Origin of the sequence: Nioella sp. MMSF_3534, assembly GCF_030732985.1 — a bacterium.
GTDB lineage: Bacteria > Pseudomonadota > Alphaproteobacteria > Rhodobacterales > Rhodobacteraceae > Nioella.
This window is the reverse complement of sequence record NZ_JASHJX010000001.1, coordinates 1-57,671: the sequence shown is the minus strand read 5'-3', so window position 1 is coordinate 57,671 and position 57,671 is coordinate 1. Positions and strand designations below refer to the sequence as shown.

The following is a 57,671-nucleotide window of genomic DNA, read 5'->3' as shown; positions in this document are numbered from 1 at the left end:
TCATTTCCTCAGTGAAACCGCCTTCAAGCACATGGTGCGGGACGGCGCGATGCTGGAACATGCCCATGTCTTCGGCAATTTCTACGGCTCGCCCATGGCGCCCGTGAAAGAGGCCATCGAGTCGGGCTGCGATGTGCTCTTTGACATCGACTGGCAGGGCGCACAGCAGATCAAGACCAGTGCCTTGCGCGACCATGTGCTGTCGATCTTCGTTCTGCCGCCATCCATCGCGGAACTGCGCCGTCGACTGGTCAGCCGCGGACAGGACGCGCCCGAGGTGATCCAGAAGCGGATGCAGAAAAGCTGGGACGAGATCAGCCATTGGGATGGGTATGATTACGTGCTGGTCAATGACGATCTGGACGTAACCTTCGAGCGGCTGAAAACCATCGTCAGCGCCGAACGTCTGCGCCAACCGCAACAGCCGGGGTTGGTGGGCTTCGTGCGCGGGCTGCAATCCGAATTTCAGGAGGATGAACAGTGATTTACGCCCTCGACGGCATCGAACCAGAGATCGCAGAGGATACCTGGATTGCGCCGGATGCGAATGTGATCGGCCGGGTGGTGCTGGAGGCGGGCGCGTCGGTCTGGTTCGGCAGCACCTTGCGCGGTGACAACGAAGAAATCCGCGTCGGGGCCGGGTCGAACGTGCAGGAAAACTGCGTCTTCCACACCGATCCCGGCTGCCCGCTGACCATCGGGGCGAACTGCACCATCGGTCACAAGGTCATGCTGCATGGATGCACCATCGGGGATGGCAGCCTGATCGGCATGGGGGCGACGGTGCTGAACGGGGCGAAGATCGGCAAAGGCTGCCTGATCGGGGCCGGGGCGCTGATCACGGAAAACAAGGAAATTCCCGATTTCTCGCTGGTCATGGGGGCACCCGGCAAGGTTGTGCGGACCCTCGATGAGGCGGCACAGGCCGGGCTGCTGGCCTCGGCCGAGCATTACCGGCAGAACATGCGCCGTTTCCGCACTGGGCTGGTCGCCTTGGGCTAGGCCCGGGTCAGGCTCAGCGTGAAGTGCAGCCTATCCGCGGACAGCGATAGCCGGACGCGTCTTCCGCTGATTGTGGCCTCCTTGGCCAGCAAGGCGAATTGGACGCGAGAGGGCGGCGGCAACAGGTCAGACGATATCGGCTGATCCAGAACCTGCCAGCTCTCCGCGTCGATGGACAGCTTGCGACCCTCGCCCGAGAACTCCCAGTCCTCGCCGGAATGTCGAACCGTCAACACGCCCCCAAGCGGAAGAGCCGTCTCGGCACAGTTGAGCAGCAGGAAAGCGAGCTTCGCGTCCTGCCGGGGCAGGTCGCCCGTCACCTGCCACTCCACCGACAGCCGACCGCCGCCATAGATCGCGGTCACGATCTCACGCAATTCGCGTTCCGACAGGGTTTCGCCCGCCCGCGCCGCACCGAAGGCCACCCGGAAGAAGCGGATGCGCGCCATGGCGTCCCCTATGGCCGATCCGATCAGCTCCAGCTCCGGTGTCCGGGGCGCGCCGGACAGGCCAATCAGCTCCATCCCGTTGGAAATCGCTGACAGCGGGTTTACAAGGTCATGACACAGCCGCGATCCAACCAGTTCGGCAAGATCCGGTACGGGGAAATCATGGCGATCATCCATCACGAAAGGCCCCCTGAAATGGTCAATGATCTCAACGCAATGCTGGAACCTGGCATGCTGGTGCGCCACCCCGGCCAGCCTGATTGGGGGCTGGGGCAAGTGCAATCGAATATCGCGGGCCGGATCACGGTGAATTTCGAGAATGCCGGAAAAGTGGTGATCAATGGCGAACGGGTGGGCCTTGTCATCGAGTTCTGATCTCCTCGGATCTTCTGCCCGGTAACGCTAGCCCGCTTGCGGTTAACAGTTTCCTAACGAGTGGGGGCTTGAGGTTGCATTGGCCCGGTCAATCGCTTACCTCGCGCGCAGGTTTCTTGGCGGGCGGCCCATGGTGATTGACGACACCCAGCTTGAACTGCGTCTGGCCCGAGGCGAGGCCGATCTGAGGCTTGCACAGGCCCTGCGCTACGAGGTGTTCATCCGGGAACTGGGCGGCGATGGCGACCTCGTGGATCACGCAAACGGGCTGGAGGCGGACAGGTTCGATCCGTTCTTCGACCATCTGATGCTGCTGGATCGGTCGCGGCAGGGCAATCAATGCGTCGGCGTCTACCGTGTGATGCGAGAAGATCAGGCCGCCGCCGCAGGGCAGTTCTATTGCGACGATGAATATGACCTGACGGTTCTGAAACAGGGTCCGCTCAGGCTGCTGGAACTGGGTCGGTCCTGCGTTCATGCCGATTATCGCGGCGGCACGGCGATGCTGCATCTGTGGAACGGGCTCGCGGCCTATGTGGAGGATCACGGGATCGACCTGATGTTTGGCGTCGCGTCCTTCCATGGTACCGATGCCGCTGCCTTTGCTGCGCCTTTGTCATTGCTTCATCACCGCTACCTTGCCCCTGCTGACATCCGCGTTCGCGCGCGCGAGGACAGTTTTCAGCGCATGGACCTGATCGCCGAGCCCGATCTGGACCGGGTCGCCGCCGCCCGCGCGATACCTGCGCTGATCAAGGGCTATCTCAAGATGGGCGGGTTCGTGGGCGAGGGGGCCTATATAGACCGGCCCTTCAACACCACCGATATCTGCCTGCTGATGGATGTGAAACGCGTCTCGCAGAAGCAGTTCGGCCTCTATGCCAAGGGGGCGCGGCGGTGACGATCTGGGATGATGGCGAGATGCCGCTGGACAGCCCCATTGCCCTTGCCGGGTGGCTGAGGGCCGGTCGCAGGGGTATTCCTGTCATCACGCTCCTGCTTGTCTGCTTTCCGCTGCTTCTGATCCTGCGGGTGCCGGAGAAATGGATCTGGGGCTATCGTCGCCCCATAACCCCATGGATCACGCAATTCGTTTGTATTTCAACCTGTTGGATGATGGGGCTGAAGCGGAATGTGAGCGGTGCACCAAGCCCGGAACGCGGGGCCTATGTCGCCAATCATTCCAGCTGGCTCGATATTTTTGTGCTGAACGCGTCCAAACGGATCTACTTCGTTGCCAAGGCCGAGGTGCATGGCTGGCCCGGCATCGGCTGGCTGGCGCGCGGCACGGGCACGGTGTTCATCCGCCGCGACCGGCGCGAGGCGAAGCGACAGCAGGAGGTGTTCGAGGACCGGCTGCGGGCAGGCCACCACCTGTTGTTTTTCCCCGAAGGCACCAGCACCGACGGGCAACGGGTTCTGCCCTTCAAGACGACCCTTTTCGCGGCCTTCACCACCGAGGCTTTGCGCGACTTCCTGACCGTTCAGCCCATCACCCTGCGCTATCATGCGCCCGAAGGCGAAGACCCGAGGTTCTACGGCTGGTGGGGCGAGATGGGTTTCGGCTACGGGCTGCTCAAGGTGTTGGCCGTCCGGCGACAGGGCCGCGTCGACGTGATCTACCACCCGCCGCTCAGGGTCTCGGACTTCCCCGATCGTAAATCCCTGGCGGCAGCCTGCGAAGCGGCCGTCCGGCAGGGCTTCACCGAAGCGGGGCGGTAAGGGCGGTCAGCGCGGCCAGCGGATCCTCTGCTTTCCAGATCTCCTGCCCGATGGCGAAGAAATCCGTGACCGGGGCCAGCTGCGCCACCAGATCGACGGTCAAGGCACCCTCTGCCACAACGGGCAGCTCGATCATCTGCGACCACCAGGCGAAAAGGTCATGTTCGGCGCGGGTGCCGTCCCCAAGCGGGCTGTCGCCGACGGGACCGAAGGCGATGTAGTCTGCGCCCACTTCACCCGCCGTCATCCCCTCATGGGTGGAGGCGCCACAGAACGCGCCCACAATCGGATCGGCCCCCAATTCCTTGCGGGCCTTGCGGACGGACCGCGCGGCATCGGTCAGGTGCACGCCGTCGAGGCCAAGCCGTTCGACCATACCCAGATGCTTCTCGATCACAATCGGCACGTCCCGCTCATGGGCAATGACGCGCAACGCATCGGCGGCGCGGGCGACGTCATCGGCATCGGCAGAGGCATGGGCGAGGCGCAGGCAGGCGATCTCGACCCCGTCCAGAACGGCGGCAAGCTTCGGCGCGAAGGCGTCGATCTCGAAGGCGGGCGGCGTGATCAGGTAGATCTGCGGCTGCTCGGGGGCGTCCTGCGGCATGGGAATATCCTTCGTCTTTTCTGGCGCGGTGATAGCCGGTCGCCGCGCCGGGAACAATGGGGCGCTTGCATCGCGGCCCACCCGGATTTATGCGGCAGCCCATGGAAGCCAAGCATCCCCAACCCGCCTTCATCCTCGTCCGCCCGCAGATGGGCGAAAACATCGGTGCCGCCGCGCGGGCGATGTGGAATTTTGGGCTGGATCATATGCGGGTGATCGCCCCCCGCGATGGCTGGCCCAATGAACGCGCCGTAGCGCTGGCCAGCGGGGCGGGGCGGCTGCTGGACAATGCGGGGCTGTTCCAGACCACGGCAGAAGCCTTGCGCGATTGCACCTATGTCTTTGCGACCACGGCCCGGCAACGGGGCCTGACGAAACCGATTGTCACTCCCGAACGCGCGATGGAACAGGCCCGTGCGATCCATGCGGAGGGCGGCAAGGTGGGGGTGCTGTTCGGTCCCGAACGGGCGGGGCTGGAAAATGAAGATATCGTGCAGGCGAATGCGATCATCTCGGTCCCCGTGAACCCCGATTTTGCCTCGCTCAATCTTGGTCAATGCGTTTTGCTGACCGCCTATGAATGGCGCCGCGCGACGGAAGAGATCGTGGCCGAAGTGATGGAACTGGCCGGGACCGAGTTCGCCACCGGGCTGGAGGTGGAGAAACTGGGCGACCATTTCGAGGAGCGCTTGGGTGAGGCCGGGTTCTTCTTTCCCGAAGCCAAGGCCGACAGCATGCGCCTGAACCTGCGCAACATGTGGTCGCGCCTGCCGCTCACGCGCGCCGATGTGCAGACCCTGCATGGTGTGCTGCGCCAGATGGTGCGCTGGAAAGAACGCGGCTGACCCGCGACGCATTGCCGTGGCGCTTGATCCTCCCGTGGGGCGGGGCTAGGTCTGGCGGGACGGAAATGGGAGCCCGAGGCATGAGCGGACGCAGTATCTTCGAAGAGGTCACCGAAACCCAGAAACCCGCCGCGACGCCGGGCGCTTTGACGGCGGGTCGGGGCAGGGGGCGCGGCTTTGCGCGGATCTGGCTGATGGTGCTTTTCGCGATGGTCGTGGTGATGATCGCCGTGGGCGGGTTGACCCGTCTGACCGACTCAGGCCTCTCCATCACCGAATGGGCCCCGATCTCGGGCGCGGTGCCGCCCCTGAACGAGGCTGACTGGCAAGCGGAATTCGAAGCCTATCAGCAGACCGACGAATACCGGCTGCAAAACGCGGGCATGAGCCTGGCCGAGTTCCAGTACATCTACTGGTGGGAATGGGGCCACCGGCAACTTGGCCGGACCATTGGCCTTGTCTGGGCGCTTGGCTTTGCCTTCATGCTGGCGACGAAACGGATGCCAACAGGATGGACCGGACGCTTCCTGCTGCTTGGCGCGCTTGGCGGCGCTCAGGGGGCCATAGGCTGGTGGATGGTACATTCCGGGTTGCAGGAAGGGATGCTCGACGTCGCCTCCTACCGGCTGGCGACGCATCTGGGGCTGGCCTTCCTGATCCTCGCGCTCATTGCCTGGTATGTGCTGCGCCTGATGCGTGACGAGGCGGAGCTGATGCAGGCCCGCCGCAATATGGACCGCAAGATCAAGGGAATGGTGACGGGGCTGTTGCATCTGTCCTTTGTCCAGATCCTTCTTGGGGCGCTGGTCGCGGGCATTGACGCGGGCCGCATGTTCCCTGATTGGCCGCTCATGTCAGGCGGTTTCTTTCCGCCCGATATGTGGCAGATCGAGCCTGTCTGGCGGAACCTTTTCGAGAACGCAGGCACCGTTCAGTTCATCCACCGGATCGTGGGTTATGTGCTGGTGCTGATGGCGATCGGTATCCTGATGGCGGCGCGCAAATCCGCCAATCGCAGCGTCAGGGGCGCGGCGCAGGTGGCAGCGGCGATGATCTTCGTTCAGGCGGTGCTGGGGATTGTCACGGTCATGCATTCCTCGCCGCTTGCGCTGGCGCTGCTGCACCAGTTGGGCGCGGTCGTGACCATCGTGCTGATCCTGCGCGCGCGCTTTACCGCGATGCATCCCCATGCCCAATCCGTGAGAGGGGCCTGACATGTCCGCCTATGACGATCTGATCGCCTACCAGAAAGACACGCAGGCCCTGTCCGAAGTGATGGGCCGCCTGGGTTGGGATCAGGAAACGATGATGCCCCGCGGGGCCGCCGATCAGCGGTCCGAGGAAATGGCGGCGATGGAAAGCGTGCTCCATGCCCGCCGCACCGATCCGCGCGTGGGCGACTGGCTGGACCGGGCAGAGGCCTCCGATGACGTGGGTCGCGCCAATTTGCGTCTGATCCGCCGCGAATACGACCGCGCCACCAAGGTGCCCGCCGATCTGGCAAAGGCACTTGCCAAGGCCACCTCGCGCGCGCAGGGCATCTGGGCCGAGGCGCGGGCGAATGAAGATGTGGCGGCCTTCCTGCCGACGCTGGCCGAAATCCTGCGTCTGCGGCGCGAGGAGGCCGCCGCCATCGCAGGGGACGCCGATCCCTATGATGCGCTCTTGCAGGATTATGAGCCGGGGATTACCGGTGCCGAGCTGGAGGCGCTCTTTTCCCGAATGCGCCCCCGTCTGGTCGATCTGCGCGGGCGTGTCCTGTCCTCGGGCTTCGACCCGGAGCCGTTGAAAGGTCATTTCCCGGAAGCCGCGCAACTGGCGCTGTCCGCAGAACTGGCGCAGGCCTTCGGCTATGACTTCACCCATGGCCGCATCGACAAGGCGGTGCATCCGTTCAGCTCCGGCTCTGGCCGGGATGTGCGGATCACCACGCGGGTGGATGAAACGGAGCCCTTCGGCTGTCTCTATTCCACCATCCACGAGGTCGGCCATGCCTGTTATGAGCTCAGCATTGACGATGCCTACCTGCTGACCATCCTCGGCGGCGGCGTGTCCATGGGCGTGCATGAAAGCCAGAGCCGCTCCTATGAGAACCAGATGGGCCGCAGCCGTGCCTTCACCGGCTGGCTTTTCGGCAAGATGACCGAGACCTTTGGCGATCTGAACGTCACCGATGCCGATGCCTTCCATGCAGCTGTGAATCGGGTGCAGTCGGGCTATATCCGCACCGAGGCCGACGAGGTCCACTACAACCTGCATATCCTGCTGCGCTTCGATCTGGAGCGGGCGTTGATCACAGGCGATCTGCAAGTGGCCGATCTGGAAACCGCCTGGAATGACCGCTTTGCCGCCGATTTCGGTGTGGCAGTCGACAAACCCTCGAACGGGATGTTGCAGGATGTGCATTGGTCGGTGGGGCTCTTCGGCTATTTCCCGACCTACACGCTTGGCAATGTCTATGCGGGCTGCCTGTTCCAGACGCTGCGCAACGATCTTCCGAACGTGGATGCGCAGATGGCAAAGGGCGACCTGAGCGGCGCAACCGGCTGGATGGCGCAGAACCTGCAAACCCATGGCGGGCTTTACGAGCCGCGCGAAGTGGTGGAACGCGCCGCGCGCGCACCGGTCAGCGAAGCGCCGCTTCTCGATCATCTCGACGCCAAGTTCGGCGCGATTTACGGGGTTTAGCATGGGGGTGCGGCCAGATCAGGCCGCACGCGGCCCGGCGGTCTGGATGCTGGCGGTCGGTCAGACGCTCAGCTACGCCTGCCTCTACTACATCTTTGCCGCCCTCATCCTGAGCTGGGAGGCCGATCTTGGCTGGGACCGGGCCTTGCTGGCCACCGGGCCGTTCCTGTCCATCGTGATCGCCGCAGTGCTGGCCCCGTTCGCCGGACGGCTGGTGGACCTTGGCAAAGGGCCCGAGGCGATGGTGGCTGGCGCGCTGATCGGGGCCGGGGCGTTGGTTGTGCTGGCGCTCAGTCAGACGCCGACGGTGTATCTGGCCGCATGGGCCCTGATCGGGCTTGCCCAGTCCGTCACGCTCTATGAAACCTGTTTTGCCTTCCTGATCCGCCGCTTGGGCCCACATGCGCGGGCGGCGATTGTGCGGGTCACGCTGGTCGCGGGCTTTGCATCGACTCTGGCCTTTCCGGCGGGCGCGACGCTCAGCGCCTCAGTCGGCTGGCGTGGGGCGGTCTGGGTGGCGGCGGGGGTGATGGTATTCGGCCTGGTGCCACTCTTCGCCATCGCGGGACGGATGCTGCGCCGGGTCGAAGGCGCGCCCGATACGAAAGATTCTGACAGGGGGGCGTTGGGACGGGCTTTGCGCACAGTCAGCTTCTGGATTCTGGCGGTCGTCCTGTCGCTTGTCTCGCTCAATCACTGGATGCTGATCCAATATGCCGTGCCGATCTTCGTTGAACAGGGTGCCAACCAGCCGCTGGCGGTGTTCGCGGCCTCTACCGTCGGACCCGCTCAGGTGGCCGGACGACTGGTCCTGATGCGATACGAGGCGCGGATCGGCACCGCGGCAGCCACCCGCATCACCTTTCTGGCCATGGTCGCGGGCACGCTGGCGCTGTTTCTGGCGGGGGTGCAGCCCTGGCTGATTTTTGCGTTCACCACCATTCAGGGCGGCGCAATCGGGGTCATGACCATCCTGCGCCCGGTGCTGATCTCCGAGGTCATGGGACCGGCGGGCTATGGCGCCATTGCGGGCACGATCCAGATCCCTGCCATTATGGCAGGGGCAGTTGCCCCGGTTCTGGGGGCCTTCATGCTGGAAGGGTTCGGTGTGCCCGGCCTGCTTGGCCTCTCGCTTCTGGTTCTGATGGCCAGCCTTGGGATGCTGGCCATCCTGCTAAGGCGATTGGGGTGATCTCAGCCCGGCTGTGTCCAGTCCGGTGCCCGCTTTTCGATGAACGCGTTGATCCCCTCGGCGGTGTCGTCATCCAGCATGTTTTCCACCATCACCGCGCCGGTGTAGTCATAGGCTTGGGCGAGGCTCATCTGGATCTGATCGTAGAAGGCGCGCTTGCCGATCCTGACCGCGCTGCCAAGCTTTTCGGCCACGGTCTGCGCCATGTCCATCACCTCATCCTCCAGCCGGTCCGCATGGACCGATCGGTTGATCAGCCCAAGCGCCTCGGCCCGGTTGGCGCTGATGAACCGGCCCGTGGTCAGCATCTCCATCGCCTGTTTGCGCGGGATGTTGCGGGACAGAGCCACCATGGGCGTTGAACAAAAGAGCCCGATATTGACGCCGTTCACCCCGAAGCGGGTGTCATCTGCGGCAACGGCCATATCGCAGGACGCCACCAGCTGGCAGCCCGCCGCCGTGGCAATACCGTGGACCTGTGCAATCACCGGTTGCGGAAGGCGGGGGATCATCTGCATGATCTCTCCACAACGATTGAAGAGGTCGCGCAGGGCCGCCGCGCCCTTGTCGGGGGCCTGCCGCTTGGCGCGCATTTCCTTCAGATCATGGCCCGCGCAGAACGCCTTTCCTGTGCCGCGCAGCACCACAACGCGCTGCGTCTCCGACCCCATCAGATCGGTGAATTCCGCTTTCAGCCGCGCCAGCATCGCGTCCGACAGCGCATTCAGCGCGCCGGGCATGTTCAGCGTCAGCCGGGTGATGGGGCCAAGGTCCTCGCGGATAAGAATATCCTGTGACGTAGCGTCCGACATCTGGCCCTCCCTTGCCAATTGCATACAAGACGCCGAATGCTAGGCCGAAAGAGGGAGGAGGGGCAATGGGACTGGCCATGGACAAATCCGCGCTATCCGCGTTCCTGCAAACGGAATTCGCGCAAGTTGCAGACGACTTCACCATCGAAGAGGTGCAGGAGATGGGCATCCTCGTGCGGCTCAAGGTCGATGAGCGGCACCTGCGTCCCGGCGGCACCGTATCCGGGCCGTCGATGTTCGCGCTGGCCGATGTGTCGATCTATCTGGCGGTGCTAGCGATGGTCGGTCCCAAGGCACTTGCGGTCACCACCAATATTTCGATGGATTTCATGCGCAAACCTGCCGCCGCTGCCGACCTTCTATGCGATTGCCGGTTGCTGAAACTGGGCAAGACACTGGCCGTGGGCGATTGCCTGATCCGGTCCGAAGGCATGGAGGCCCCGGTCGCCCGCGCCTCGATGACCTACGCGATCCCGCCCGACCGCTGAGCCAGCCAGACGGAATGGCCGTGGAATTCCGCGTCCTCCGGGCGGAACCACAGCACCTCGAACCCATGCGCGGCCAAAAGCGCACGGTAGGCGTCTGGCGACAGGCTGGCATGGATCACCGGTTCCGGTCCGACCTTGCCCATGGCTTCGCTATCCTCGGGGCCGGTTGTCAGCAAAAGCCGCGCGCCGGGGGCGGCATGGGCTGCGAAGACCGGGAACATGGTGCGTTGATCGGGCTTCGACAGGTGAAAGAAACTGTCCCACGCGACGATCACGTCAAATTGCTGGCCCAGTGACAGTCCGCGCATATCGGCGAGAACCGCTCTTGCGTCGGGAAGATTGCCCCGGAAATGGTCCAGCATATGCTTTGACCCATCCACACCCGTCACGGCACAGCCCTGATCCGTGAACCATGCCGCAATCGGCATCCCCGACCCGCAGCCCAGATCAAGCACCGTCGCGTCCCTCTGACCGTCCAGGGCCGCCGTCAAAGCGCCGACCTCGAACAGGGACGTGTTGCGCGTTTCGGCCCAGTGGTCGGCCACGCGGTCATAGGCGGGAAGGATGGCGTTGAAGTCCATGCCTTATCCTGCTGCACAACACATTTTCGGAAAACCCTTGAGGCGCGAATTCCCGCCGCTTTCGTGGCGTTGCTTTTGACCCCCCCTGCCGCGCGGCCTATAAGGCGAAGGCGCCACAGGAGTCGCGGGCATGATCCGATTCATTTTTTCCTTTTTGGGGGCAATTTTCAGCCTCGTGACCAATGGGCTCGTGATGGGCGCGCTGATTGCGGGGGGCGTGATCTTTTCCTTCACCCGCGACCTGCCCGATTACCAGACGCTGCAACAGTATTCGCCCGCCACGATCAGCCGGATCTACAACCGCGACGGCGAGATCATGGATGAATTTGCCGCCGAACGCCGGATCTATGCCTCCTATGATGAGATTCCGCCGGTCGTCGTGCATGCTTTCGTCAGCGCTGAGGACCGCAATTTCTTCGAACATTCCGGCTATGACCCCCGCGCCATCGGGGCTGCGGTGGTCGAGGCGATCCGGTCGCGGGGCCGGGATGTGCGCGGGGCCTCCACGATCACGCAGCAGGTGGTGAAGAACTTCCTGCTCGACGGCTCGCGCCGGATCGAACGCAAGATCCGCGAGATCATCCTTGCCGCGCGGATCGAGCAGACGCTGTCCAAGGAACGGATTATGGAGCTTTATCTCAACGAGATCGAGCTTGGTCAGCGCTCTTTCGGTGTGGCGGCAGCGGCCCAGACCTATTTCAACTCCGACCTGGTCGATCTGCGCCCCGAACAGGCCGCCTATCTGGCGGCGCTGCCGCAATCGGGGGGCACGGCGCTGCATCCGGTGCGCAACTATGACCGCGCCATCAGCCGCCGCAACTACGTGCTGCGCGAGATGTATGAAAACGGCTATCTCTCGCTGGAAGAGATGGAGGCCGCGCAGGCCATGCCGCTGGAAACCGTGCAGGGCGGCCATATCGAACCCTTCCGGGCGCAGCTGCCGTCTCGTGACTATTTCTCCGACGAAATCCGCCGCCAGCTGAGCCGTGATTTCGGCACCGAAGGCTTCCTGTCCGGCGGCTATACGGTGCGCGCCACCATGGATGAAAGCCTGCAGGACGCCGCTGCGCAGGCCCTGCGCCGGGCGCTGGAACGCTATGACCGCGACCGGGGCCTGTGGCGCGACCCGCTGGCGACGATTGATCCGGACCTGTTGGCAGAGGCAGAGGGTGAAGGCTGGCGCGATCTGCTGGCCGATGTGACCTTCCCCCGCGATATCGACGGCTGGCATGCCGCCGTGGTGCTGGAGGTGGGCAACACCCATGCCCGGATCGGTATCGAAGGCATCGAGGATGACGAGGATGGCCACTGGATTCCGCCGGAGGATGTGACCTGGGCCCGGCCCGTGGACGCCGATGGCAACCGGGGCGATACCGCGCGAAATGCCGGAGACCTGCTGGATGTGGGCGACGTCATCCATGTGCGCGCCATGACCAGCGACAGCGATGGAAGTTTCATCCGCTGGACCCTGCGACAGATCCCCGAGGTTCAGGGCGGATTCATGGCGATGGATGTGAACACCGGCCGGGTTCTGGCGATGCAGGGGGGCTTTTCCTACCAGTATTCCAGCTTCAACCGCGCCACGCAGGCGACGCGCCAGCCGGGGTCTGTCTTCAAGCCTTTCGTCTATGCGACCGCGCTTGATACCGGCTACAGCCCCAACACCATCGTCATCGACGCCCCGATCGAGGTCGATACGGGCGAGGGCATCTGGCGGCCCACCAATGCCTCGAACGAATTCTACGGCCCCGCGCCGCTGCGCACAGGGATCGAACGGTCGCGCAACCTGATGACCGTGCGTCTGGCGCAGGATATCGGGATGGAGACCGTCGCCCGCTATGCGGAACGCTTCGGCGTCTATGATGAATTGCAGCCCTATCTGGCCAACTCTCTCGGCTCGCAGGAAACCACGCTTTACCGGGTCGTTGCGGCCTATGCGATGTTCGCCAATGGCGGCGAGCGGGTGGAGCCGACGTTGGTTGACCGGGTGCAGGACCGGTTCGGCGCGACCGTCTATCGCCATGATCAGCGCATCTGTCAGGACTGTCTGCTGAGCGATCTGGAAAGCGGTCGCGCGCCCCGGATCGTGTCGAACCGAGAGAGAGTCATTGACGCGATCACCGCCTATCAGATCACCTCGATGATGCGCGGCGTGGTTCAGCGCGGTACGGCGGCGGGCAGTGTCGGCAATGCCGGGCTCGGCGTGCCGCTGGCTGGCAAGACCGGCACCACCAACGACGCGCGCGATGTGTGGTTCGTGGGCTTTTCCAACACCATCGTTGCGGGCTGCTATATCGGCTTCGACACGCCGCGCAGCCTTGGACGGGGGGCCTCGGGCGGCGGTATGTGCGGGCCGGTCTTTGCGCAATTCATGCGCGAGGCGATTGCCGAGTATGGCGGGGGCGAATTCGAAGTGCCGCCGGGGGGGCATTTCTACCCGATCGACCGTTATTCCGGCCAGCGTCTCGAATCCGGCGCGTCCGGCCCCGATGTGGTGATGGAGTATTTCCGCGACGGGGAAGAGCCGTTCTTCGGCATGCTGTCCATTGTCGATGGCGGCTTTGGCATGGGGTCTAACCTGCCGATGTTCGCACGCGGTCAGGAACCGGGCACCGGCGGCGGGGAAATCGTCGACGGCGATCCGTTGCCGCCTACGGACAGTACCGTTGAAACCTCGACCGGCGGAACCGCGCGTGTGCCGCTTGGCACGGGCTTCGGCGAACTGACCTCCGGCGGGCTTTACTGACCGCCACCGGCCCTTGCCCGCTTGCAGCGGCGCGGGGGCTGGTCTACATCCCTGTGACAACCCATTCCAGAGCCGAGCGAGCAGACCATGCGGGCCGAAACCCAAAGCCATATCGAGAAAATCCGCAAATCCCTGACCCTTCTGGGCCAGCGGATGGACCTTGAGACGGCCCCGCACCGGTTGGAGGAATTCAACGCCCGCGTCGAGGACCCGGACCTGTGGAACGACCCGGAAAAGGCGCAGAAGCTGATGCGCGATCGGCAATTGCTGGTCGACAAGATGGGCACGTACAAAGCCATCGAGACCGGGCTGAACGACAATGTCGAACTGATCGAGCTTGGCGAGATGGAGGACGATCAGGAGGTGATCGCCGAGGCCGAGGAAGCGCTTGCCGAGTTGGTCAAGACCGCCGCCGCGAAGGAGCTGGAGGCGCTGCTGGACGGTGAGGCTGACAGCAATGACACCTTCCTTGAAATCAACTCTGGCGCCGGTGGCACCGAAAGCTGTGACTGGGCGTCCATTCTGGCGCGGATGTATGTCCGGTGGGCCGAGAAAAAGGGCTATGATGTGGAGCTTCAGTCCGAAAGCGCGGGCGAAGAGGCAGGCATCAAATCCGCCACCTACAAGATTTCCGGCCACAACGCCTATGGCTGGCTGAAATCGGAATCGGGCGTGCATCGTCTGGTGCGGATCAGCCCCTATGACAGCGCCGCCCGTCGGCATACGTCCTTCAGCTCGGTCTGGGTTTACCCGGTCGTGGACGACAATATCGAGATCGAGGTGAACCCGTCGGACATCCGTATCGACACCTACCGGTCGTCGGGCGCGGGCGGTCAGCACGTGAACACGACGGATTCGGCGGTGCGGATCACCCACATCCCGACCGGGATCGTTGTGACCAGTTCCGAGAAATCGCAGCACCAGAACCGCGATATCGCCATGAAGGCGCTGAAATCGCGGCTCTACCAGCAGGAACTGGACCGCCGCAATGCCGCCATCAACGAGGCCCATGAGAACAAGGGCGATGCGGGTTGGGGCAACCAGATCCGGTCTTATGTTCTGCAGCCCTACCAGATGGTTAAGGACCTGCGCACGGGCTACGAGACCTCGGACACGCAAGGCGTTCTCGATGGCGATCTTGACGGGCTGATGGCCAGCGTTCTGGCGATGGACGTCTCTGGCAAGACCCGCGCCGAAGCGCAGTCCGAGGACTGAGCGGTAAAGACGAGATCCAACAGTACCGGTTGACGCAGCAGCCTTGTGATGGGCGGCCCCGGTAGCCTATTGTTTTATCTGGTGCTGTGTTCATTGGTTGAGTCATGTCCCGGTTTTTCCGCCGTCTCTTTCTGGTTTCATCTGTGTGTGTCGGGCTGATCCTTTTGGGGGTGACGCTGTTTTTGCCGCCCGCGGCAGCCTGGATGTGCCCGGCCTGCTATGGTTTTGAGCGGATCGCCCCAACTGTCTACCTGGAACGAGATGCGCCCGACGCGGAAACGGCGCGCATTCTGGACATGATCGATGCGGCTCAGGCCCGCGTTCAGACCGCTCTGGGGCCCTTGCAGGTCGACCCTGAAATCCTGATCTGTCACAGCCCCCAATGCGATACCCGTATGGACGGGCAGGGGGCCTGGGCGCGCGCCTTTGGGGCGGTGTTCATCCTCGTCGGTCCACCGGGGCGAAATGTCGAGATCCTCAGCCACGAGCTGGCCCATATCGCGATTCATCGCAGGATCGGCCCCTGGGCACAGATGCAGAATGCTTTGCCAGCCTGGTTTGACGAAGGTCTGGCGGTCATCCTCTCACGGGACATGCGCTATCTGACAGAGACCGAAGACGGAACGCTTGGATGCCTGATGTCTTCCGATGGTGACCTGCCGGTGCTTGCCCGCGACTGGCGGCGCCGGGCAGGAGAGGAGTTCGCCACCCTCTACCCGATGGCGGCCTGCGAGGTTCTGGACTGGCTGGAACGCCACGGGGGCATGGGCGCGGTCGGCCCTGCACTGGCTGCGGTGCGCGGCGGTGCGCCCTTTCCGGCAACGCAGTAGGGCCGGAGAGATCAGATTTCCCTTGGCACGGTCAAGCATCCTCCCTTAGCATTTCGGCGAGGGAGGATTTCGTGATGAGTGACACAAGTCAGGCATTGCCCGAAGCGTCGAAAGTGCCGGAGGTCCGGCAGATGGAGATGGGCGATATCGGCTACGCGCTGCGCGCCGGGTGGCAGGATTTCCGCCGCAAGCCGATGATGGGGCTGTTCTTTGCCCATATCTATGTGATCGGCGGCTGGCTGCTCTATATCCTCTTTTTCGTGACCGAGCAGATCTGGCTGTCTCTGCCGATCACCGTGGGCTTCCCCCTGATCGCGCCGTTCCTTGCCGTGGGGCTTTACGAGGTCTCGCACCGGCTGGAACAGGGCGACACCGATTTCCGCCGCAATGACATCTTCGGCGTGGTCTGGCGTCAGCGCCTTCGGCAATTGCCCCTGATGTCCTGGGTGATCATCGTCTATTTCCTGTTCTGGTCCTTCTTTGCCCATATGCTGTTCGCGCTGTTCATGGGGCCATCGGTTCTGATGAATGTCAGCTCCAGCTATGCCTATCTGCTTCAGCCCGAAGGTCTGTTGATGCTGCTGGTCGGCACCGCATTCGGGGCGGCGTTCGCCTTTGTCCTGTTTTGCCTGACCGCGATTTCGCTGCCGCTGCTGCTGGACAAGGAACTGGATTTCGTCACCGCGATGCTGACCTCGATCGCGGTCGTCAAACGCAATCCCGGGGTCATGATCGCCTGGGGCGTGACCATTTCGGTGCTGACCTTTGCGGCAATGATCCCGGCCCTTCTGGGCCTGTTCATCGCGCTGCCGGTTCTGGGCCATGCCAGCTGGCATATCTACCGTCGAGCGCTGGAGCACGGCTGAGGCGCAGATACGAAAACGGCCCCGAAAGATCGGGGCCGCCATGAACTGCCGTCAGCCGGAAAGGATCAGGCTTCTGCGGTACCGTTGCTGGCCGCGGGCTTGGGCGCTGCGGCTGCCGGGGCAGGGCGCTTGGCGCCGCCGCCATTGGACAGCGGATCTTCCTGACGCTGCACGGAGCCTTCGAAATGGGCGCCGCTTTCGATGGCGATGGTCTTGTGGATGATGTCACCCTCGACCTTCGCGGTCGCGGTCAGGCGCACTTTCAGGCCACGGACACGGCCCACGACGCGGCCCGTCACGACGATGTCATCGGCAACGATTTCGCCCTCGATGGTGGCGCCTTCGCCAACCGTCAGCAGATGCGCGCGGATGTCGCCATGCACGGTGCCTTCCACCTGGATGTCACCGGTGGTGCGCAGATTGCCGGTGATCGTCAGGTCAGAGCTGAGCAAGGATGCGGGCGGTTTGGGCTTGTTCGAGGTTAGGGGCATTGAGCTTTTGTCCGAGGATCCTGCCTTGGGGGCATCTGCCCCGGTTTCGGGTTTGCTATCAGCGGCGCCAGCCTGTTTGGGACCGGGTTCATTGATTTTTGACTTAGAAAACATCTCTACCTGCCGTGATGTAGTTCATGGGGTTTCGGGGCGTATCACCGGTGCGAACCTCATAGTGGAGATGGGGCCCCGTCGACCGTCCGGTGCTTCCCATATCACCTATGCGATCCCCGCGCGAGACCCTTTGGCCCTCGGTCACCCGGATCCGGTGCAAATGTGCATAGCGGGTCTCGAAGCCAAAGGCGTGCTGGATGACGATGATATTGCCGTAGCCGCTCTGTCGTCCGGCGAAGCTGACAACGCCGTCGCCGGTGGCGTGAATCGGGGTGCCGGTGGGGCCCGCCATATCGACACCGGAATGCAGGCGGCTGCCACCATTGAACGGGTCGCGGCGATATCCGAAGGGCGAGCTTAGCCGGTAGCTGGCAAAGACGGGCCGGGAAAAAGGCAGTCTTTCCGCGACCATACGGTGAAGGTTGAGGCTGTCGAGCTGCGCCAGAACCTCGTTGGCGCGCAGCGAGGCGGAATCCGGGTCTTCGCCGCGGGTCGACATGGTGATCGGCATCAGCGGGCCGCCCTGGCCATCGTAGCTGGCGCGCATCTGGTTCACCAGATCCTCGGTTGACAGACCCGCGGCCGAGAACATCCGGTCAAGCGGCGCCATCGACATTTCCACGGCGTCTTCAAGCTGCGCGAAAATCCGCTCGTTACGTTCATCGGCGAGGGCCTGGGTGAATTCCAACTCGTCGATTTCCGCTTCGGCATCTTCCGCGATCTCGACCGCGTCATCGCGCTGATCGGCGGCGCGGGCAAGCGCCATGGTCAGGTATTCCAGCGTCCGTTCCAGTTCCCGCTGCCTGCCGGCGGCCGTCTGAACCGAGCCGTTTTCGGCCTCGATCTCGGCCAGCAGGGCGGCGGTCTGTGCGCGGGCGTCGTCGCGTTCCGTCATGACCCGGCGCAAGGTGGTCTGGATCACTTCAACGGCGGTTTCCAGTTCGCGGCGGCGTTCCTCGGAGGCCAGCAGGCGCGACTGCATCGCAGACACTTCCCCCATGGCGACCGAGAACCGTTCCTGGCTGGCCTGCGCCTCCGACGCGCGCGCATCACGTTCCTCGGACATGGCATTCAGGCGCTGTTCATAGGCGACCTGCGCCCGTTCCGCCTGTTCGCGGACCCCGCCCGCGCTGATGGAGTCGATCAGGAAGATGGCCGTGACGATCACCGTCCAGCCAACGAAAAGCGAACTTCCCGTCAGCATGATCGCTTGCGTCGCAGGCCGCAGACGCACATAGCGCATGCCCTGGTCTGATTTCAGGAATAGCCGCTGTTCCGGCAAATACCGTTCCAGCGCACCGTTGAAACGGTCGGTCAGGCGTGTCTTCACGTCGCTGTGCCCCATTACCCTTGTCATTGCCCTGCGCGCCGTCCTGTCCCCACAACCCGCCGCACCGGTAAACTAGGGATTAGGGGAAAGCCCCGCGAGGCTCAAACCTTTTTCTGCCCGGCTGTGGATAAACGGGCCTATTCGCCGGTTTTTGGCAGGTTTTTGCCCATTCCCGCAGGGTCAGCCGACCGAACCGGTCTCAGACAATGGCCAGTAGAAATCGGGTGGCAACCCGGCCTCTGCCCGTTTTTCCTCGTTGAACGGGGGTTTTAGCGCCCCGTGGAAATAGGTGCGGACCAGCCGGTGAAACGCGTCCTTCGGGTCGATATCTTCACGTCCGCACAGAAAATGGAACCATTTGGAGCCATAGGCCACGTGATGCACTTCTTCCGCATAGATGACCTCCAGCGCCGCAACGGCCTGCCGGGCCGCGTCATCGCCCGCCTTGCGGAAGAGCTCGATCATGCCCGGTGTCACGTCCAACCCGCGTGCTTCCAGCACCATGGGCACCACGGCAAGCCGGCCCATGATATCCTCGGCGGTGTCCTCTGCCGCCCGCCACATGCCCGCATGGGCGGCAAGGTCGCCATACTGGCTTCCCATGGTTTCCAGACAGGCACTGACCAGCTGGAAATGCTTCGATTCCTCGTCCGCGGATTTGACCCAATCGTCATAGAACCCCATGGGCATCCGCACCCGGCCCCCAAAGCGGGCGATAATGTCCCAATGCAGGTCGACGGCATTCAGCTCGATATGCGCAACCGCATGCAGCAGCGCCTTGCGCCCCTCGGGGCTGCCGGGCCGTCGGCGGGGCACGTCGCGCGGGTCCAGAAGTTCTGGCTTCGCGGGCCGGGCAGGGCGCAGGGGCGGGCTGGCGGTGCCGATGGCGATCTCGGGGGCCTCACCGCGACGCGCGGCAAACCACCGGGCGGCGTAGCGGCGGCTGAGTGTCGTTTTCTCTGCGGCATCGGCGGTTTCCAGAACCGCCGTCGCCATCTCCGTCAGCGTCAGGGAGGTCACAGCGCCTTCACCGCCTCCAGCACTTCGGCGGCGTGACCGGCCACCTTGACCTTGGGCCAGACGCGGGCCACCACGCCCTCTGCATCAATCAGCACCGTCGCGCGCTGGATGCCCATGCTCTTCTTGCCATACATGTTCTTTTCGACCCAGGTGCCATAGGTCTCGCACAGATCCCCCTCGGCATCCGAGACCAGGATCACGCCCAGATCATGCTTGGCGATGAATTTCTCGTGCTTTGCGACCGTGTCCTTGGAAACCCCGATCACCGTGGCCCCTGCGGCGGTAAACTCCGGCAGCATGGCGGTGAAGTCATTGGCTTCCGTGGTGCAGCCGGGCGTATCGTCGCGCGGGTAGAAATACAGCACGACCGGGCCGCCTTTCAGCGAGGACAGGGTCACGTCGGTCCCGCCATCGCGGGGAAGGGTGAAATCCGGGGCGGTCTGGCCTGCGTCGATCATCGGTCTCTCCTTGTTCATCGGCGGGAATCTGCTATCGGCGATTTGCAAGCTAGGATAAATCCGGCGAAGATAAACCCTGAAACCGACCGAAATCCTCCGGCAGATCGAGCGCGCAGAACTCATGTCAGACACCGGCCCAGACCCAGAGCCGCGCCGCCGCAGGCGACGAGGCCCGCTGCGCTGGATCCTGCGTGGGCTGGCGCTGCTGGTCCTGCTTCTGGCGGCCGGTATCCTGTTTCTGGCCTTTCCGCCGAATGGACGCGCAGTGCCGTTGCCCGAATGGTCCCGCGTCAGGATCGAGGCGGCGCTGGATGCCTCCATGCCCGGCGGGCAGATCACCGTGGGCGAGATCGGCCTGTCGCTGTCACGCGGCACCTTGCAGCCGCGAATCCGCTTTACCGAAATGCAGCTCAGCGACGGGGATCGCCCGCGCGTTGTTTTCCCGGTGCTACAGGTGGAACTGGACCGCGCCGCTGCCCTGCGCGGCGAGATGCGTCCGCGGCAGGTCTCGGTCGGAGGGGCGGGCCTGCGCATCCGGCGCGATGCGGATGGCAGCTTCGATCTTGCCTTCACCGGGGCGGAAACCGGCGAGGCCCGCGACCTGGCCCAGACCCTTGCGGGCATCGACCGGATGTTCCAGCAGACGGTGTTTTCCCGGCTGGTCAGGGTGGTCGGCGAAGACATTACGCTGGTGATCGACGACATGCGCAGCGGCGACACCACGCGGATCACCGGCGCCACGCTTGCCCTTGTGCCCGAAGGCGAAGCGCTGGTCCTGTCGGTGGCCGGGCAGTTGGACGGCAGCGAGGGCGGCGCGATCGAGCTGACCTTCACCCGCCGCGCCGAACTGGGCGAGACCGAATTCACCGGCGCGTTCAGCAATCTGCAAAGCGCCGATATTGCCCGCGTCTCGGACGCGCTGACCTGGCTGACCCTGGTCGAGGCCCCGATGTCCGGGCGGCTGTCCACGGTTCTGTTCGATGACGCCTCGGTCGGCACGCTGTCGGGAACGCTAGCGGTCGGTGCGGGCCACGTGTCCCCCGGCGGGGCTGTCGATCCCTTGCCCCTGAACGGCCTGAACCTGTCCTTCGACTACAATGCCGGCGACGCCCGCATGTGGATCGAGGACTTCACCCTCGACGCCCCGGCACTATCGGCCCGGATCACCGGCCATGCCACGCTGCTGGACGGGCCGGTCTATGTGTCTCAGTTGCAGCTCAGCCAGATCACCGCCGATCCGCCGGGCCTGTTCGAGGCCCCCGTCAGCTTCGCGGGTGGTGCTCTGGATATGCGGTTGCAGCTGTTTCCCTTCGTTGCCATGGATTTCGGACAGGCGGTGCTCTTTGACGAGGGGTTGCACCTGACCGCGCGAGGCCGCGTCGCGGCACAGGAGACGGGGTTGGCGGTTCGGCTGGATGCCGAGATCCCCCAGCTTGACGCGCAGCGGGTGGTGCCGCTCTGGCCGGTGGCGCAAATTCCCAATACCCGCGACTGGCTGACCGAGAATGTCATTTCCGGCAGTCTGGGAAATATCCACGCCGCGCTGCGCATTGCGCCGCAAACCGACCCGCAATTCGGCCTGACCTTCGATTTCGAAGGGGCCGAGGTCCGCGCCATACGCGACATGGCCCCGATCCAGCAGGGACGCGGCTATATGGATATTTCGCGCAACGTCCTTTCCCTTGCGCTGCACGAGGGCCATGTCACCGCACCCAATGGCGGGCGGCTGGATCTCGCGGGCAGCCTGATGCGCATCGACGACACCCGCGTTGCCTATTCTCCGGCCAGTTTCGATCTGCAGATCGGCGGGCCGATTTCTTCGGTCCTGACACTGATCGGGGCCGATCCGTTCAACCTGCTCGACCAGTTTCCCTATGATCCGGGCATGGTCGCCAGCGGGCGGGCCAATCTGGACGTATCACTGGCGATGGAGATGCGGCCCCGGATCATGCCGCAGGATGTGACCTTCCGGATCGGAGGCACCCTGCGCAATGTCCGCTCCGACCAGTTGGTGCCCGGACAGGACTTGCGGGCCGCCGCGCTGAACATCACCGCCGACAATGACACCCTGGCCATCGGCGGACCTGCCCGGCTGGACGGGCTGCGCGCCAATGCCACCTGGCGTCGGGCGCTTGGACCAGACAGCACCCCGGCCAGCTCCGTGCGCGGCACCGCGACCCTGACGCCCGACGCCCTTGCGCAGTTCGGGGTGATCCTGCCGGACGGCATGCTGCGCGGGCAGGGCGAGGCGCGGTTCGACCTCGCGCTTGACCGGGGGGAACCGCCGCGCCTGTCCGTCAGCTCCGATCTGGCCGGGCTTGCGATGAGCGTGCCGTCGCTCGGCTGGTCCCTTCCCGCAGCCAGCACCGGCCGGTTGGAGGCCGATCTGATTCTGGGCGACGCGCCGGATGTTCCGAGACTGGAGATTGCCGGCAACGGGTTGACGCTGGCGGGGGCCGTGCAGATCAGCGACGAGCAGCAATTCGAGCGGCTGGAAATCACCCGCCTGTCGCTGTCCGACTGGCTCGACATCACCGGCGCGCTGGTCTCCCGGGGCGCGGGGCGCACACCTCAGATCAACGTCACGGGCGGCACGGTGGACCTGCGCGGCCTGCCCTCGGGTGGCGCGGGAACCGGCCAGGCCCTGCCGCTCAATATCCTGCTCGACCGGCTGGAGATCACCGACAGCATCTTCCTGACCAATCTGCGCACGGAGCTGTCAGGCACCTCGGTCAGCGGCGATTTTCGCGGGTTGATGGGGGGCGCGGTGCCGGTCAGCGGCACGGTGCTGAGCGAGGCAAACGGCACCGCCCTGCGCCTGCGCTCCGACGATGGCGGCGCGGTGCTGCGCGCGGCGGGCATCTATCAGAACGCCTATGGCGGCGCGATGGACCTGATCCTGCGCCCCCGTCCGGGAGAGGGCAACTATTCCGGCCTTCTGACCATCGACAACCCCCGCTTGCGCAATGCGCCCGCCTTTGCCGAACTGCTTTCGGCCATTTCCGTCGTGGGACTTCTGGAACAGATGGTCACCGGCGAAGGCATCGGCCTGGGCGAGGTGCGCGCGGCCTTTACCCTGTCGCCGGACGCGCTTGTCATCCAGGAGGGTACGGCGCTCGGGCCGTCGATGGGGCTGTCGCTGGACGGCACCTATGACCTGCGCGCGCGCTACTATGATTTCGAGGGCGTCGTGTCGCCTTTATATATGGTCAACGGGCTCGTGGGCGGGTTATTCAGCCCGCGCCGTGAAGGGTTGTTCGGCTTCACCTACCGCCTGACGGGCACGCCCGAGGACAGCAGCGTGTCGGTCAACCCGCTTTCGGTGCTCACCCCCGGCATCTTCCGGGAAATCTTTCGCCGCCCGCCACCGGAGCCCGCTGAATGACCCTCGACGATTTCGATTTCAACCTGCCCGAGGGGCTGATCGCGACCCGCCCCGCCAAGCCCCGATCCTCGGCGCGGCTGCTGCATGTCGCGGGCAATCTTATGCAAGATTTGCGCGTCTCGGACCTGCCAGACCTGCTGAGCGAGGGGGACCGGCTGATCCTGAACGACACCAAGGTGATCCCGGCGCGCCTGTTCGGGCAGCGCTGGCGCGACAGCCAGCAGGGGCGTGTTTCGGCGAAGATCGAGGTCACGCTTCTGGAACCGCAGGCCGATGGCAGCTGGTCGGCGCTGGCCAAACCCCTGCGCAAGCTGGCGCTTGGAGAAACGGTGAATTTCAGCGATGACCTGTCAGCCGAGGTGGTGGGGCTTGAGGACGGGCTGCGGCTGCGGTTCAACCTGTCGGGCGCCGATTTCGACGCGGCGCTGAACGAGGCAGGCGCAATGCCCTTGCCGCCCTATATCGCCGCCAAACGCCCCGCCGATGCGCGGGACAAAGAGGATTACCAGACGATCTGGGCCCGCAATCAGGGCGCCGTCGCGGCCCCCACGGCCTCGCTTCATTTCGACGAGGCGCTGATCGAGGCGCTGAAGGCCAAGGGCATTCAATTCACCTTCGTCACCTTGCATGTGGGCGCGGGCACCTTTCTGCCGGTCACGGTCGAGGATGTCACCACCCACAGGATGCACGCCGAATGGGGCGAAGTGACCGCGCAGGCTGCCGCCGAGATCAACGCCACCCGCGCCGCTGGCGGGCGCATCATCCCCGTTGGCACCACGGCGCTGCGCCTGATTGAAACCGCCGCCACCGAGGATGGCACCATGCAGCCCTGGCAGGGCGACACCGATATCTTCATCTACCCCGGCTACCGTTGGAAAATCACCGACGGGCTGATGACCAATTTCCACCTGCCGAAGTCCACGTTGCTGATGCTGGTCTCGGCGCTGATGGGCTTCGATCTTGTAAAAGAAGTCTACGCCCATGCCGTTGCTGAAAAGTACCGATTCTTCTCTTATGGCGATGCATCCCTACTTTTCCCGGAAAATGCCGCAAAAGGTTGATAGCGTGACCTGATAACGTCGCTTTTTGGCGGTGTTGGCGCATCCAGCACTGTCATACACGACAGAACGACGAGCGGTGGAGCAGCGCCATGAAACAGGTCATCGCAAGCGCGTGGGCCATTCTTCTCGGGTTGATGCTCTTGCAGGTTGGCAATTCCCTGCAGGGCTCTCTGATGGGTGTGCGCGGCGGCATCGAAGGCTTCACCACCTACCAGCTGTCGCTGATTGCCTCTGCCTATTTCGTCGGGTTCCTGGGCGGATCGCGCCTTGCACCTCATATGATCCGGCGGGTGGGCCATGTGCGGGTCTTCGCGGCGCTCGGGTCGTTCATTTCGGCGGTGCTGATCCTCTACCCGGTTCTGACCGACGCCTATGCCTGGATGGTGCTGCGGGTGATCATCGGGTTCTCGCTGTCGGGCGTCTACGTGACCGCCGAAAGCTGGCTCAACAACTCCGCCACTAATGAAACGCGCGGGCAGGCGCTGTCGGCCTATATGCTGGTGCAGATGGTCGGGCTGGTGCTGGGGCAGGGGCTTTTGAACTTCGGCGACCCCTCGGGTTTCGTGCTGTTCATCATCCCCTCGGTTCTGGTGTCACTGTCCTTCGCGCCGATCCTGCTGGCGGTGGCGCCCACACCGGCCTTTGAAACCACCCGCCCGATGAGTCTTGGGCAGCTCTACCGCAATTCGCCGCTCGGCTTTGTCGGGATGATCCTGATGGGCTTCGTCTTCTCGGCGCAGTTCGGCATGTCGGCCGTCTACGCGACCCAGGCGGGGATGAGCGTGCGCGAGATTTCGATGATGGTCTCTGCCTTCTTCGTGGGCGGTATCGTCTTTCAGTACCCGATCGGCTGGCTGTCGGACAAGATGGACCGCCGGATCCTGATCTTCTTCGTGGCATTGGCCGGGGCCTGTTCCGCGCTGATCGGGTTCCTGTTCGAAGCCACATTCGAGGCGGTATTGCTGTCGGCGCTGCTGACCGGCGGGCTGGCGCAGCCGATGTATGCGCTGCTGATCGCCTACACCAACGATTATCTGGAGATCCAGGACATGGCCGCCGCATCCGGCGGGCTGATCTTCATCAACGGGCTTGGCGCCATCGCCGGCCCGCCCGCCGTGGGTTGGCTGATGGGGATGACCGGGCCAAGGGGGTTCTGGTTGTTCCTTGCGATCACCCTTGCCATCATGGCCGTCTATAGCGGCTGGCGGATGACACGGCGCCAGTCGGCCTATGCGGCCGAGGCCGAAGATTACGACGCGGTGCCCTACACGCCGATCATGCCGACCGCATCCATGGTCGCCGTGGAAACCGCGCAGGAACTTTATGCCGAAGCCTCGGAAGAAATGGCCGAGGATGGCGACACAAGGGAGGAGAGGCCCACGGGCATCTAGGCCCGGGGTTTGAGGCAGAAGGAAGGAGAGCACTGCCATGACAGACCGATTTGAGGATGTCCTGACATTCTGGCTGGAAGAGGCCGGACCGGACAAATGGTACATGAGCGACGAGGCGTTCGACGCCGAGATCCGCGACAGGTTCCTGCCGCTCTGGGAAGAAGCCGCAGCAGGCAAGCTGAGCCACTGGACAAGCCACCCGCGCAAGGCGCTGGCGCTGATCATCGTGCTGGACCAGTTCCCGCGCAACATGTTCCGGGGCCAGGCCAAGGCGTTTTCGACCGACAGCAAGGCCAAGGCGGCGGCGTGCTATGCGCTCAAGCAACGGTGGGACGAACGGTTCGACCAGAACACGCGGCAATTCTTCTACCTGCCCTTCATGCATTCCGAGGCCCTGACCGATCAGGATCATTCCGTGCGCCTGTCCTGTCAGAAGATGCCGGATCAGCGGGAAGACAAGCTGCCCCATGCCATTGCGCATCGTGAGATCATCCGCCGCTTTGGCCGCTTCCCCTATCGCAACGAGGCGCTCGGGCGGACAAGCTCGGATGCGGAAAAGGATTTCCTTGAAAACGGCGGATATGGCAAAGTGGTGGAAGAGGCCCGTGCCGCCGCGCTTTGTAAGTAGTTTAATCATTAAACATACAGCTCGCCCGGCGCGGTAGATCTGCGTTGTGCGCAAAGCTGCCCTGCGCTGTTGGGCTTGTTTTGCGCGCATCAATGGTTTAACGTTAAACAAATTTCGACCGGAGGAGTGGATACAGTGGCGGCTCAGTCTTTTGATACAGTTGTAATCGGGGCAGGCCCCGGCGGCTATGTGGCGGCGATCCGCGCCGCACAGCTTGGCCAGAAGGTCTGCATCGTCGAACGAGAGCATATGGGCGGCATCTGCCTGAACTGGGGCTGCATTCCCACCAAGGCGCTGCTGCGGTCCTCCGAGGTGTTCCACCTGATGGAACGGGCCAAGGAATTCGGACTGAAAGCCGACAATATCGGCTATGACCTCGACGCCGTGGTGAAACGCTCTCGCGGGGTGGCCAAGCAGCTTTCCTCCGGCATCGGCCACCTGATGAAGAAGAACAAGGTGACCGTCATCATGGGGTCCGCCACCATCCCCGCAAAAGGCAAGGTGAAGGTGGAAACCGACAAGGGCACCGAAGAGCTCACCGCCAAGAACATCGTTCTGGCCACCGGCGCGCGCGCCCGCGAATTGCCGGGGCTGGAGGCTGACGGCAATCGCGTCTGGACCTACAAGGCCGCGCTGCAACCGCCGCATATGCCCAAGAAACTGCTGGTCATCGGATCGGGCGCCATCGGCATCGAATTCGCCAGCTTCTACAACACGCTCGGCGCCGACACGACCGTGGTCGAGGTCATGGACCGGGTGTTGCCGGTAGAAGACGAGGAAATCTCGAAATTCGCCAAGAAAGCCTTTGAAAAGCAGGGGATGAAGATCCTGCAAAAGGCGATGGTCAAGCAGCTCGACCGCGCCGCCGACAAGGTCACCGCCCATATCGAGATCGGCGGCAAGGTCGAAAAGCACGACTTCGACACGGTGATCTCCGCCGTTGGCATCGTCGGCAATGTGGAAGGTCTGGGGCTGGAGGCGCTCGGCGTCAAGATCGACCGCACCCATGTGGTGACCGACGAATACTGCCGCACCGGTGTGGATGGTCTCTATGCCATCGGCGACATCGCCGGTGCCCCCTGGCTTGCCCACAAGGCCAGCCATGAAGGCGTCATGGTGGCAGAGCTGATCGCGGGCGGTAAGCCGCACCCGATCAAGCCCAATTCCATCGCCGGTTGCACCTATTGCCACCCGCAAGTGGCCAGCGTCGGCCTGTCAGAGGCCAAGGCGAAAGAGGCCGGTTACAAGGTCAAGGTCGGCCGCTTCCCCTTCATCGGCAACGGCAAGGCAATCGCACTTGGCGAACCCGAGGGGCTGATCAAGACCGTCTTCGACGAAAAGACCGGCGAGCTTCTGGGCGCGCATATGATCGGCGCGGAAGTGACGGAACTGATCCAGGGCTATGTCATCGGCCAGAAGCTGGAAACCACCGAGGAAGACCTGTTCGAGACCGTCTTCCCGCATCCCACCCTCAGCGAGATGATGCACGAGGCCAGCCTCGACGCCTATGGGCGCGTGATCCATATGTGATTGCCGAAGGTGTGCAATGTGAACATGCCGGGGCAGGATTTGTCCCGGCCCGTTTCGTATTTGTGCCTCATTCCTATGTTCCTTTGCCCCTTACAGCAGAGGACCAGATTACATGTCACAGCAAACCGACTATATCGCCGAAGCCCATGCCCGCGCGCAGCTGGAACGCGAAGCGCTTGACCGGCAGATCGAGAATGACCGGAACAGGGTTCGGGTGTCCAATGGCGGGTTTATCAGCAATTCCTCTGCCGTATGGGACGCGTTTTGCGAGGCCGCTGCACATGCGTTAGGCGAGCTTTATGGCCGGTTGGTCGTCGGATTCGGTGCGGTCGCAGCCGTCGCCACTCTCTTCAGCCTCAACATGGGTGGGGCGGCTTTGCTGTTGCTGGCGATTCTCGTGATCGCTTTCCTGTTGATGCACGGAGCGGCCTGAAGCGGGCCAAGCCGGGCCTATCATGGCCCGGCCATGACCTATGATCAGGGTGCCATCACCGTGAAGGGAACCGAGGCCAACACCCGCCGATCCTGGTTCATCACGTAGCGGATTTCATACTCGCCGGGTTCCTCGGGCAGGTCCAACCGCAGCGGGTTGCCGTTTCTTGTGTAGCTGTATTCCTCGTGCCCATCCTCGCCGGCGCGCGCAATGGCAATGAAGTCGTTGCGATAATCCGGCCCGTTATGGCTGACCATGATGGACCCGCCCGCAAGGCCGCTGCTTGCGGTGTCCAGCACCACCTCGATATCGCTTACCGTGATCGGCACCCGCGCCTGAATGCTGCGATCCTGGTTCACATAGTAGCGGATCTCGTAGCTGCCCGGTTCCGAAGGCATTTGCAGCCGCGCCGGGCTGCCATCGCGGGTATAGACATAGGTTTCATAGCCGTCATCAGAAGGCACAGCCGCGGCAATGAAGTCATTGCGGTAATCCGGCCCGTCCCAGGTGACCAGGATGGTTTCGCCAATACGCGCGGTTTCAGGGGCGGTCACGGTGACGGACAGGGCCGTTACCTCGATCTCGCGCCGGGCAATCACGGTCCGATCCTGATTGACGAAATAGCGGATCTCGTAGCGTCCCGGCGTGACCGGCATTTCCAGCCGGGCCGGGCTGCCGTCGCGCGTATACGCATAGTTCTGATACCCGTCCGGATCGTCCAGCGCGCCGATCCCGATGAAATCGTTGCGATAATCCGGTCCCGTCCAGGTGACATTGATCGTATCGCCCGCCGCTGCGTTTTCGGGGGCTTCGATGCTGGCCGAAACCGCGGTGACGGTGATCGGATGACGCCCGATCACGGTCCGATCCTGGTTGACGAAATAGCGGATCTCGTAGTCGCCGGGCTCGGTCGGCATCAGCAGCCGGGCCGGGCTTCCGTCACGGGTATAGGCGTAGTTCGTGTAGCGGTCGGGTTCCGCCATCGCGCCAACGGCGATGAAGTCGTTGCGGTAATCCGGGCCTTCCCAGGTCACCAGCACGGTTGACCCCGCTTCGGCGCTGTCAGGCGCCTCCAGACGGGCACCCACATCGGTCACGGTGATCGGGTGGCGCGCAATGACCGTCCGGTCCTGATTGACGAAATACCGGATCTCGTAGTCGCCCGGCTCCGTCGGCATGACCAGCGCAGCAGGGCTTCCGTCGCGGGTATAGGCGTAGTTCGAATAGCGGTCGGGTTCGTCCATCGCGCCCACGCCGATGAAGTCGTTGCGGTAGTCCGGCCCGGTCCAGTGAACCTGCACCGTGGACCCGGCCTCAGCGGTCGAGGGGGCCTCCAGCGTTGCAATCACATCCGTCACGGTGATGGCGTGCCGGGCAATGACCGTGCGGTCCTGATTGACGAAATAGCGGATCTCGTAGTCACCCGGTTCCGTTGGCATCACCAGAGCGGCGGGGCTACCGTCACGGGTATAGGCGTAGTTCGTGTAGCGGTCGGGTTCCGCCATCGCGCCCACGCCGATGAAGTCGCTCTGATAATCCGGCCCGGTCCAGATCACTTGAACGGTCGACCCTGCAACGGCCGTTTCCGGGGCCTCCAGCGTCGCCGACACGGCGGTCACCGTAATCGCATGGCGGGCAATGACCCGGCGGTTCTGGTTCAGGAAATAGCGGATCTCGTACTCACCGGGTTCCGTCGGCATCACCAGTGAAGCGGGGCTGCCATCGCGGGTATAGGCGTAGTTCGTGTAGCGATCCGGTTCCGCCATCGCGCCCACGGCGATGAAGTCGCTCTGATAGTCCGGCCCGGTCCAGAAGACCTGCACGGTCGATCCCGCAACAGCCGTGGCCGGGGCTTCGATCGTGGCGACGATATCGGTGACCTCGATCTGCCGCGTCCCGATCACCTCTTCATCCACCTGCATCAGATAGCGCAGCTCATAGATGCCCGGCTCGCTCGGGGCCTGCAGGCTGACGGGGTTGCCCTCGCGCACGAAGGTGCGGCCAAGGGTGCCGGTTTCCCCCGGCTCTGCAATCACGATCTGGTCAGGCTCATATCCCGGCCCGGTCCAGCCGACGGCAAAGGTGCTGCCGATCTCGACAGTGTCCGGGGCCTCCAGCGTGGCGGTTGCGGGGGTGACATCCAGAATCCTCGTGGCCAGCACCCGCTGCGTGACCCCGTCGATATAACGAAGCTCATACTGCCCGGCCTGAGAGGGCACGCGCAGGGGCAGGGGATTGCCCTCGCGCACGAAGGCGCGGGTGGCGTTTGTCTCGTTCGAGGGCACCACGGCGGCGATCACGTCATTTTCGCCGCCCGGTCCGTCCCAGGTCACCTCAATGGTCGAGCCTGCCACGGCGCTCAGCGGTGCCTCCAAAGTGGCGGGCAGGGGAAGGGCGCGGATGCTGCGTTCGGCCAGCACCCGGTTCATCGCCGGATGCACATATTGCAGCAGGTAGTCGCCCGGTTGATCGGGCAGCGTCACCATCAGCGGATTGCCGTCGCGCGGGAAGACCTGCACGAAGCTTTGCGACCTGTCGGCGGTGGCCAGCAGAATATAGTCCTCCGCCGCGCCGGGACCGGTCCAGCCCACGGGAACGGATGTGCCGATCACAGCCTCCTCCGGCGCGGTCAGGCTGGCCTCTGGCACCAGTTCGGGCAGTTCGAAGATGAACTCCTGCGGGCCGGGCAGGGCGACCGTGATCGGGCCGCCATGCTGCGTGCCGGTGGCCACGCGGGTCAGCCAGACCTGGTAGTTGCCGGGCGGCAGAATCGTTTCGATCATCGGTTGTTGGGACCGGTCATAGACCACCGCCCCGTTCTCGTCGAAAATCTCCCAGATCAGGGGCGAAGTGGGTGCGGTCTGCCCCGGCATCACAACGGCGCGCAGGGTCGTCCAGACCATCGGCGGCGGGGTCGGGGCCACGGCCACCTGGCTCAGCGCGTCGGCCAGTTCCTCGGCATTCGATGCGGTCAGGAACTGCCCGCCGGTGTTTTCGGCCAGACATTGCAGCTCGGCAATGCCCTCGGGTTCGTCCACGTCGAAGCCGATCACATGGGCGGTGAAATCAATGCCCGCCTCTTCCAGCGCACGCCCGACGGCGCAAGGGTCCGCATCGCAGGTTTCGCGCCCGTCGGAAACAAGGATCACCGTCGCCGCGTTTTCAGTATAGCGCAGTTCCTCGGCGGCCTGAATGACGGCGTCCGACAGGGGTGTGCGCCCCCTCGGGTTCACGGAATTGACGATCCGCGCAATCTCGTCACGGTTGTTCAGCCCCGGTGGCACCATGGTTTCAATGTCGGTGCAATCGCCGCGCCGGTTATGGCCGTACATGGTCAGCCCCAGTTCCATATTGTCCGGGATCTGTGTCAGGAGGTCGGAAATCACCTCTCGCGCGATGACGATCTTGTTCACCCCGTCGATCTGCCCCCACATGGAATTGGAGGCATCAAGGACAAGGATCGTGGCCGGATTGTTGTTGCTCTGCGCGGACACAGGTAGAACGGAGAGGAACGACAGCAGCAGGGCAGTAAGAAGCGTGCGCATGGGGCATCCCGAAACATGAAGGTAAAACAATACGCTCATGCTACGCGAAAAATGCGTCTCTCGCCAAGTGGTCAGTTGCGGGGCCTATCGCCCGACAGCGCCGCCCGCCATCTGCCAATGGGCCAGCCCGCCGAGATTGTAGACCTCTTCCAGACCCATCTGCCGCAGCATCCGAACCGCCATCTGCGACCGGCTGCCAGAGGCACAATAGAGCACCACGGGCTTGCCCGCCCGAAACTCCGGCAATTGCTCAGGCGAGGCCGGATCGGCCTTCATGCGCAGGGCGGCAAGCGGCACATGCAGCGCGCCCTTGGCTTTCCCGGTCGCTTTGACTTCTGCGGGTTCCCGAATATCGACGATGGTGATGCGACCTGCGTTCGAGTCGCTGACCGCCTTCTGCGGGTCATAGGCGAGGCTGGGTCCGTTTGATTGGAAGAAGCCGAACATGACAAATCCTTAATGGCTTAAATATTGCCAACGTCAACTAAGCTGTTTCTCCAAACTTATCAAGGGTCATCGTCGCAATCGCACTACAGATCGGCGAAATCACGCAGATGTGACGAAAACTTGTGCGGAGGGCTTCGTCCTGTGCTCTTGGAACATCAGCCTGCGAATAAAGTTCACATAATGTTCTTTCTTTTTGGTTGGAGACTCGGGCGCTCTCAACTATCTCTTAACCGACACATCCCCCGGGGGCAGGCATGGCCGAGCTGAAGAAGATCGAAGTGCGCGGCGCGCGCGAACACAACCTCAAGAATATCGACGTGGACATCCCCCGAGACGAGCTTGTGGTGATCACCGGCCTGTCCGGGTCCGGCAAATCCTCGCTGGCCTTCGACACGATCTATGCCGAGGGCCAGCGCCGTTATGTCGAATCTCTCTCGGCCTATGCCCGCCAGTTCCTCGACATGATGGAAAAACCGGATGTTGATCACATTTCCGGCCTGTCCCCCGCGATTTCCATCGAGCAGAAGACCACGTCGAAAAACCCCCGCTCCACCGTCGGCACGGTGACGGAAATCTACGACTATCTCCGCCTGCTCTTCGCCCGCGTCGGAACCCCCTTCAGCCCCGCCACCGGCCTTCCGATCGAGGCGCAGCAGGTGCAGGACATGGTCGACCGGGTCATGGCGATGGAGGAGGGCACGCGCGGCTACCTGCTGGCCCCCATCGTGCGCGACCGCAAAGGCGAATACCGCAAGGAAATGCTGGAGCTTCGCAAGCAGGGCTTCCAGCGCGTAAAGGTGGATGGCGAATTCTACGAACTGGATGAACCTCCCACGCTCGACAAGAAATTCCGCCATGACATCGACGTGGTCGTGGACCGGATCGTGGTCCGCGAAGGGCTTGAAACGCGGCTGGCAGATAGCTTGCGCACCGCGCTCGACCTCGCCGACGGCATCGCGATCCTCGAAACCGCGCCCCGCGAAGGCGAGCCCGAGCGCTTCACCTTCTCCGAGAAATTTGCCTGCCCGGTCAGTGGCTTCACCATCCCCGAGATCGAGCCGCGCCTGTTCAGTTTCAACGCCCCCTTCGGCGCCTGCCCCTCCTGCGACGGGCTCGGGGTCGAACTGTTCTTCGACGAACGCCTCGTCGTTCCAGACCAGACCCTGACGCTGGAAGACGGCGCGCTGGCCCCGTGGCGCAAGGGCAAATCCCCCTATTTCCTGCAAACGATCGAGGCCATCGCCAACCACTACGGCTTCGACCCCGCGACCCCGTGGAAGAAACTGCCCGCCAATGTGCAGCAGGTCTTCCTGCGCGGCTCGGGCGAGGAAGAAATCCCCTTCCGCTACGACGATGGCGGCCGCGTCTACCAGGTCACGCGCACCTTCGAAGGCGTCATCCCCAACATGGAACGCCGCTACCGCGAGACCGACTCTGCCTGGATCCGTGAGGAATTCGAGCGCTACCAGAACAACCGCCCCTGCGGCGCCTGCGGCGGCTACCGCCTGCGGGAAGAGGCGCTGGCGGTCAAGATCGCCGGCCTTCACGTCGGACAGGTCGTTCAGATGTCCATCAAGGAAGCCGCCCAATGGTGCGCCACGGTCCCCGACAACCTGACCAACCAGAAGAACGAGATCGCCCGCGCGATCCTGAAGGAAATCCGCGAACGGCTCGGCTTCCTCAACAATGTGGGCCTCGAATACCTGACCCTCAGCCGCAACGCGGGCACGCTCTCCGGCGGCGAAAGCCAACGCATCCGCCTTGCCTCCCAGATCGGCTCCGGCCTGACGGGCGTGCTTTACGTGCTCGACGAACCCTCCATCGGGCTGCATCAGCGCGACAATGACCGCCTGCTGACCACGCTCAAGAACCTGCGCGATCAGGGCAACACGGTGATCGTCGTGGAACATGACGAGGAAGCGATCCGAGAGGCCGATTACGTCTTCGACATCGGCCCCGGCGCGGGCGTCCATGGGGGCAGGGTGGTGTCGAAAGGCACCCCGGCCGAGATCGCCGCCGATCCCGCCTCGCTGACCGGCCAGTACCTCTCCGGCGCCCGCGAAATCGCCGTTCCCGCCACGCGGCGCAACGGCAACGGCAAGTCGGTCCGCGTCGTAAAGGCCAGCGGCAACAACCTGCAAAACGTCACCGTCGATTTCCCACTTGGCAAATTCGTCTGCGTGACCGGCGTATCCGGCGGCGGCAAGTCCACGCTCACCATCGAAACCCTGTTCAAGACCGCCTCGATGAAGCTCAATGGCGCCCGCCAGACCCCTGCGCCCTGCGAAACCGTCAAGGGTCTCGAACATCTCGACAAGGTCATCGACATCGACCAACGCCCCATCGGACGCACCCCGCGAAGCAATCCCGCCACCTATACCGGGGCCTTCACGCCCATTCGCGACTGGTTCGCAGGTCTGCCGGAAGCACAGGCGCGCGGCTACAAACCGGGCCGCTTCAGCTTCAACGTCAAGGGCGGGCGCTGCGAGGCCTGCCAGGGCGATGGCGTCATCAAGATCGAGATGCATTTCCTGCCCGATGTCTACGTCACCTGCGAAACCTGCAAGGGCGCGCGCTACAACCGTGAAACGCTGGAGATCAAGTGGAAGGGCAAGTCGATTGCCGATGTGCTCGACATGACGGTCGAGGACGCGCGAGAGACCTTCAAGGCCGTCCCCGCGATCCGCGACCGGATGCAAGCGCTCTCCCGCGTCGGGCTCGACTATATCAAGGTCGGCCAGCAGGCGACGACCCTCTCGGGCGGTGAGGCGCAGCGCGTGAAGCTGTCGAAGGAACTCAGCAAGCGTTCCACTGGCCGGACGCTCTACATCCTGGATGAGCCCACGACCGGTTTGCATTTCGAAGACGTCAAGAAACTCCTCGAAGTGCTCCATGAACTCGTGGACCAGGGCAACACGGTGGTGGTGATCGAACACAATCTCGACGTGGTGAAAACCGCCGACTGGATCATCGACATCGGCCCCGAAGGCGGCGATGGCGGCGGCACGGTGGTCGCCGAAGGCACCCCAGAACAGGTGGCCGAGGTTGCCGCCAGCCACACGGGCCGCTACCTCAAACCGATGCTTCAGGGCCGAACCCTCGCGGCGGAATAGCCCTTCTTCTTTGCCCAAATACTCCCGCCGGAGGCATCCCGCCCGCACCACGGGCCGTGCCACCTGATTTGACACGCCAATCCTCTCCACAATCCCGTGGCAACGCGGCCCGAGGAGGGCCCCGCAGGGGCTTGACGAGGGCCGCTCCCGGATCGACGCCGGCAGGCGGCGAAACCGCGTTTTGTCTGCACGGGGGGTGTACAGGGGGTGTACGGGGGGTGTACGCACGGCACCCCCCGATTTTCGCCGGAAATATCGCGCGGCGAAATCGCTCTCAGCGGGTCACCATCAGCCGCTCCAACCCGTGGAAATGATAGATATCCGCATAGCGCGGCACCCCCGCCAGCCGCAGTCCCGGACAGCGCTCAAAGAGGATCGGCAGCGCAATCTGCAACTCCATCCGCGCCAGCGGCGCACCGACGCAGAAATGCAGCCCGGCGCCAAAGGCCAGATGCGTGGCCGCGGCGCGTGAGGGATCGAAAATCTCGGGCGTGTCATTCACATGCTCATCATGTCCGACCGATCCAAGCAGCAGCCCGATCTCATCGCCGCGCTGAAAGACATGGCCACAAAACTCAATCTCTTCATAGGCATAGCGGGTGAACATATGCAGCGGCGGATCATAGCGCATGATCTCCTCGACCAGCGCCTCGGCATTGTCCTCCGGCACCACGCCGTTTTCCAGCATCGCCATCACACCATTGCCAAGCGTATGCACCGTCGCCTCATGACCTGCATTCAGCAGCAGGATGCAGGTAGTGATCAGCTCGTCCGTGGTCAGTCGCTCCCCGTCTTCTTCAGCCGCGATCAGGCTGGTGATCAGGTCATCGCGCGGGTCCTTGCGCCGCTGATCCACATAGCCGCGCATGAAATCCACGAAACCTTCCGTCGCGGCTACGGCGGCGTCCTCATCCTCGCGGCTGCGGCCCGCCATGTACATCTTCACCATGTCATTGGACCAGCTCAATAATTTCTCCCCCATCTCCTCGGGAACACCCAGAAGCCGGGCGATCACGGTGACGGGCAGCGGGCGGGCGAAGGCGTCGAGCAGGTCGAATTCTCCCTCTGGAAAGGCGTCGATCAACTCGTGGCAGAGGCTCTCGATCCCGTCCCTCAGCCCGGCGATCCGGCGCGAGGTGAAGGCGCGCAGAACCAGCGACCTCAGGCGCGAATGGCGGGGCGGCTCCAGTTCCAGCATGGAATGCGCCTCGACCGCGTAGAAGGGTTTCAGATGATCGGGGATGGGCCTGCGAAACTCCTCTGGCTGCTCACGTCCGAACCGACGGTCCCGCAGCACCGCGTTCACGGCCTCATGGGTGGTGGCGCAGGGCATGTTGTACTCCTCCCACCAGATCAGCGGTCCGGCCGCGCGGGCGCGGGCATAGAACGGGTAGGGGTTCTGAACAAAGTCGGGATCGGTTGGGGATTGGCTGAGGCGCTGCACGGGGTCTTGTCCTTGTCTGTCTCGAAGCGCCACTCTGTCCCCAATCCCGACCCGCTGCAAGCCGCGCGAAATCGGGGCTGGCATGAGGGCGGTCCTGGGCTAAGCTGCAAGGCAAGGGGTCCTTACCCGGAACCGGTTTGAGGAGGAATTTCCATGACCTATCGCACAAGTACCGCCCTTGCAGGCGCGCTGCTAACCCTGATGGCCTTGCCCGCCGCCGCGCAGGAGGCCGCCTGTGGTGCAGCCGTTCCGGCGGGTCAATGGGTGGGCGGCAGCGCCAGCACGTCCGATATCGCAACTGCCGCCGCGCCCTTCGACCTCGTGGGCGCGGTTCCGCCCGGCAGCTACCATGTGTCGAACTTCACCGTCTCGCAGCCCGTTCCGGTGCGGGTCGAAGCACAGGGCCAGTTCGGTGGCGATCCGGTGATCGAGCTTTATGACCAGTCCGGCACCATGGTGCTGACCGATGATGACAGTGGCGGCAACTGGGCCTCGCGCGGGGAGCTGACGCTTGCGCCCGGTACCTATTGCCTTGCCACGCGCAGCTATGGCGGCGGGCCGATCCAGGCCGATATCCGCGTGGGGCTGATCGACCATGCGGCGCTTACCATGGGCTCAGGCGGGTCCAACATCCAGGCCTGCACCGCAGGGACGCCCGCCACACCGCTCGGCAATGGCCCGATTGATCAGGCCGCAGGGCAGGAGGCACGGGCCACCAACACGGTGAACGGTGCGCCCTATTACCGGTTCACCCTGTCCTCACCGACGCCGGTGTCGATCCGCGCCGAGAACCAGAGTGCCGACCCTTATATCTATATCTACGACGCGCAGGGCCTGCTGCTGGATGAGAATGACGATTACAACAGCCTCAACGCCCGCGTGGATTTCCCCGAGCCGCTGCCCGCTGGCAGCTATTGCATCGGGATGCGGGCGCTGAACAATCCCGATCTGCCGGTCGAGGTCTCGGTCCAAGTCTATTCAGAGGCTAATATGATGCAGGATCTCTACGCCAATGGTGAGGCCAGCCCGCCGCCCGATGGCAGCGCCTTTCCGGTGGTGCAGCTTGGCGACCTGACCACGATGCTGATCAATGACGGCACGGTCGGCGCGGATGCCCGCTGGCTCAGCTTCACCGTGCCCGAGGGCGGATTGGTTCTGATCGACGCGGTCGGCATCGGCATGTCGGACCCGATGATCGCGCTTTTTGACGGGGTGGGCCGGGAACTGGCCTTCAACGACGACGCCAACAACTCACTCGATTCCCAGATTGCCGCGCGGGTGGCGCCGGGCACCTATATGCTGGCGGTGATGCAATACCATCGCCAGAACGGCGCAATCCGGGTGGCCATCGAACGCTACGTCCCGGCGAGATGACACCCAACCGTTACAAAAGCGAAAGCCGCCCTTCGGGGCGGTTTTCTATCTCGGGCTTAGCGTGGTGATGCCGATGTTTCCGGCGGCCGCAAGTTCAGGATCGAGCGACATCGGGATGTATTCCCCGCGCCGCCACAGTTCGCCCAGATTGTCGTAATAGCGGCTGAGGGGATGGCCCGACTGCCCGGTCGCGGTGATGAAGACGGAACTGTCCGGATCGGCGAAATCATAGACGCCGCGATAGCCAGCCGCATGAACATTGCGAAACGGCGTGGGCAGTTCCGCCGTCGTGCGGCCCCGATTGAGCGTATTGTCCCCGCCAGAGGTCGACTGGCGGATATTCACCGCCCACCCGAACAGCGACGTGCCGCCAAGCACCTGATGTTCATGCACCGCCTCATGGGCGTCGCCCCATCTCCAGGACGAAATGTTGCCGCCATATTCCTCGGTCAGGTATTGCAGCGCGTCGTCCAGAGCCATGCGGGCGATATCGGTGCAGGTTTCCTCGATGGTGGAGGGCTGCACGTCACACCAGTCGGACGCGCCGTCGATATCGCGATAGACGCGCTCGATGAAAATCGGCTCCAGCCGCTGAAATTCAGACGCCAGAAGCCCCAGCTCATCCTGCACCAGCCGTTGTTGCAAGGCGCGCATCCAAGCTGCGTAGATCAGCGGTTCCGGCAGATGCTCGTTCATCTCGCCGTTCCATGCGGCCAGCAGGTCGAGCGCTTCGCCGCGCCGCGCCTCGGGCGTGCCTGCGGGGGCGGCCTGACCGGTGAACCACAGCTCTCGTCCCACCAGCGGCAACAGGGTGCGCGCGGTTTGCGACACGGTGTCGAGCTGCGCCTCGATGAAGCTGTCGCGGGTGTGGACCTGCCGCGACTGCATCAGGTGTTCCCACCTGCGGATGCGTTGCGTGTCGCCCCAGGAATGGCTGACATGGAGCGGATATTCGCGGTCCACCATCCGGTTGTTCGTGTTGCCCAGAATGCCGCCCTCGGGGTCTTCGAAATGCGGGTTGGCGAAATACTGCGTGACGCCCTGCCAGCGTTCCTCGGCCACCCATCCGCGCGAGGGGATGCGGCCCTGCGTTTCGCTTTCGACCAGCCGCCAGGGCATATGGCCGATGACCTGCATGGCGATCCGGTCGCGGGTGGCGATGGTCAGGTTCTGCGAGGGGGCCACGAAATACTGCCCCGCGGCCTGCGCCTCTTCGATGGTCTGGGCTCGCATCAGCTCCAGCCCGGTGCGCAGCGAGGTGTTTTCGTCCGTGAACGCCGTCCAGGCCATCGACAGCACATGACCGGGCGGGGTGATCGTATCGAAATTCCAGTGGTGGCCGGGGATGACCGGGCCATTCTCGGTCCAGCGCAGGGTGATGGTGACCGGCGTGCTTTCGGCCACTTCGATGATGGTGCGGCGGGTTTCGAATTCGGCCCACCCGTCGGGCGTCCGGTATTCCTCACGGTTGTCGGGGTTTAGTTCTTCGATGAAGAGGTCGATGTCATCCATATAGGAGGAAGTGAGGCCCCAGCCGATCTCCTCGCCACGGCCCGCCAGCACGATTGGCATTCCGGGGACCGTGCCACCGATCACGCCGCCCGTGGTCAGTTCCAGCCGCGCCAGATACCAGATCGTCGGCGCGGTGAGGCCAAGATGCGGGTCATTGGCCAGCAGTGTTGCGCCTGTGGCGGAGCGCGAGGGAGCGGCAGCCCAGGCATTCGACGCGCCTGCCAGACCCGGCCCCATATTCGGGAACAGCGGATCGCGCGGGGCGGTATTGCTGGCCACATAGCGCGGCATGTCCGGGAACAGCGCCGCATATTCCGGCAGTTCCGCCACCGGTGCGCCGGGCGGATCGGGCAGGATATCGGCCAGTCTCGCGGGATCGTTCAGCATCAGCGAGGTGCGCGCGCGCAGCACTTCGGTTTCATGGTGACCGGCCAGTTGCAGCGCCATCATGTTCACGACCGCGATGGAATCGGCGGGTCGCCAGGGCGCAATCTCGGGCGAGAAGAGCAGCAGTTCCGGCGCGCCCCGGCCAAGCGCCTGATCGGCAACCTGCCCAAGCCAGGCGTTCACCCCGTCCGCATAGGCCTGCAGCATCGCCAGCGTTTCGGCATCCTGCGCATCGACCGAGCGACTGGCATGGCCGTAGAGGTCAAGCCTGCGCATCAGCTCATCCAGCCTGAGTGTCCTCTCACCAAACAGCTCCGACAGGCGGCCCTGCGCGGTGCGGCGGGTCATCAGCATCTGCCACAGCCGGTCCTGCGCATGGGCAAAGCCGAGCCCGTAGAACACGTCGTGATCCGTTTCGCCGAAGATATGGGGCACATTTGCATTGGTGCGCACGATCGAGACCGGCGCGTTCAGCCCGGACACCCGCCATTGTGCGTCATAATCGGGGATCGAGCGCGAAAAGATCCACCAGCCGACGAACAGGGTCAGCACCGTCAGCACCAGGGCTGCGGTCACGATCCGGATCATCCAACGCAGGAAGGGGGCCATTCAGGTCTCGTATCTCAGGGCGGCTCGTCAAGCGCCCGCACCCTAGCGAGATGCGCAGCGAATGCAACGAAAGAGGCGGCCACAAGGGCCGCCCCAGGCAGTCAAATTACTGTTTCCGTCAGGGAATGATGCGGGTGTAGCGCTGGCCTTCCAGCGTCGCCCCGGCAATCAGTCCCGCCTGACCGAAGACGATGGCCACAACCGGGCTGAGCAGCGCATTGGTGTCTGTACCGATATTGCCGCCCTGGGTGCTGACCGCGTAGCGCACGTCGCCGCCAACGGCCCACCCCGAGGAATAGCGGAAATCGCGCAGCGCTTCTTCGGTCATGAAGAACAGGGCATGGGCATATTGCTGTGCGCCGATCTGCAAGCCGAAGGTGGCGGAGGCGGAGGAGAAATAGTCGACCGTAGCGCCGTTGATCCGCAGAGCCCCGCGGCCATAGCCACCGCCGATCCCGAATCCTGCTTCGGTGATCAGCGGAATGATCAGCACGCCTTCGGCATCGCTCATCAGGTTGCGAGTGCCGGGAATATTGGCATACATGAAATCGATCGCGCTATCGACGCGGGCATCGATGCGGGAGGCTGCGTTGCTGCCAAGCCCGTTTCCGCAGGCCGAAAGAAGCGGAACGCTGGCTGCGCCCATGATCAAGCTGCGTCTGTTAAGGGTGCTCATTTTCTCTACCGCCTGTGTCTGTCCTCAGGATATTGGGCTTTTTCGCCCTTGATGCGCAAAATACGCATGTTTTCGCCTTGTGTCACGCCAATAGCGCCGGAAAGCGCAGGTTTTCGCCGATCACAGCCCCGCAGCGGCGCGGGCGGCCTGACGGTCCGGCTTCCAGCGGCGATGCACCCAGAACCACTGACCGGGCCGTTCGCGGACCTGGGCGCCGAGGCTGTCCATCAGGGCCTGCGTCATGGTTTTGGCATCGCTATGCGGCACGGGAGCCTCGAGCAGCACGTCGAAATCTATGCCGTTCTCAAGGCGACGCGCATAGATCGGGATGACCAGAGCGTTGAACTTCAACGCAATATCGCCGACCGACTGCGCCGTCGGGGCGGGTTTTCCAAGGAAGTCGACCACGACGCCATCGGCAAAATACTGGTCGATCAGCAGCGCCCCATGTCCACCCTCTTTCACATGGCGCATGAAATTGGCCAGCCCCCGGCGCCCACGGGCAAAGGCGGGTCCACCGACCGCCTCGACCGTGCGGACATAGTGATCGTTGAAATAGCCGTTGTTGAGCGGCCGGTAGAGCCCGCCAAGATTGTAGCCCCGCACATTCATCGCGGCGCGGGCGGCCTGGTAGTTTCCGAAATGTCCGGACACGAACAGGATGGGCCGGCCGTCTGCCAGGGCCTTTTGCGCCGGGTCCAGCCCCGGCCCATGCGTGGTCCAGGTGGCGGCGCGGGCCAGCTGATCTGAGGTGGCGTAGTTCTCGATGATCACCCGGCCCGCATTGTCCAGAACAGATCGGGCGATCCGGCGACGCTCACGCTCGGACATGTCGGGCCAGATATAGGCGAGGTTCTTCCGGGCGCGCCGGGTGTAGCCGGTCAGCGGCCCGACGAGATTGCGGGCGATCCAGCCCATGGTGGCAACACGCGCCCGATGCGGCAGCAGCAACAGCATGGCAATCACGGCCCGCGCGATGCGGTCCACGATCCAGTCACCCAAGGTGCGGCTTTGCTTGTCTTCTACGGCCATGGAGGGCAGCAATTCCTAGCAGGACGACCCATTCACGGGCCACCGGCGACCACACATAGACAGGGCGCGGGATGATCTCAAGCGGGCAGGGCCTCAGCCCGCGCGGGCGGCCAGCGCGTCGATCTGGCCACGCATGCCCGCCAGTTGATAGCCCGCGGCCTCGCCTGCGGCGATGATGTCGTCTGTTGGCATCCGTCCCGCCTGTGCAAAGGCCCACATGACCGCCGATCGCATGCCCGACGCACAATAGGCCACGACCGGTCCCTGCGCGCTGTCGAGGGCCTCGGCCTGCTCTTCGACATTGTCCATCGTCATCGCCGCCCCGTTCACCGGGTTGAAGATGAAGTCGAGCCCCGCGGCCTCGGCGGCCTGTTGCATGGCAGCGGCCTGATGGCTGGGGGGCACTTCCATATCGGGGCGATTGCAGATCACCGTGGTCACGCCTTGCGCCGCAAGTGCGGCCATGTCCGCCGGATCGAGCTGACCGGCAACAGAGTGATCATCGGAAAGCGGGCGCAGGTCCATCTTCGGTCTCTTCCATCTGGTCCAAGATATGACCCAACCTGACGTGCGGCGGGGGGAATGAAAAGCCGAAAGCGCCGTGAATTCGCCCGGTCCGTTGATCTCGGTCAAAGTGGGGGCAGGCGCCGCGCGATAAGCTCCTGTCCAGACGCCGGATCATGGCGGAATGACAGAACAGCTCCGAGGAGGACCGGAAGATGATCGACCTCGCAAAACGCCGCGAAAGCATGATGAAGCGCCTCGATGCCCTGGATGTGAAGCTCCATGAAATCGAGGACGAGCTGGAAAGCCACAACACCCGTGATTGGGAAGAGGCGGCGGTTGAGCGTGAAGGCGACGAGGTGCTGGAAGGGATGGGCGTGTCCGGACAGCACGAGATTCGCATGATCAAGGCCGCGCTCGAACGGATGGATGCGGGCGAGTACGGGTATTGCGTGAAATGTGGTGATGCGATCTCGGAGGATCGGCTGGAGGTGTTGCCCTGCACGCCCTTCTGCCGCAAATGCGCCAGTTGACCAGAAACCAGGATCGGCCCCGGGTGGGGACTTGCGGCTGATCCTGCGGGGCCGGGCCTTTCGGTCCGGCCCAAAATAAGCGCCCGAAGGCTTTTATGGAGGACCGCCTGATGACCAAACCGAACCCGAAAGAGCCCGAAGAGAAGGGCCAGTCCAAGGTCGATCCGGCGGCTGCCCGTGTCGACAATCCCCGGCCCGCACCGCGCTGGAAACCCGATCCGGCGGTGGAGGAAGAAGACGACGACCTGTTCAACGACATGCCGGTCTGATCCGGCGGCGTGCGCGTTCCCTCGACCACATGCGCCATGGAAGAAACCGCCCCACCGATAATCCGGCGGGGCGGTTTTTCATGTCAGCCGTTCAAGATGCGCGCCACGCGCGGCGCGAAATAGGTCAGCACCCCGTCACACCCGGCGCGGCGGAAGCTCATCAGGCTTTCCATCATGACCCGGTCACCGTCGATCCAGCCATTGGCCGCCGCCGCCTCGATCATCGCGTATTCACCGGACACCTGATAGGCGAAGGTGGGTGCGCCGAAGGCGTCTTTCACATCCCGGCAGAGGTCAAGATAGGGCAGGCCCGGTTTGACCATCACCATATCGGCGCCTTCGGTCAGGTCACGTTCGACGCAGCGCAGCGCCTCGTTCCGGTTGGCGGGGTCGATCTGATAGGTCTTCTTGTCGCCCTTCAGCGCGCCCGAGGCCCCGACGGCATCGCGGAACGGGCCATAGAAGGCGCTGGCGAATTTGGCGGCATAGGACATGATCGAGACATTGCCGAAGCCCTCGGATTCCAGCGCGTCCCGCATTGCGCCGATCCGGCCATCCATCATGTCGGACGGCCCCAGAATATCGGCCCCGGCCCGCGCCTGTGCCAGCGCCATTTTAACGAGCGCCTCAACCGTTTCGTCATTGACGATGATCCCGTCGCGCACGATCCCGTCATGCCCGTTGGCGTTGTAGGGGTCGAGCGCGATATCGGTCATGATCGCCAGATCAGGCACAGCCTCCTTGATCGCGCGGATCGCCCGGTTCGAGATATTGTCCGGGTCCCAGGCAATCTCACAAAGCTCGGTCTTCAGCGACGGGTCGGTATAGGGAAAGATGCAGATTGCGGGAATGCCGAGGTCATAGGCTTCCTGTGCGGCCTTCACCAGGCAGTTGATGGAAAAGCGATGGACGCCGGGCATGGACGACACCGGTTCCTCGATGCTTTCGCCTTCGCGCACGAACACCGGCCAGATCAGGTCATCGACCGACAGGCTGTTTTCCCGCACCAGCGCGCGAACCGAGGCACTGGCACGGGTGCGGCGGAACCGGGTCTTGGGGAAGGGGGCCTGATTGTTGCGCATGGGGTCGTCCTCGCCATCATGTGTTGCAAAATGGGGTGGCATGTTCGCGCAGTTTTCTCAAGGGCTGGAAACCCGCGCGACGCGCGACTAATGTGCCCCGAAATTGTGATCTGGTGGGCAGAGCGGCCTTGGACTTTCTCGAACTTGCAACGGAAGTGATCGACCTCAGGTCGTTTTCGAACCTGTGGTACTGGATCGCTCTGGCGGCCCTGTGGTCTACCGCCAGCCATTGGATCGTGGGCGTTCCTTTCGACATGGTCACCCGCGCGCGTCGCGGGCATGAACGGTCGATCCATGACATGCGGGTGCTGGCCGAGGTCAATGTGAACCGCATCCTCGCGATGGTGGAACTGTCGGGCGTTTTCGCCATCGGTTTTCTTGCTTTCCTGATCACCGGGCTTGCGGTTCTTGGCTGGGGCTACGGGGTGGAGTTCTGCCAGGCGGTCTTCCTGCTGATGGCGCCGATGACGGGTGTTGCCGCCCTGAACGTGCGCACGGCCCACAAGCTGCGCGACACCGGGTTCGAGGATCTGGGCCGGCGCTTGCGCACGCATCGGATGATGGTGCAGATGATCGGCATGGTGTCGATCTTCATCACGGCCTTCTGGGGCATGTGGACCAATCTGCACTACGGCGCACTTGGACTTTAACTTCGCGGGATAAACCCCTCATGGATAAGAAAAACCATGTCCTCATGGGCGGTGTTCCCGAGGGGTTCGACGCAACCCGGCTGCTGCGGGAATTGTCCGCCGGGGGCGGTCCCGTCCTGCATGTGGCGCGCGATGACAAGCGCCTGGCAGCCATGGCCACGGCGCTGGACTTCTTCGATCCGTCCGTGCCGGTTCTGCGCTTTCCGGGCTGGGATTGCCTGCCTTTCGACCGGGTATCGCCCAATGCCGACATCTCGGCCACACGGATGGCGACTTTGGCAACACTGGCGGCGGGGCTGGACGGCCGGTTCATCGTTCTGACGACGCTCAGTTCCGCGACGCAATACGTGCCGCCGCGCGCCTTGCTGAAAAGCTCTGCCTTCGTGGCGGAAGTTGACTATCGCCTGAATGAAGAAGACCTTCGTAACTTTCTGGTTCGAATGGGTTTTTCCCAATCTCCAACGGTGATGGAACCCGGAGATTACGCGATCCGGGGCGGGATTATCGACGTCTGGCCGCCGGGAGAAGACAGCCCCGTGCGGCTTGATCTTTTTGGTGACGTGCTGGATGGAGCACGCCGGTTCGATCCGGCCACGCAGCGCACGACCGAAAAACTGACCCGTGTGGAATTCGCGCCGGTATCAGAGTTCATTCTGGACGATCCCTCCATTGCCCGGTTCCGGCAGAATTACCGGGTGGAGTTCGGCGCAGGCGGCGGCGAGGACCCGCTCTACGAAGCCGTCAGCGCAGGCCGCAAGCATCAGGGCGTGGAACATTGGCTGCCCTTCTTCCATGACCGGCTGGAAACCCTGTTCGACTATCTGCCCGATGCCACGATCACGCTGGATGATCAGACAACGCCGCAACGGTTGGCCCGGTGGAAAACCATTGAAGATCAATACGATACGCGCAAGACAGCGATGACGCAAAAGGGCCGGATGGACACGGTCTACAAGCCGTGCCCGCCGGAATTGCTCTATCTCGATGATGCGACCTGGGAGAAGGCCATCGCGGGCCATCGCGTGATCCAGTTTTCGCCGCTGCCACAGGCCTTGGGCCCCGGTGTGGTGGATGCGGGCGGCCGGATCGGGCGCAGTTTCGCACCGGAACGTCAACAGGAAAACATCAGTCTTTTCGGGGCCTTGGCCGATCACATTCGCACGGAATCCAACCGGAATGCGATCGTCATGGCCTCCTGGTCCGAGGGCGCGCGGGAAAGGTTGCGCGGCTTGCTGGAGGATCAGGACATCACCGATCTGACGGAGATCTCCAACGGGTTGGCCGGGTTGAAGAAGGGGGGCGTCAATCTGGCGGTCTGGCCGCTGGAGCAGGGCTTCACCGGCGACGGGCTAACGGTGATCTCCGAACAGGACGTGTTGGGCGACCGGCTGATCCGGCCCAAGCGCAAGACCAAGCGGGCGGAGAACTACCTGACCGAGGCGCAGAGCCTTTCCCCCGGCGATCTGGTCGTGCATGTCGATCACGGCGTCGGGCGCTACAAGGGGCTGGAAACCGTCACCGCCATGGGCGCGCCGCATGAATGCATCGCGCTGGAATACGCAGGCGGCGACCGGCTGTTCCTTCCCGTTGAAAACATTGAACTTCTCAGCCGCTATGGGCATGAGGAAGGGTTGCTTGACAAGCTTGGCGGCGGGGCCTGGCAGGCCAAGAAGGCCAAGCTTAAGGAACGCATTCGTCAGATCGCCGACAAGCTGATCCGCATCGCCGCGGAACGAGAACTGCGCCACGCCCCGGTGATGGAACCGCCCGGTGACATGTGGGAGGCCTTCTGCGCCCGCTTCCCCTACGAGGAAACCGACGATCAGCTGTCGGCCATTGGCGATGTGATGGAGGATCTCGAACGCGGGCGGCCGATGGACCGGTTGGTTGTGGGCGATGTGGGCTTCGGCAAGACCGAGGTCGCGATGCGCGCGGCCTTCGTCGCGGCGGCCAGCGGCATGCAGGTCGCCCTGATCGCGCCGACAACCCTTCTGGCGCGCCAGCACGCCAAGACCTTTGCCGACCGGTTTCGGGGATTTCCGATCAATGTCAGACAGTTGTCGCGCTTTGTTCCCGCAAAACAGGCCAGCGACACGCGTAAGGGGCTGGCGGATGGCAGCGTGGATATTTGTATCGGCACCCATGCGCTGCTGGCCAAGAACATCCGGTTTCAGAACCTCGGGCTTCTGATCATCGACGAGGAACAGCGCTTCGGCGTGGGCCATAAGGAGCGGCTGAAGGAAATGCGGTCCGAGGTGCATGTGCTGACGCTGTCGGCCACACCCATTCCGCGCACGCTGCAGATGTCACTCTCTGGTGTTCGGGATCTCTCCCTCATCGGCACGCCGCCTGTCGACCGGCTGGCGATCCGCACTTACGTGAGCGAGTTCGACGCGGTCACGATCCGCGAGGCGCTGCTGCGTGAACATTACCGGGGCGGACAGAGCTTCTACGTGGTGCCACGCATCGAGGACCTGCCGGAAATCGAGGATTTCCTGCGCACCCAGGTGCCCGAGGTCAGCTTCGTCGTGGCCCATGGGCAGATGGCGGCGGGTGAGCTCGACGACCGGATGAATGCCTTCTACGACGGCAAATATGACGTGCTGCTGGCCACAACGATCATCGAATCCGGCATCGACATTCCGACCGCCAACACGATGGTGATCCACAGGGCCGACATGTACGGACTTGCGCAGCTTTACCAGATCCGGGGCCGCGTGGGCCGCGCCAAGACCCGTGCCTATGCATATCTGACCACGAAACCGCGCGCCAAGCTGACCCCTGCGGCAGAGAAACGGCTGCGGGTTCTTGGAAGCCTCGACAGCCTCGGCGCGGGCTTCACAATCGCCAGCCAAGACCTCGATATTCGCGGGGCGGGCAACATCGTGGGCGAGGAGCAGTCGGGCCATGTGAAAGAGGTGGGATTTGAGCTTTACCAATCCATGCTGGAAGAGGCGATCGCCAAGATCCGGTCGGGCAACATGGAGATGTTGACCGACGACGACGGGCAATGGGCGCCGACGATCAACCTTGGCGTTCCCGTGCTGATCCCGGCCGATTACGTGCCCGATCTCGACGTGCGGCTTGGGCTTTACCGGCGCCTGTCGCAGCTTCACACCAAGGTGGAGCTGGAGGGCTTTGCGGCCGAGCTGATCGACCGCTTCGGGAAACTGCCGAAAGAGGTCAACACGCTGCTGCTGGTCGTGCGGATCAAGGCGATGTGCAAGCGGGCGGGGATTGCCAAGCTCGATGGCGGCCCGAAGGGCGCGACGATCCAGTTCCACAACGACAAGTTTGCGAACCCGGCGGGGCTGGTGGAATTCGTGCAGGCCCAAAACGGGCTGGCCAAGGTGCGCGACACCAAGATCGTGGTGCGGCGCGACTGGACGAAGGACAGCGACAAGATCAAGGGAGCCTTCGCCATTGCCCGCGATCTGGCGGAGAAGGTGATTGCGGCGAAGAAGGCTTAGCGTCCCTCACGCGGCAGGCGGGTCGCGATCACCAAACTCGCACCGGCGACCAGCAGGACCGACAGCACCAGCGGCGTGGGCGTTCCGTTGAAAAGCTGCCCGATCACGGCCCCGATCACCGCGCCCCCGACGGTGGCGACAGCCCCCATGACCGAGGATGTCATGCCCGCGATATGGCCCATGGGCTCCAGCGCCAGGGCGTTCAGGTTGCCGATGGTAAAGCCGGTGGCGGCGAACTGTCCTGCGGTCCAGACGAGGAAGACCCAGAAGGTCCAAGCTGGTTCGGTGCCGATGGTCAGGAATACCAGCCCGGCCCCGGCAGAGACAGCGATCTGCCCCATCAGCGCCCGACGGATCAGCGGCCGCATGCCAAGCTTGACCACAAGTGAGGCATTCACCAGCGGCGGCAGGGCCGCGAAAACCGCGATTCCAGCAAACCAGAAATGGAAATTTCCTCCCCGGTCATAGGTGATGTCAAAGACCTGCTGAACGGAACTGATCGTGGCGAAGAGGATGCCAAAGATCATGATCTGGATCAGGGTCGAGAGCATCACTTGGCGATGGCTCAGAACCTCTTTCATCCCCGCCCACAGCATGGCGGCCTGAAGCGGACGGCGCTTCTCGACCGGCAGGGTTTCGGGCTGACGAATGCCGATCCAGGCGGTGGAAACCGCCGAGAACAGAACGAAGGCCAGGAAGATTGACCGCCAGCCCGCCAGCGCGATGATGCCCGCGCCGATCATGGGCGCGACGGCAGGGAAGATCATGAAGACGAGCATCGCGAAGGACATGATCCGCGCCATCTGGCGGCCCGAATAGAGGTCGCGGACCAATGCCATCGAGGCGATGCGCGGGCCAGCCGCTCCAAGCCCCTGAATGGCGCGGGCGGCCAGCACCAGTTCCAGCGTCGGCGCATAATAGGCCATGACGGCGCCAATCACATAAAGCCCCGCGCCCCAATAGATGATCGCCTTGCGGCCAAACGCGTCCGACAGCGGCCCGGTAACCAGCGTGCCCGCCCCCATCCCGAAGACGAAGGAGGTCAGGACAAGCTGCGCGAGGTTGGCGGCGTCCGGCGTCAGCTCTTCCGCGATCTCGGGCAGGGCGGGCAGCATCGAGTCGATGGAAAAGGCGATGGTGGCAAACATCATCCCCATGAGGGCGATGAACTCGCCCTGGGACAGGCGGCGGGAGGTAGAATCGGTCATGAGCGGCTCGAAAATCTCGGCAAAAGGAACGGTGTTTTAGCGGAATGAGCCGCGAAGAGGTCTGGGTAGCGCGATTGAATGGCGCGGTCCTCGACCCCTGATCCGTATCCCAGCATGACGCAGGCGGCAAGCCCGAGGATCAGCGCCTCTGGCGAGCCGATGATCAGCGCCAGCCCGGCGATGCTGACGATCTGCCCCAGATATTGCGGATGTCGGCACAGCGCATAGGGGCCATTGGTGGTCAGGCCCACATCCCATCCGCTGGTACCCTTCAGCCCGAGCGCCGCCGTGGCCCAGGTGTGAAGCAGACTGCCCATGACGGCCAGAGGCAGGCCAAGGCCAAGACGCAGCCAAGCGGGCAGGATCGGTGTCTGCCCCCAGGTCTGCACCAGCCCCACATAGATCAGCGTGGTGAGCCCCCAGGCCCATAGCGCCGTGAGGAGGTTACCCTTTGGAGGGGGCCATGGGCCATGGCCGGGGGCGCGATCCGACAGGACAAGGATCACCGCCCAGATCACGATTGCAGAAAGGCCGAGGATCAGCCCCGCGCTCATTCAGCCTCTTTCATCAGGCCCCGGATATCTTCGATCACCTTGCCCCACAGCTCGGGCGGCTGCGCCCCGGTCAGCACGTGCTGGTTGGCGACAACGAAGGTGGGCACACCCGTTACGCCGCGTTCGCGGGCATGGGCGTCGCGGGCGCGGATATCGTCGGCATCGGCCTCGCCCGCCAGAAGGGTAGCGATCATGGCGGCATCCAGACCGCATTCCCCGGCAATCTCGGCCAGCGTCGCGGCGTCGCCGATATCGCGCCCATCCACGAAATAGGCCTTGAACAGCGCCGACACGACCGGCGTCTGGCGCTGCTCGATCCCCGCCCAGTGGATCAGCCGATGTGCGTCCAATGTGTTCGGGGTGCGTCCTATCCCTTCGAAATTGATCTTCAACCCGGCCGTTTCCGCATGTTCCACAACTGGCGCATAGGCGCGCACCGCGCCCTCCTTGCCGCCGAACTTGGCCTCCAGATAGGCGCGCCGGTCCATACCGTCCGCTGGCATCTCGGGGTTCAGCTGGAACGGGTGCCATTCGATGGCGAAGGGATGGTCGCCCGCGGCCTCTAGCGCGCGATCCAGATAGGCCTTGCCGATATAGCACCAGGGGCAGATCGGGTCGGAAAGGATGTCGAGCTTGATCATGTCATGTCCCTGATTGCGGCGGCCAGCGCCTTTCGGTTGAGTTTACCGTTCCCGCCACGCGGCAGCGCGTCGAGGCGGACATAAAGCCGAGGTTGCTTGTAACGGGCAAGACAGTTTTCCGCGTGCCCGCGCAGGTCGGGATCGGACAGATCGCTCACATGCGCCAGACAGATGATATGCGTCTCCTCTCGGATTTCCACCGAAACGGCCGCGCAATCCTCGACCAGCGGCGCAAAGGCGCGCTCGATCTCCTGCGGAGAGACGCGGAAGCCGCCCGCGTTCAGCATGTCGTCCGAACGGCCGTGGTAGATGAGCGACCCGTCCGCGTCCTCATGCACCATATCGCCGGTGACGAACCAATCGCCACTCAGGGGCAGGTCAAAGCCGTCATCGTCAAGATTTCCCAGCATCAGGCCGGGATCGCTGCGGTGGATGGCAAGCTGGCCGGTCTCTCCCTTGGGTAGAGGCTGCCCGTCAGGATCGAGGATCGCGATCTGCCGACCTTCCTGCGCAAAGCCGAGCGTATGCGGCGGCGCGGGCCTCTCGGGACAGCCGGAGATGAAGGTGGAGCATTCCGACATGCCGAGCGCCTCATGGATCGTGGTGCCGGTCGCCCCGGCCCATGCCTCGCGGATCGGCTCTGGCAGCTTTTCCCCGGCGCTCAGCCCATGGCGCAGTTTCGGCATTGGCGGCATGGGTCCGCGCAGCATCCGGCGATAGACACCGGGGGCGGCGGCGAAGATCGTTGCATCATGGCGTTTGAGCAGCAGCGGCAGCGTGGCAGGATCGGTGCCTTCCGCCGGGATCAGCGCGGTCGCCCCCACGGACCACGGGTCCAGCAACCCGGTACCAAGCGTGAAGGTCCAGTTGAACGCGCCTGCATGCAGCAGCCGGTCGCTGTCGCGCAACCCGTACCAGCCCTGATGCATCATCCGCCGTGCCCAGATGGCCCGATGCGCATGGGCGACGGCGCGGGGGCGGCCGGATGTGCCGGAGGTGTAGACCAGATAGGCCAGACGGTCGGGATCACCCATCTGGTAGGTGGCGCGGTCATGGTCGGCCAGCGCCTCCAGATCCGACACCACAGGGCAGGGCAGCGGATCGGGCAGGGCGATGCCGTCATGGGCAAGGATCAGCTTCGGGGCGATCTCGGGCGCAAGGCGGCTTATTTCCGGGCCGGTCAGTTGGGCGGAGGTCGGAACCGGCACCAGCCCCACGGCAATGGCCGCGAGATAGGCCACCGGGAAATCGGGCCGGTTGCCGAGCCTGAGCAACACCCGGTCGCCCGGCTGCAACCCCTGCGCCAGCAATCCGCTGGCCGTGCGCAACACCCGGTCCTCCAGCCGCGCAAAGCTCCAGCGATCCGACCGTGTGGGCGACAGCACCGCCAGCGCGATCTTGTCCGGCAGGCGCGGGGCCTGGGCCAGCACATAGGCCGCAAGGTTGAACGGGGCAGGGCAGGGATCGGTCAGAGGCATGAAACCGGCGTAGGCCCCACGCGGGACAGTTGCAAGACCCGGTGGCGCGGGCTACATCGCAGGCATGGATTTTTCTGACGAACCCAGCCTCATACGCCTCGCCCGCGAAAGCGGTACGCAGGATCGCCCGCAACCGGTGGACCTCGCCATTCGCGTGCGCGAATTGCGCAAGCAGCGGGAATGGACGCTGGAACAGGCGGCCCAGAAGGCCGGGCTGGCGCGCTCGACACTGTCCAAGATCGAAAACGGCCAGATGTCGCCCACCTATGACGCGCTGAAGAAACTTGCGGACGGGCTGGATATCTCGGTGCCGCAGCTCTTCACGCCCACGGTGAACCCCAAGGTCAACGGCCGCCTCGCCGTGACCCAGACCGGCGCGGGCGAGCCGCACCCGACCGCCACCTATGAACACGAAATGCTGGCCCCGCAGCTGACCCAGAAGGCCATGCTGCCCTACCGCGCCCGTATCCGCGCCCGCAGCTTCGAGGAGTTTGACGGATGGGTACGCCATGAAGGCGAAGAATTCCTCTACGTACTGACCGGAGAGATCCAGCTGATCACGGAATTCTATGCCCCGGTGAACATGCGCCGGGGCGACAGCGCCTATTACGACGCCACCATGGGGCATAACGTGATCTCGGTCAGCGCCGAGGATGCAACGATCCTCTGGGTGACCTGCCTGGGATAACCCTTTCCCCTCGCATTTGACGAAAATTGTCAGCGCCCCCTTTCAGCTTGGTAAAAATACCTCGGGGAGCGCGAGGGGCTGGCCCCTCGCTCCCGCCCTGACCAGCCGCGCATCGGGTTGGGGGTCAGTCGAACATCGCCCCAAGATCGGCGCTGCTCTCCTGCCCGATACGGTCCCAATGCTCGGCGAGAAAGGCATCGCAGCCCGCAAACCCGGCCTCGAACAGCTGGTGCAGCACCTGCGGAACCGGAACCACCTTGGTGGCCACCGAAAGCTGCCGCATCAGCGCGTCGTCCGAGATCATGTGGACCAGCACGTTTTTCATGCTGCCCGGGGCGAGCGCCCCATCCGCCAGCAGGCGCTGCACGAAACGAATGGCGCGCAGCTCGCTCAGCAGCGAGGCATTGAAGCTGACCTCGTTCAGCCGGTTCTGAATCTCCCGCGCGGTTGTCGGAACATTGTGGCGGATCAGAGGGTTGATATTGACGATCAGGATGTCGTCCGGAAGATACGGTTCAAAGAACGGGAAAAGGGCAGGATTGCCGGTATAGCCCCCGTCCCAATAGGCCTCGCTCTGGCCGGTTTCACGATCCTCGATCTCCACCGCCTTGAACAGCGTCGGCAGGCAGGCGGAGGCCAGAAGCGGCCTGGTGCCGATCTCATCGCCGCCAAAGACCCGGATCTTGCCGGTCCGCACATTGGTGGCACAGACGAAGAACGCCGGTCCCTCCGCACAACAGATGTTCTCGTAGTGGAACTTCTCGACAATCGGGGACAGCGGATTGCCGAAGAACGGTCCGTAATTATAGGGGCTGACCATGCGGCTGACCGCGTCACCGATGGCGAAGGGCAGCGAGGTCTCGATCCAGTGGCTGATGGCCAGCGGGGAAATGGCCCCGAGCCAGGCACTGAACCGCTCATCCGTGATCGCCCCCATCTGCTCCCACAGCCAGGCGAGGTTTTCTCGCGCCAGATCTCGGCTGCCCCGGCTGAGCCCCGCCTTGACCGCCGCGCCATTCAGCGCGCCCGCCGAGGTGCCGGAAATGGCGGCGATCTCGATGCCGGGCTCCTGAAGCAGCCGGTCGAGGACACCCCAGGTGAAGGCCCCATGAGCGCCGCCACCTTGCAGGGCGAGGTTGATGCGTTTGGGTATCATTTCCGGGGTTTGATCTGTGGCATGGTCGGGACGCCTCCGGCGGGAGTATTTTTGCCAAGAAGAAGGGGCAGGGGGCCCGCGTTAACCTTAATGTGGGGCTAACGCGGAGGGGTCAGAGGGCCGTCCAGCCGCCATCGACGCTGATCGTGGTGCCGGTGATCTGGGCAGCGGCATCAGAGCAGAGGAAGGCAGCGGTGCCGCCCATCTGTTCGACAGTGGCAAATTCGCGCGAGGGCTGGCGCAGCAGCATGACCTCTCGCACGACCGTATCGCGGTCCATGTCATGGGCCTTCATCTGGTCGGGGATCTGCGCCTCCACCAGCGGGGTCAGCACGTAGCCGGGGCAGATGGCATTTGCGGTGATCGGCTCTTCGGCCGTTTCCAGCGCTGTGGTCTTGGTCAGGCCGACCACGCCATGCTTGGCGGCGATATAGGCGGATTTATAGGGGCTTGCGGTCAGGCCATGGGCCGAAGCGATATTGATCACCCGTCCCCATCCGGCGGCGCGCATCAGCGGCAGGGCGGCAGCGGTGGTATGGAAGGCAGAGCTGAGATTGATCGCGATGATTGCATCCCATTTCTCGACCGGGAACCTGTCGATCGCTTCCACATGCTGGATGCCCGCATTGTTGATCAGGATATCGCAGGCCCCGGCCTGCTCGATCAGCGCGCGGCATTCCTCGCCCTTCGACATGTCGGCCTTGATGTAGCGGGCGGTGACGCCGTGTTCGGCCGCGATGTCCGCCGCGATGGCGTGATCTTCGTCGCGGTCCGTGAAGGAGTTCAGCACGATATCCGCCCCGGCGCGGGCCAATTCGCGGGCGATTCCCAAACCTATCCCTGAATTGGAGCCGGTGATCACGGCGGTTTTTCCGGCAAGCGAAGTGGTGATGGCCATCGGAGGCTCCTGTCCTGTGCGATTTGCCAGCACCGTAATGCTGCACTTGCAGTATGGACAGAGGCAAAAGCCGCGCAGCCGCACCAAAAAAAACGCCGGCACGAAGCCGGCGTTAAGTTATTGAGGCAGGTTTCATACAGGCAAGAAACCTATCGAGCAGTGCATCCTTTATAAGCAATCACTTGCTCAGAGTCCAACCGAAAAGTTTGAAACCCAATTCAGGGAAGAGTAGCGTCATGGATAAGCAAACAAGGCATCGAGGGGATTGTTTACAGATGAGCAGGAATTGTTTCAGACAGATTGCATCGGTTTTCGGGGTCATGGCGATTCTTTCGGGCGGCGCCGCGGCAGAGCCGTCCTATGGCATCGCTATGTATGGCGACCCCGCTTTGCCCCCAGATTTTGCGCATCTGCCCTATGCCAACCCCGATGCCCCGACCGGTGGCCGGATCGTCACCGGTGAGGTCGGCAGCTTCGACAGCCTCAACCCGCATATCCGTGCAGGATCGACGCCGTGGCAGCTGCGCTTCCTGGCTTATGAAAGCCTCATGGGCCGAAGCTGGGACGAACCGTTCACGCTCTACGGCCTTTTGGCCGAATCGGTCGAGGTCGGCGAAGGCGGGGCCTGGGTCGAGTTTCAGCTGCGTCCCGAGGCCCGATTCTCGGATGGCAGCCCGGTGACCGTTGAAGATGTGATCTGGTCCTATGAGACGCTCGGCACCGAGGGGCATCCGAGATACCTGAACGCGTGGAACCGGGTGAGCAGCATCGAGGCCGTGGGAGAGCGCGGCGTTCGGATCAGTTTCAGCGAACCGGACCGGGAATTGGCGCTGATCATGGGGATGCGGCCCATCCTACAGGCGGCGCAATGGGAGGGGCGTGACTTTACCGAAAGCGGGATCGACGCGATCCCGATCTCAAGCGCGCCATATGTCATCGACGATTTCGAGGCCGGGCGCTTCGTCTCCCTTCGTCGCAACCCCGATTACTGGGGCGCTGACCTGCCCTTCCGCCGGGGCACCAACGTGATTGACGAGATCCGGCTGGAGTTTTTCGGCGACGGCACTGCCATGTGGGAGGCGTTCGTCGCGGGCGAGATCACCACGATTCGCGAGACCAATGCCGCCGACTGGGAGACCAATTATGATTTCCCGCGTGTGCAATCGGGAGAGGTCGTGCTGTCCGAGGTGCCGCATGAACGGCCTACAGGGATGTGGGGCTTCGTGATGAACACCCGTTCGCCGCAATTCGAGGATTGGCGGGTGCGCGAGGCGATGATCCAGGCCTTCAATTACGAATTCATCAACCAGACGCAAAACGGCGGGCTTGCGCCGCGTATTACGTCCTATTTCTCCAACTCGATTCTCGGGATGGAGCCGGGCGCGGCTGAGGGGCGGGTGCTGGCGCTGCTGGAGCCTTTCGCGGGCGACCTGCTGCCCGGCGCGCTGGAGGGCTATGAATTCCCGGTCTCCGACGGGCGAGAGGCCAACCGCGCGGGCATCCGCGCCGCCATGGGGCTGATGGAGGAGGCGGGCTATTCCGTGCAGGAAGGTGTGATGACCGGTTCTGACGGCCAGCCCTTCACCTTCGAGATCGTGCTGAGCCAGGGATCGGCCGAGAATCAGGCGATCATCAATATCTATGTGGAATCGCTCTCTCGTCTCGGGATCACGCCAACGGTGACGACCATCGACAGCGCCCAGTACCGCGAGCGTACCGATGCCTATGATTTCGACATGACATACTTCGCGCGCGGCGTGTCGCTGTCCCCCGGAAACGAGCAATATCTCTACTGGGGCTGTGACATGGTCGATGTGGAGGGCAGCCGGAACCTGATGGGGGTCTGCAACCCGGCCATCGAGGCGATGGTGGGCGAGATGCTGACGGCAGAGAGCCAGGATGACTATCGCGCCGCCGTGCGGGCGCTCGACCGGGTGCTGACCTCTGGGCGCTATGTCATTCCGATCTGGTATTCGCCGGTCAGCCGCATTGCCCATGTGCGCGAACTGCATTTTCCCGAGACGCTGCCCATCTATGGCGACTGGCTGGGGTTCCAGCCTGATGTCTGGTGGTATGAGGAAGAATGAGCGGTTTCGCCGCGGCTTTGGCCCGCGCCGACCGGGGGGGGGGGGGGGGGGGGGG

At 63.6% G+C, this 57,671-nt stretch carries 50 protein-coding genes (1 of these 50 running past the window's edge); 28 read left to right on the top strand and 22 right to left on the bottom strand.

The window, feature by feature from the left end:
• On the top strand, window positions 1-484 hold the 3' portion of the coding sequence (gene gmk / locus RBB16_RS00250) for a guanylate kinase (RefSeq protein WP_306044204.1). Its footprint begins 170 nt before the window's first position; 484 of the gene's 654 nt are visible here — the last part of the coding sequence; its start codon lies off the left edge, out of view; the stop codon is at window positions 482-484.
• Window positions 481-1,002: a gamma carbonic anhydrase family protein gene (locus RBB16_RS00245; RefSeq protein WP_306044202.1), complete on the top strand. Its 522-nt coding sequence runs from the start codon at window positions 481-483 to the stop codon at window positions 1,000-1,002. The genes gmk and RBB16_RS00245 overlap by 4 nt, the downstream gene beginning before the upstream one ends.
• Here the strand turns inward: RBB16_RS00245 and RBB16_RS00240 are convergent.
• A complete protein-coding gene (locus RBB16_RS00240) occupies window positions 999-1,628 on the bottom strand; it encodes a histidine phosphotransferase family protein (protein WP_306044201.1) in 630 nt (209 codons plus the stop codon). The two genes, RBB16_RS00245 and RBB16_RS00240, sit on opposite strands and share 4 nt — an antisense overlap.
• Between RBB16_RS00240 and RBB16_RS00235 the strand changes: the two genes are divergently transcribed.
• The 3 genes from RBB16_RS00235 to RBB16_RS00225 all read left to right on the top strand — a co-directional run bounded on the left by RBB16_RS00235 (window position 1,614) and on the right by RBB16_RS00225 (window position 3,548).
• Complete coding sequence (locus RBB16_RS00235) at window positions 1,614-1,826, top strand: DUF3553 domain-containing protein (protein ID WP_306044200.1); 213 nt, start codon at window positions 1,614-1,616, stop codon at window positions 1,824-1,826. The genes RBB16_RS00240 and RBB16_RS00235 overlap by 15 nt on opposite strands.
• A 130-nt stretch (window positions 1,827-1,956) precedes the next feature.
• Window positions 1,957-2,727 (top strand): GNAT family N-acetyltransferase, encoded by a 771-nt coding sequence (locus RBB16_RS00230; RefSeq protein WP_306044199.1) that lies wholly within the window; start codon window positions 1,957-1,959, stop codon window positions 2,725-2,727.
• A complete protein-coding gene (locus RBB16_RS00225; RefSeq protein WP_371931195.1) occupies window positions 2,724-3,548 on the top strand; it encodes a lysophospholipid acyltransferase family protein in 825 nt (274 codons plus the stop codon). Before RBB16_RS00230 ends, RBB16_RS00225 begins: the two co-directional genes overlap by 4 nt.
• Here the strand turns inward: RBB16_RS00225 and RBB16_RS00220 are convergent.
• A complete protein-coding gene (locus RBB16_RS00220) occupies window positions 3,529-4,155 on the bottom strand; it encodes a thiamine phosphate synthase (RefSeq protein WP_306044198.1) in 627 nt (208 codons plus the stop codon). The two genes, RBB16_RS00225 and RBB16_RS00220, sit on opposite strands and share 20 nt — an antisense overlap.
• Before the next feature lie 101 nt (window positions 4,156-4,256).
• Here RBB16_RS00220 and RBB16_RS00215 point away from each other — a divergent pair, with 101 nt between their 5' ends.
• From RBB16_RS00215 to RBB16_RS00200, 4 genes are all read left to right on the top strand, one after another.
• Entirely contained in the window at window positions 4,257-5,000 is a 744-nt protein-coding gene (locus tag RBB16_RS00215; RefSeq protein WP_306044197.1) for an RNA methyltransferase, read from the top strand.
• 80 nt (window positions 5,001-5,080) lie between these two features.
• The gene (gene ctaA / locus RBB16_RS00210) at window positions 5,081-6,214 is read left to right on the top strand and encodes a heme A synthase (protein WP_306044196.1); all 1,134 of its coding nucleotides are present in this window, start codon (window positions 5,081-5,083) and stop codon (window positions 6,212-6,214) included.
• Window position 6,215: 1 nt separating this feature from the next.
• Window positions 6,216-7,688, top strand: coding sequence for a carboxypeptidase M32 (locus RBB16_RS00205; protein ID WP_306044195.1), 1,473 nt, complete (start codon window positions 6,216-6,218; stop codon window positions 7,686-7,688).
• Window position 7,689: 1 nt separating this feature from the next.
• On the top strand, window positions 7,690-8,880 hold the full coding sequence (locus tag RBB16_RS00200; protein WP_306044194.1) for an MFS transporter: 1,191 nt from the start codon (window positions 7,690-7,692) through the stop codon (window positions 8,878-8,880).
• Between the two features lie 2 nt (window positions 8,881-8,882).
• Here the strand turns inward: RBB16_RS00200 and RBB16_RS00195 are convergent, their stop codons facing one another.
• Window positions 8,883-9,692 (bottom strand): enoyl-CoA hydratase, encoded by an 810-nt coding sequence (locus RBB16_RS00195; RefSeq protein ID WP_306044193.1) that lies wholly within the window; start codon window positions 9,690-9,692, stop codon window positions 8,883-8,885.
• 65 nt (window positions 9,693-9,757) lie between these two features.
• On the opposite strand from RBB16_RS00195, the gene RBB16_RS00190 reads away from it, so the two are divergent.
• Entirely contained in the window at window positions 9,758-10,180 is a 423-nt protein-coding gene (locus tag RBB16_RS00190; protein ID WP_306044192.1) for a PaaI family thioesterase, read from the top strand.
• Here the strand turns inward: RBB16_RS00190 and RBB16_RS00185 are convergent.
• Window positions 10,156-10,761 carry a trans-aconitate 2-methyltransferase gene (locus RBB16_RS00185; RefSeq protein WP_306044191.1) on the bottom strand — a complete coding sequence of 202 codons (606 nt, stop codon included), beginning with the start codon at window positions 10,759-10,761 and terminating at the stop codon, window positions 10,156-10,158. The two genes, RBB16_RS00190 and RBB16_RS00185, sit on opposite strands and share 25 nt — an antisense overlap.
• A 130-nt stretch (window positions 10,762-10,891) precedes the next feature.
• Here RBB16_RS00185 and RBB16_RS00180 point away from each other — a divergent pair, with 130 nt between their 5' ends.
• From RBB16_RS00180 to RBB16_RS00165, 4 genes are all read left to right on the top strand, one after another.
• Entirely contained in the window at window positions 10,892-13,507 is a 2,616-nt protein-coding gene (locus RBB16_RS00180) for a penicillin-binding protein 1A (protein WP_306044190.1), read from the top strand.
• Between the two features lie 87 nt (window positions 13,508-13,594).
• Window positions 13,595-14,722, top strand: a complete 1,128-nt coding sequence (gene prfB / locus RBB16_RS00175) for a peptide chain release factor 2 (protein ID WP_306044189.1) — start codon at window positions 13,595-13,597, stop codon at window positions 14,720-14,722.
• Window positions 14,723-14,826: 104 nt separating this feature from the next.
• A complete protein-coding gene (locus RBB16_RS00170) occupies window positions 14,827-15,552 on the top strand; it encodes a hypothetical protein (RefSeq protein ID WP_306044188.1) in 726 nt (241 codons plus the stop codon).
• Between the two features lie 74 nt (window positions 15,553-15,626).
• Window positions 15,627-16,418, top strand: a complete 792-nt coding sequence (locus RBB16_RS00165; protein ID WP_306044187.1) for a DUF2189 domain-containing protein — start codon at window positions 15,627-15,629, stop codon at window positions 16,416-16,418.
• Between the two features lie 65 nt (window positions 16,419-16,483).
• Here the strand turns inward: RBB16_RS00165 and RBB16_RS00160 are convergent, their stop codons facing one another.
• The 4 genes from RBB16_RS00160 to RBB16_RS00145 all read right to left on the bottom strand — a co-directional run bounded on the left by RBB16_RS00160 (window position 16,484) and on the right by RBB16_RS00145 (window position 19,831).
• Window positions 16,484-17,023 carry a polymer-forming cytoskeletal protein gene (locus tag RBB16_RS00160; protein ID WP_306044186.1) on the bottom strand — a complete coding sequence of 180 codons (540 nt, stop codon included), beginning with the start codon at window positions 17,021-17,023 and terminating at the stop codon, window positions 16,484-16,486.
• Window positions 17,013-18,353 carry a M23 family metallopeptidase gene (locus RBB16_RS00155; RefSeq protein WP_306044314.1) on the bottom strand — a complete coding sequence of 447 codons (1,341 nt, stop codon included), beginning with the start codon at window positions 18,351-18,353 and terminating at the stop codon, window positions 17,013-17,015. Before RBB16_RS00155 ends, RBB16_RS00160 begins: the two co-directional genes overlap by 11 nt.
• A 180-nt stretch (window positions 18,354-18,533) precedes the next feature.
• Complete coding sequence (locus tag RBB16_RS00150; RefSeq protein ID WP_306044312.1) at window positions 18,534-19,349, bottom strand: ferritin-like domain-containing protein; 816 nt, start codon at window positions 19,347-19,349, stop codon at window positions 18,534-18,536.
• Window positions 19,350-19,369: 20 nt separating this feature from the next.
• Entirely contained in the window at window positions 19,370-19,831 is a 462-nt protein-coding gene (locus tag RBB16_RS00145; protein ID WP_306044185.1) for a peroxiredoxin, read from the bottom strand.
• 121 nt (window positions 19,832-19,952) lie between these two features.
• Here RBB16_RS00145 and RBB16_RS00140 point away from each other — a divergent pair, with 121 nt between their 5' ends.
• From RBB16_RS00140 to RBB16_RS00115, 6 genes are all read left to right on the top strand, one after another.
• Window positions 19,953-23,216: an AsmA-like C-terminal region-containing protein gene (locus RBB16_RS00140; protein ID WP_306044183.1), complete on the top strand. Its 3,264-nt coding sequence runs from the start codon at window positions 19,953-19,955 to the stop codon at window positions 23,214-23,216.
• On the top strand, window positions 23,213-24,277 hold the full coding sequence (gene queA / locus RBB16_RS00135; RefSeq protein ID WP_306044182.1) for a tRNA preQ1(34) S-adenosylmethionine ribosyltransferase-isomerase QueA: 1,065 nt from the start codon (window positions 23,213-23,215) through the stop codon (window positions 24,275-24,277). The genes RBB16_RS00140 and queA overlap by 4 nt, the downstream gene beginning before the upstream one ends.
• Window positions 24,278-24,366: 89 nt before the next feature.
• A complete protein-coding gene (locus RBB16_RS00130) occupies window positions 24,367-25,668 on the top strand; it encodes an MFS transporter (protein ID WP_306044181.1) in 1,302 nt (433 codons plus the stop codon).
• Between the two features lie 37 nt (window positions 25,669-25,705).
• Complete coding sequence (locus tag RBB16_RS00125) at window positions 25,706-26,296, top strand: DUF924 family protein (RefSeq protein WP_306044180.1); 591 nt, start codon at window positions 25,706-25,708, stop codon at window positions 26,294-26,296.
• Between the two features lie 135 nt (window positions 26,297-26,431).
• Window positions 26,432-27,826: a dihydrolipoyl dehydrogenase gene (lpdA, locus tag RBB16_RS00120; RefSeq protein WP_306044179.1), complete on the top strand. Its 1,395-nt coding sequence runs from the start codon at window positions 26,432-26,434 to the stop codon at window positions 27,824-27,826.
• Between the two features lie 112 nt (window positions 27,827-27,938).
• Window positions 27,939-28,259 carry a hypothetical protein gene (locus tag RBB16_RS00115; protein ID WP_306044178.1) on the top strand — a complete coding sequence of 107 codons (321 nt, stop codon included), beginning with the start codon at window positions 27,939-27,941 and terminating at the stop codon, window positions 28,257-28,259.
• A 44-nt stretch (window positions 28,260-28,303) separates the two neighbouring features.
• Here RBB16_RS00115 and RBB16_RS00110 read toward each other — a convergent pair whose 3' ends face one another.
• Window positions 28,304-31,804, bottom strand: coding sequence for a VWA domain-containing protein (locus RBB16_RS00110; protein WP_306044177.1), 3,501 nt, complete (start codon window positions 31,802-31,804; stop codon window positions 28,304-28,306).
• An 84-nt stretch (window positions 31,805-31,888) separates the two neighbouring features.
• Window positions 31,889-32,251, bottom strand: coding sequence for a rhodanese-like domain-containing protein (locus RBB16_RS00105; protein ID WP_306044176.1), 363 nt, complete (start codon window positions 32,249-32,251; stop codon window positions 31,889-31,891).
• 254 nt (window positions 32,252-32,505) lie between these two features.
• Here RBB16_RS00105 and uvrA point away from each other — a divergent pair, with 254 nt between their 5' ends.
• The gene (gene uvrA, locus RBB16_RS00100; RefSeq protein WP_306044175.1) at window positions 32,506-35,364 is read left to right on the top strand and encodes an excinuclease ABC subunit UvrA; all 2,859 of its coding nucleotides are present in this window, start codon (window positions 32,506-32,508) and stop codon (window positions 35,362-35,364) included.
• A 274-nt stretch (window positions 35,365-35,638) separates the two neighbouring features.
• Here the strand turns inward: uvrA and RBB16_RS00095 are convergent, their stop codons facing one another.
• Window positions 35,639-36,808, bottom strand: coding sequence for a cytochrome P450 (locus RBB16_RS00095; protein WP_306044173.1), 1,170 nt, complete (start codon window positions 36,806-36,808; stop codon window positions 35,639-35,641).
• A gap of 153 nt (window positions 36,809-36,961) precedes the next feature.
• Between RBB16_RS00095 and RBB16_RS00090 the strand changes: the two genes are divergently transcribed.
• Complete coding sequence (locus RBB16_RS00090; protein ID WP_306044172.1) at window positions 36,962-38,182, top strand: DVUA0089 family protein; 1,221 nt, start codon at window positions 36,962-36,964, stop codon at window positions 38,180-38,182.
• 45 nt (window positions 38,183-38,227) lie between these two features.
• Here RBB16_RS00090 and RBB16_RS00085 read toward each other — a convergent pair whose 3' ends face one another.
• The 4 genes from RBB16_RS00085 to RBB16_RS00070 all read right to left on the bottom strand — a co-directional run bounded on the left by RBB16_RS00085 (window position 38,228) and on the right by RBB16_RS00070 (window position 42,923).
• Window positions 38,228-40,690, bottom strand: coding sequence for a penicillin acylase family protein (locus tag RBB16_RS00085; RefSeq protein ID WP_306044171.1), 2,463 nt, complete (start codon window positions 40,688-40,690; stop codon window positions 38,228-38,230).
• 118 nt (window positions 40,691-40,808) lie between these two features.
• On the bottom strand, window positions 40,809-41,366 hold the full coding sequence (locus RBB16_RS00080; protein WP_306044170.1) for a YSC84-related protein: 558 nt from the start codon (window positions 41,364-41,366) through the stop codon (window positions 40,809-40,811).
• 120 nt (window positions 41,367-41,486) lie between these two features.
• On the bottom strand, window positions 41,487-42,398 hold the full coding sequence (locus RBB16_RS00075) for a lysophospholipid acyltransferase family protein (RefSeq protein WP_306044169.1): 912 nt from the start codon (window positions 42,396-42,398) through the stop codon (window positions 41,487-41,489).
• Window positions 42,399-42,491: 93 nt separating this feature from the next.
• Window positions 42,492-42,923: a TIGR01244 family sulfur transferase gene (locus RBB16_RS00070; RefSeq protein WP_306044168.1), complete on the bottom strand. Its 432-nt coding sequence runs from the start codon at window positions 42,921-42,923 to the stop codon at window positions 42,492-42,494.
• Window positions 42,924-43,117: 194 nt separating this feature from the next.
• Between RBB16_RS00070 and RBB16_RS00065 the strand changes: the two genes are divergently transcribed.
• Window positions 43,118-43,435 carry a TraR/DksA C4-type zinc finger protein gene (locus RBB16_RS00065; RefSeq protein ID WP_306044167.1) on the top strand — a complete coding sequence of 106 codons (318 nt, stop codon included), beginning with the start codon at window positions 43,118-43,120 and terminating at the stop codon, window positions 43,433-43,435.
• A gap of 110 nt (window positions 43,436-43,545) precedes the next feature.
• Complete coding sequence (locus tag RBB16_RS00060) at window positions 43,546-43,704, top strand: hypothetical protein (protein WP_158514316.1); 159 nt, start codon at window positions 43,546-43,548, stop codon at window positions 43,702-43,704.
• Between the two features lie 83 nt (window positions 43,705-43,787).
• On the opposite strand, the gene hemB is transcribed toward RBB16_RS00060, so the two are convergent.
• Complete coding sequence (gene hemB / locus RBB16_RS00055; protein WP_306044166.1) at window positions 43,788-44,786, bottom strand: porphobilinogen synthase; 999 nt, start codon at window positions 44,784-44,786, stop codon at window positions 43,788-43,790.
• Between the two features lie 128 nt (window positions 44,787-44,914).
• On the opposite strand from hemB, the gene RBB16_RS00050 reads away from it, so the two are divergent.
• Both RBB16_RS00050 and mfd read left to right on the top strand, forming a co-directional pair.
• Complete coding sequence (locus RBB16_RS00050) at window positions 44,915-45,436, top strand: component of SufBCD complex (RefSeq protein WP_071689902.1); 522 nt, start codon at window positions 44,915-44,917, stop codon at window positions 45,434-45,436.
• Between the two features lie 20 nt (window positions 45,437-45,456).
• The gene (gene mfd, locus RBB16_RS00045; RefSeq protein ID WP_306044165.1) at window positions 45,457-48,906 is read left to right on the top strand and encodes a transcription-repair coupling factor; all 3,450 of its coding nucleotides are present in this window, start codon (window positions 45,457-45,459) and stop codon (window positions 48,904-48,906) included.
• On the opposite strand, the gene RBB16_RS00040 is transcribed toward mfd, so the two are convergent.
• From RBB16_RS00040 to RBB16_RS00025, 4 genes are read right to left on the bottom strand one after another with little or no spacing between them, the layout of a single operon-like run.
• Window positions 48,903-50,114, bottom strand: a complete 1,212-nt coding sequence (locus tag RBB16_RS00040; RefSeq protein ID WP_306044164.1) for a multidrug effflux MFS transporter — start codon at window positions 50,112-50,114, stop codon at window positions 48,903-48,905. The genes mfd and RBB16_RS00040 overlap by 4 nt on opposite strands.
• A complete protein-coding gene (locus tag RBB16_RS00035) occupies window positions 50,111-50,668 on the bottom strand; it encodes an isoprenylcysteine carboxylmethyltransferase family protein (protein ID WP_306044163.1) in 558 nt (185 codons plus the stop codon). The genes RBB16_RS00040 and RBB16_RS00035 overlap by 4 nt, the downstream gene beginning before the upstream one ends.
• A complete protein-coding gene (locus RBB16_RS00030; protein WP_306044162.1) occupies window positions 50,665-51,309 on the bottom strand; it encodes a DsbA family oxidoreductase in 645 nt (214 codons plus the stop codon). The genes RBB16_RS00035 and RBB16_RS00030 overlap by 4 nt, the downstream gene beginning before the upstream one ends.
• A complete protein-coding gene (locus RBB16_RS00025) occupies window positions 51,306-52,787 on the bottom strand; it encodes a class I adenylate-forming enzyme family protein (protein ID WP_306044161.1) in 1,482 nt (493 codons plus the stop codon). Before RBB16_RS00025 ends, RBB16_RS00030 begins: the two co-directional genes overlap by 4 nt.
• 64 nt (window positions 52,788-52,851) lie before the next feature.
• Here RBB16_RS00025 and RBB16_RS00020 point away from each other — a divergent pair, with 64 nt between their 5' ends.
• Complete coding sequence (locus RBB16_RS00020; protein ID WP_071689896.1) at window positions 52,852-53,475, top strand: helix-turn-helix domain-containing protein; 624 nt, start codon at window positions 52,852-52,854, stop codon at window positions 53,473-53,475.
• 124 nt (window positions 53,476-53,599) lie between these two features.
• Here RBB16_RS00020 and RBB16_RS00015 read toward each other — a convergent pair whose 3' ends face one another.
• Window positions 53,600-54,631 carry a patatin-like phospholipase family protein gene (locus RBB16_RS00015; protein ID WP_306044160.1) on the bottom strand — a complete coding sequence of 344 codons (1,032 nt, stop codon included), beginning with the start codon at window positions 54,629-54,631 and terminating at the stop codon, window positions 53,600-53,602.
• 112 nt (window positions 54,632-54,743) lie between these two features.
• A complete protein-coding gene (locus RBB16_RS00010) occupies window positions 54,744-55,529 on the bottom strand; it encodes a 3-hydroxybutyrate dehydrogenase (protein WP_306044159.1) in 786 nt (261 codons plus the stop codon).
• A gap of 320 nt (window positions 55,530-55,849) precedes the next feature.
• Here RBB16_RS00010 and RBB16_RS00005 point away from each other — a divergent pair, with 320 nt between their 5' ends.
• On the top strand, window positions 55,850-57,616 hold the full coding sequence (locus tag RBB16_RS00005) for an extracellular solute-binding protein (protein ID WP_306044158.1): 1,767 nt from the start codon (window positions 55,850-55,852) through the stop codon (window positions 57,614-57,616).
• Window positions 57,617-57,671: the final 55 nt, after the last annotated feature.

Coding starts and splice junctions, on each gene's coding strand:
- RBB16_RS00235 (WP_306044200.1), top strand. CDS start 1,614: ATGGCGATCATCCATCACGAAAGGCCCCCTGAAATGGTCAATGATCTC.
- RBB16_RS00240 (WP_306044201.1), bottom strand. CDS start 1,628: ATGGATGATCGCCATGATTTCCCCGTACCGGATCTTGCCGAACTGGTT.
- RBB16_RS00230 (WP_306044199.1), top strand. CDS start 1,957: ATGGTGATTGACGACACCCAGCTTGAACTGCGTCTGGCCCGAGGCGAG.
- RBB16_RS00220 (WP_306044198.1), bottom strand. CDS start 4,155: ATGCCGCAGGACGCCCCCGAGCAGCCGCAGATCTACCTGATCACGCCG.
- RBB16_RS00215 (WP_306044197.1), top strand. CDS start 4,257: ATGGAAGCCAAGCATCCCCAACCCGCCTTCATCCTCGTCCGCCCGCAG.
- ctaA (WP_306044196.1), top strand. CDS start 5,081: ATGAGCGGACGCAGTATCTTCGAAGAGGTCACCGAAACCCAGAAACCC.
- RBB16_RS00205 (WP_306044195.1), top strand. CDS start 6,216: ATGTCCGCCTATGACGATCTGATCGCCTACCAGAAAGACACGCAGGCC.
- RBB16_RS00200 (WP_306044194.1), top strand. CDS start 7,690: ATGGGGGTGCGGCCAGATCAGGCCGCACGCGGCCCGGCGGTCTGGATG.
- RBB16_RS00195 (WP_306044193.1), bottom strand. CDS start 9,692: ATGTCGGACGCTACGTCACAGGATATTCTTATCCGCGAGGACCTTGGC.
- RBB16_RS00190 (WP_306044192.1), top strand. CDS start 9,758: ATGGGACTGGCCATGGACAAATCCGCGCTATCCGCGTTCCTGCAAACG.
- RBB16_RS00185 (WP_306044191.1), bottom strand. CDS start 10,761: ATGGACTTCAACGCCATCCTTCCCGCCTATGACCGCGTGGCCGACCAC.
- RBB16_RS00180 (WP_306044190.1), top strand. CDS start 10,892: ATGATCCGATTCATTTTTTCCTTTTTGGGGGCAATTTTCAGCCTCGTG.
- prfB (WP_306044189.1), top strand. CDS start 13,595: ATGCGGGCCGAAACCCAAAGCCATATCGAGAAAATCCGCAAATCCCTG.
- RBB16_RS00170 (WP_306044188.1), top strand. CDS start 14,827: ATGTCCCGGTTTTTCCGCCGTCTCTTTCTGGTTTCATCTGTGTGTGTC.
- RBB16_RS00165 (WP_306044187.1), top strand. CDS start 15,627: ATGAGTGACACAAGTCAGGCATTGCCCGAAGCGTCGAAAGTGCCGGAG.
- RBB16_RS00160 (WP_306044186.1), bottom strand. CDS start 17,023: ATGTTTTCTAAGTCAAAAATCAATGAACCCGGTCCCAAACAGGCTGGC.
- RBB16_RS00150 (WP_306044312.1), bottom strand. CDS start 19,349: ATGGCGACGGCGGTTCTGGAAACCGCCGATGCCGCAGAGAAAACGACA.
- RBB16_RS00145 (WP_306044185.1), bottom strand. CDS start 19,831: ATGATCGACGCAGGCCAGACCGCCCCGGATTTCACCCTTCCCCGCGAT.
- RBB16_RS00140 (WP_306044183.1), top strand. CDS start 19,953: ATGTCAGACACCGGCCCAGACCCAGAGCCGCGCCGCCGCAGGCGACGA.
- queA (WP_306044182.1), top strand. CDS start 23,213: ATGACCCTCGACGATTTCGATTTCAACCTGCCCGAGGGGCTGATCGCG.
- RBB16_RS00130 (WP_306044181.1), top strand. CDS start 24,367: ATGAAACAGGTCATCGCAAGCGCGTGGGCCATTCTTCTCGGGTTGATG.
- RBB16_RS00125 (WP_306044180.1), top strand. CDS start 25,706: ATGACAGACCGATTTGAGGATGTCCTGACATTCTGGCTGGAAGAGGCC.
- RBB16_RS00115 (WP_306044178.1), top strand. CDS start 27,939: ATGTCACAGCAAACCGACTATATCGCCGAAGCCCATGCCCGCGCGCAG.
- RBB16_RS00110 (WP_306044177.1), bottom strand. CDS start 31,804: ATGCGCACGCTTCTTACTGCCCTGCTGCTGTCGTTCCTCTCCGTTCTA.
- RBB16_RS00105 (WP_306044176.1), bottom strand. CDS start 32,251: ATGTTCGGCTTCTTCCAATCAAACGGACCCAGCCTCGCCTATGACCCG.
- uvrA (WP_306044175.1), top strand. CDS start 32,506: ATGGCCGAGCTGAAGAAGATCGAAGTGCGCGGCGCGCGCGAACACAAC.
- RBB16_RS00090 (WP_306044172.1), top strand. CDS start 36,962: ATGACCTATCGCACAAGTACCGCCCTTGCAGGCGCGCTGCTAACCCTG.
- RBB16_RS00085 (WP_306044171.1), bottom strand. CDS start 40,690: ATGGCCCCCTTCCTGCGTTGGATGATCCGGATCGTGACCGCAGCCCTG.
- RBB16_RS00080 (WP_306044170.1), bottom strand. CDS start 41,366: ATGAGCACCCTTAACAGACGCAGCTTGATCATGGGCGCAGCCAGCGTT.
- RBB16_RS00075 (WP_306044169.1), bottom strand. CDS start 42,398: ATGGCCGTAGAAGACAAGCAAAGCCGCACCTTGGGTGACTGGATCGTG.
- RBB16_RS00070 (WP_306044168.1), bottom strand. CDS start 42,923: ATGGACCTGCGCCCGCTTTCCGATGATCACTCTGTTGCCGGTCAGCTC.
- RBB16_RS00065 (WP_306044167.1), top strand. CDS start 43,118: ATGATCGACCTCGCAAAACGCCGCGAAAGCATGATGAAGCGCCTCGAT.
- RBB16_RS00060 (WP_158514316.1), top strand. CDS start 43,546: ATGACCAAACCGAACCCGAAAGAGCCCGAAGAGAAGGGCCAGTCCAAG.
- hemB (WP_306044166.1), bottom strand. CDS start 44,786: ATGCGCAACAATCAGGCCCCCTTCCCCAAGACCCGGTTCCGCCGCACC.
- mfd (WP_306044165.1), top strand. CDS start 45,457: ATGGATAAGAAAAACCATGTCCTCATGGGCGGTGTTCCCGAGGGGTTC.
- RBB16_RS00040 (WP_306044164.1), bottom strand. CDS start 50,114: ATGACCGATTCTACCTCCCGCCGCCTGTCCCAGGGCGAGTTCATCGCC.
- RBB16_RS00035 (WP_306044163.1), bottom strand. CDS start 50,668: ATGAGCGCGGGGCTGATCCTCGGCCTTTCTGCAATCGTGATCTGGGCG.
- RBB16_RS00030 (WP_306044162.1), bottom strand. CDS start 51,309: ATGATCAAGCTCGACATCCTTTCCGACCCGATCTGCCCCTGGTGCTAT.
- RBB16_RS00025 (WP_306044161.1), bottom strand. CDS start 52,787: ATGCCTCTGACCGATCCCTGCCCTGCCCCGTTCAACCTTGCGGCCTAT.
- RBB16_RS00020 (WP_071689896.1), top strand. CDS start 52,852: ATGGATTTTTCTGACGAACCCAGCCTCATACGCCTCGCCCGCGAAAGC.
- RBB16_RS00015 (WP_306044160.1), bottom strand. CDS start 54,631: ATGATACCCAAACGCATCAACCTCGCCCTGCAAGGTGGCGGCGCTCAT.
- RBB16_RS00010 (WP_306044159.1), bottom strand. CDS start 55,529: ATGGCCATCACCACTTCGCTTGCCGGAAAAACCGCCGTGATCACCGGC.
- RBB16_RS00005 (WP_306044158.1), top strand. CDS start 55,850: ATGGCGATTCTTTCGGGCGGCGCCGCGGCAGAGCCGTCCTATGGCATC.